51 protein-coding genes and 2 pseudogenes (2 of these 53 running past the window's edge) are annotated in these 56,457 nt (G+C 61.6%); 23 read left to right on the top strand and 30 right to left on the bottom strand.

The features are described from left to right. From NWF24_RS30665 to NWF24_RS30705, 9 genes are all read left to right on the top strand, one after another. Positions 1–225: the 3' portion of a low molecular weight protein-tyrosine-phosphatase gene (locus NWF24_RS30665; protein ID WP_258351812.1), read on the top strand. It extends 234 nt beyond the left edge of the window; only the last 225 of its 459 coding nucleotides appear in the window; the start codon falls outside the window, past its left edge; its stop codon occupies positions 223–225. Further along, positions 222–2,486 carry a polysaccharide biosynthesis tyrosine autokinase gene (locus tag NWF24_RS30670; protein ID WP_309148890.1) on the top strand — a complete coding sequence of 755 codons (2,265 nt, stop codon included), beginning with the start codon at positions 222–224 and terminating at the stop codon, positions 2,484–2,486. Before NWF24_RS30665 ends, NWF24_RS30670 begins: the two co-directional genes overlap by 4 nt. A 326-nt stretch (positions 2,487–2,812) precedes the next feature. Then, positions 2,813–3,535, top strand: a complete 723-nt coding sequence (locus tag NWF24_RS30675; RefSeq protein ID WP_258351815.1) for a sugar transferase — start codon at positions 2,813–2,815, stop codon at positions 3,533–3,535. A gap of 92 nt (positions 3,536–3,627) precedes the next feature. Next, positions 3,628–4,686, top strand: a complete 1,059-nt coding sequence (locus NWF24_RS30680) for a hypothetical protein (protein ID WP_258351816.1) — start codon at positions 3,628–3,630, stop codon at positions 4,684–4,686. Beyond that, a complete protein-coding gene (locus NWF24_RS30685; RefSeq protein WP_258351817.1) occupies positions 4,683–5,834 on the top strand; it encodes a polysaccharide pyruvyl transferase family protein in 1,152 nt (383 codons plus the stop codon). The genes NWF24_RS30680 and NWF24_RS30685 overlap by 4 nt, the downstream gene beginning before the upstream one ends. A gap of 13 nt (positions 5,835–5,847) precedes the next feature. Next, on the top strand, positions 5,848–6,921 hold the full coding sequence (locus tag NWF24_RS30690) for a glycosyltransferase (RefSeq protein WP_258351818.1): 1,074 nt from the start codon (positions 5,848–5,850) through the stop codon (positions 6,919–6,921). Next, entirely contained in the window at positions 6,918–8,177 is a 1,260-nt protein-coding gene (locus NWF24_RS30695) for a hypothetical protein (RefSeq protein WP_258351819.1), read from the top strand. The genes NWF24_RS30690 and NWF24_RS30695 overlap by 4 nt, the downstream gene beginning before the upstream one ends. A gap of 5 nt (positions 8,178–8,182) precedes the next feature. Next, positions 8,183–9,412, top strand: a complete 1,230-nt coding sequence (locus tag NWF24_RS30700) for a lipopolysaccharide biosynthesis protein (protein WP_258351820.1) — start codon at positions 8,183–8,185, stop codon at positions 9,410–9,412. Positions 9,413–9,441: 29 nt separating this feature from the next. Continuing rightward, positions 9,442–10,245: a phytanoyl-CoA dioxygenase family protein gene (locus NWF24_RS30705; RefSeq protein ID WP_258351821.1), complete on the top strand. Its 804-nt coding sequence runs from the start codon at positions 9,442–9,444 to the stop codon at positions 10,243–10,245. On the opposite strand, the gene NWF24_RS30710 is transcribed toward NWF24_RS30705, so the two are convergent. Further along, positions 10,133–11,146: a DMT family transporter gene (locus NWF24_RS30710; protein ID WP_258351822.1), complete on the bottom strand. Its 1,014-nt coding sequence runs from the start codon at positions 11,144–11,146 to the stop codon at positions 10,133–10,135. The genes NWF24_RS30705 and NWF24_RS30710 overlap by 113 nt on opposite strands. A gap of 95 nt (positions 11,147–11,241) precedes the next feature. On the opposite strand from NWF24_RS30710, the gene NWF24_RS30715 reads away from it, so the two are divergent. Further along, positions 11,242–12,192, top strand: coding sequence for a LysR family transcriptional regulator (locus tag NWF24_RS30715; protein ID WP_258351823.1), 951 nt, complete (start codon positions 11,242–11,244; stop codon positions 12,190–12,192). Here NWF24_RS30715 and NWF24_RS30720 read toward each other — a convergent pair. Together NWF24_RS30720 and alr are read right to left on the bottom strand one after the other, a co-directional pair. Next, entirely contained in the window at positions 12,146–12,901 is a 756-nt protein-coding gene (locus NWF24_RS30720) for a hypothetical protein (protein ID WP_258351824.1), read from the bottom strand. The genes NWF24_RS30715 and NWF24_RS30720 overlap by 47 nt on opposite strands. Next, positions 12,898–13,998 (bottom strand): alanine racemase, encoded by a 1,101-nt coding sequence (alr, locus tag NWF24_RS30725; RefSeq protein ID WP_093076686.1) that lies wholly within the window; start codon positions 13,996–13,998, stop codon positions 12,898–12,900. The genes NWF24_RS30720 and alr overlap by 4 nt, the downstream gene beginning before the upstream one ends. Positions 13,999–14,180: 182 nt before the next feature. Between alr and lplT the strand changes: the two genes are divergently transcribed. The 3 genes from lplT to NWF24_RS30740 all read left to right on the top strand — a co-directional run bounded on the left by lplT (position 14,181) and on the right by NWF24_RS30740 (position 16,940). Next, positions 14,181–15,485, top strand: coding sequence for a lysophospholipid transporter LplT (lplT, locus tag NWF24_RS30730; RefSeq protein ID WP_093175613.1), 1,305 nt, complete (start codon positions 14,181–14,183; stop codon positions 15,483–15,485). 64 nt (positions 15,486–15,549) lie between these two features. Beyond that, entirely contained in the window at positions 15,550–16,440 is an 891-nt protein-coding gene (locus NWF24_RS30735) for a DMT family transporter (protein WP_258351825.1), read from the top strand. 11 nt (positions 16,441–16,451) lie between these two features. Continuing rightward, positions 16,452–16,940, top strand: a complete 489-nt coding sequence (locus NWF24_RS30740; RefSeq protein WP_258351826.1) for a glutathione peroxidase — start codon at positions 16,452–16,454, stop codon at positions 16,938–16,940. Positions 16,941–16,965: 25 nt separating this feature from the next. On the opposite strand, the gene NWF24_RS30745 is transcribed toward NWF24_RS30740, so the two are convergent. The 9 genes from NWF24_RS30745 to NWF24_RS30785 all read right to left on the bottom strand — a co-directional run bounded on the left by NWF24_RS30745 (position 16,966) and on the right by NWF24_RS30785 (position 26,272). After that, on the bottom strand, positions 16,966–17,403 hold the full coding sequence (locus NWF24_RS30745; protein ID WP_258351827.1) for a carboxypeptidase regulatory-like domain-containing protein: 438 nt from the start codon (positions 17,401–17,403) through the stop codon (positions 16,966–16,968). 89 nt (positions 17,404–17,492) lie between these two features. After that, a complete protein-coding gene (gene glcF / locus NWF24_RS30750; RefSeq protein ID WP_258351828.1) occupies positions 17,493–18,740 on the bottom strand; it encodes a glycolate oxidase subunit GlcF in 1,248 nt (415 codons plus the stop codon). Positions 18,741–18,760: 20 nt separating this feature from the next. Next, a complete protein-coding gene (gene glcE / locus NWF24_RS30755) occupies positions 18,761–19,870 on the bottom strand; it encodes a glycolate oxidase subunit GlcE (RefSeq protein ID WP_375338427.1) in 1,110 nt (369 codons plus the stop codon). Positions 19,871–19,875: 5 nt separating this feature from the next. Next, a complete protein-coding gene (locus NWF24_RS30760; RefSeq protein ID WP_258351830.1) occupies positions 19,876–21,378 on the bottom strand; it encodes an FAD-linked oxidase C-terminal domain-containing protein in 1,503 nt (500 codons plus the stop codon). Between the two features lie 117 nt (positions 21,379–21,495). After that, positions 21,496–22,380 carry a LysR substrate-binding domain-containing protein gene (locus NWF24_RS30765; protein WP_258351831.1) on the bottom strand — a complete coding sequence of 295 codons (885 nt, stop codon included), beginning with the start codon at positions 22,378–22,380 and terminating at the stop codon, positions 21,496–21,498. Positions 22,381–22,406: 26 nt separating this feature from the next. Beyond that, entirely contained in the window at positions 22,407–23,339 is a 933-nt protein-coding gene (locus NWF24_RS30770; protein WP_258351832.1) for an SMP-30/gluconolactonase/LRE family protein, read from the bottom strand. Between the two features lie 191 nt (positions 23,340–23,530). Continuing rightward, entirely contained in the window at positions 23,531–24,958 is a 1,428-nt protein-coding gene (locus NWF24_RS30775; RefSeq protein WP_093175630.1) for an ammonium transporter, read from the bottom strand. 29 nt (positions 24,959–24,987) lie between these two features. Then, a complete protein-coding gene (glnK, locus tag NWF24_RS30780) occupies positions 24,988–25,326 on the bottom strand; it encodes a P-II family nitrogen regulator (protein ID WP_007833403.1) in 339 nt (112 codons plus the stop codon). Positions 25,327–25,393: 67 nt separating this feature from the next. Then, positions 25,394–26,272 (bottom strand): TorF family putative porin, encoded by an 879-nt coding sequence (locus tag NWF24_RS30785; protein WP_258351833.1) that lies wholly within the window; start codon positions 26,270–26,272, stop codon positions 25,394–25,396. Between the two features lie 216 nt (positions 26,273–26,488). Between NWF24_RS30785 and NWF24_RS30790 the strand changes: the two are divergent. After that, positions 26,489–26,701, top strand: a pseudogene (locus NWF24_RS30790) (magnesium chelatase domain-containing protein); the annotation flags it as partial. A gap of 251 nt (positions 26,702–26,952) precedes the next feature. Here NWF24_RS30790 and NWF24_RS30795 read toward each other — a convergent pair. After that, a complete protein-coding gene (locus tag NWF24_RS30795) occupies positions 26,953–27,171 on the bottom strand; it encodes an antitoxin VbhA family protein (RefSeq protein WP_258351834.1) in 219 nt (72 codons plus the stop codon). A gap of 43 nt (positions 27,172–27,214) precedes the next feature. Then, the gene (locus tag NWF24_RS30800) at positions 27,215–27,676 is read right to left on the bottom strand and encodes a hypothetical protein (RefSeq protein ID WP_258351835.1); all 462 of its coding nucleotides are present in this window, start codon (positions 27,674–27,676) and stop codon (positions 27,215–27,217) included. Between the two features lie 122 nt (positions 27,677–27,798). Here NWF24_RS30800 and NWF24_RS30805 point away from each other — a divergent pair, with 122 nt between their 5' ends. The 6 genes from NWF24_RS30805 (at position 27,799) to NWF24_RS30830 (ending at position 31,885) form a co-directional block, all read left to right on the top strand. Then, positions 27,799–27,990 carry a helix-turn-helix domain-containing protein gene (locus NWF24_RS30805; protein ID WP_375338492.1) on the top strand — a complete coding sequence of 64 codons (192 nt, stop codon included), beginning with the start codon at positions 27,799–27,801 and terminating at the stop codon, positions 27,988–27,990. 719 nt (positions 27,991–28,709) lie between these two features. Next, positions 28,710–28,988 (top strand): hypothetical protein, encoded by a 279-nt coding sequence (locus NWF24_RS30810; protein ID WP_258351837.1) that lies wholly within the window; start codon positions 28,710–28,712, stop codon positions 28,986–28,988. Continuing rightward, a complete protein-coding gene (locus NWF24_RS30815; protein WP_258351838.1) occupies positions 28,985–29,353 on the top strand; it encodes a helix-turn-helix domain-containing protein in 369 nt (122 codons plus the stop codon). The genes NWF24_RS30810 and NWF24_RS30815 overlap by 4 nt, the downstream gene beginning before the upstream one ends. Then, positions 29,350–30,381 (top strand): ImmA/IrrE family metallo-endopeptidase, encoded by a 1,032-nt coding sequence (locus tag NWF24_RS30820; RefSeq protein ID WP_258351839.1) that lies wholly within the window; start codon positions 29,350–29,352, stop codon positions 30,379–30,381. Before NWF24_RS30815 ends, NWF24_RS30820 begins: the two co-directional genes overlap by 4 nt. Before the next feature lie 71 nt (positions 30,382–30,452). After that, complete coding sequence (locus tag NWF24_RS30825) at positions 30,453–31,019, top strand: C1 family peptidase (RefSeq protein WP_258351840.1); 567 nt, start codon at positions 30,453–30,455, stop codon at positions 31,017–31,019. Next, positions 31,019–31,885 (top strand): hypothetical protein, encoded by an 867-nt coding sequence (locus NWF24_RS30830; RefSeq protein ID WP_258351841.1) that lies wholly within the window; start codon positions 31,019–31,021, stop codon positions 31,883–31,885. The genes NWF24_RS30825 and NWF24_RS30830 overlap by 1 nt, the downstream gene beginning before the upstream one ends. Here NWF24_RS30830 and NWF24_RS30835 read toward each other — a convergent pair. Genes NWF24_RS30835 through NWF24_RS30845 form a run of 3 tightly spaced genes read right to left on the bottom strand, consistent with a single transcriptional unit; the run spans position 31,855 to position 34,075 of the window. Beyond that, positions 31,855–32,529 (bottom strand): uracil-DNA glycosylase, encoded by a 675-nt coding sequence (locus NWF24_RS30835; protein ID WP_258351842.1) that lies wholly within the window; start codon positions 32,527–32,529, stop codon positions 31,855–31,857. The two genes, NWF24_RS30830 and NWF24_RS30835, sit on opposite strands and share 31 nt — an antisense overlap. Further along, on the bottom strand, positions 32,526–33,758 hold the full coding sequence (locus NWF24_RS30840) for a nucleoside triphosphate pyrophosphohydrolase family protein (protein WP_258351843.1): 1,233 nt from the start codon (positions 33,756–33,758) through the stop codon (positions 32,526–32,528). The genes NWF24_RS30835 and NWF24_RS30840 overlap by 4 nt, the downstream gene beginning before the upstream one ends. After that, the gene (locus tag NWF24_RS30845; RefSeq protein ID WP_258351844.1) at positions 33,758–34,075 is read right to left on the bottom strand and encodes a DUF4031 domain-containing protein; all 318 of its coding nucleotides are present in this window, start codon (positions 34,073–34,075) and stop codon (positions 33,758–33,760) included. Before NWF24_RS30845 ends, NWF24_RS30840 begins: the two co-directional genes overlap by 1 nt. Before the next feature lie 45 nt (positions 34,076–34,120). Between NWF24_RS30845 and NWF24_RS34305 the strand changes: the two genes are divergently transcribed. Both NWF24_RS34305 and NWF24_RS30850 read left to right on the top strand, forming a co-directional pair. Beyond that, entirely contained in the window at positions 34,121–34,480 is a 360-nt protein-coding gene (locus NWF24_RS34305; protein WP_375338428.1) for a helix-turn-helix domain-containing protein, read from the top strand. Positions 34,481–34,607: 127 nt separating this feature from the next. Next, on the top strand, positions 34,608–36,284 hold the full coding sequence (locus tag NWF24_RS30850) for an ApeA N-terminal domain 1-containing protein (RefSeq protein WP_258351845.1): 1,677 nt from the start codon (positions 34,608–34,610) through the stop codon (positions 36,282–36,284). 103 nt (positions 36,285–36,387) lie between these two features. On the opposite strand, the gene NWF24_RS30855 is transcribed toward NWF24_RS30850, so the two are convergent. The 10 genes from NWF24_RS30855 to NWF24_RS30905 form a co-directional block, all read right to left on the bottom strand. Beyond that, positions 36,388–40,521 carry a hypothetical protein gene (locus tag NWF24_RS30855; protein ID WP_258351846.1) on the bottom strand — a complete coding sequence of 1,378 codons (4,134 nt, stop codon included), beginning with the start codon at positions 40,519–40,521 and terminating at the stop codon, positions 36,388–36,390. Between the two features lie 149 nt (positions 40,522–40,670). Beyond that, positions 40,671–41,483: a hypothetical protein gene (locus NWF24_RS30860; protein ID WP_258351847.1), complete on the bottom strand. Its 813-nt coding sequence runs from the start codon at positions 41,481–41,483 to the stop codon at positions 40,671–40,673. Further along, entirely contained in the window at positions 41,483–42,172 is a 690-nt protein-coding gene (locus tag NWF24_RS30865; protein WP_258351848.1) for a hypothetical protein, read from the bottom strand. The genes NWF24_RS30860 and NWF24_RS30865 overlap by 1 nt, the downstream gene beginning before the upstream one ends. 49 nt (positions 42,173–42,221) lie before the next feature. Further along, the gene (locus NWF24_RS30870; protein ID WP_258351849.1) at positions 42,222–42,827 is read right to left on the bottom strand and encodes a PIN domain-containing protein; all 606 of its coding nucleotides are present in this window, start codon (positions 42,825–42,827) and stop codon (positions 42,222–42,224) included. 169 nt (positions 42,828–42,996) lie between these two features. Beyond that, on the bottom strand, positions 42,997–43,992 hold the full coding sequence (locus NWF24_RS30875) for a hypothetical protein (protein ID WP_258351850.1): 996 nt from the start codon (positions 43,990–43,992) through the stop codon (positions 42,997–42,999). 61 nt (positions 43,993–44,053) lie between these two features. Then, on the bottom strand, positions 44,054–45,631 hold the full coding sequence (locus NWF24_RS30880; RefSeq protein WP_258351851.1) for a hypothetical protein: 1,578 nt from the start codon (positions 45,629–45,631) through the stop codon (positions 44,054–44,056). 395 nt (positions 45,632–46,026) lie between these two features. Next, positions 46,027–47,286 (bottom strand): hypothetical protein, encoded by a 1,260-nt coding sequence (locus NWF24_RS30890; RefSeq protein ID WP_258351852.1) that lies wholly within the window; start codon positions 47,284–47,286, stop codon positions 46,027–46,029. Beyond that, entirely contained in the window at positions 47,283–47,897 is a 615-nt protein-coding gene (locus tag NWF24_RS30895; RefSeq protein WP_258351853.1) for a hypothetical protein, read from the bottom strand. The genes NWF24_RS30890 and NWF24_RS30895 overlap by 4 nt, the downstream gene beginning before the upstream one ends. Beyond that, positions 47,894–50,134 carry a hypothetical protein gene (locus NWF24_RS30900; protein ID WP_258351854.1) on the bottom strand — a complete coding sequence of 747 codons (2,241 nt, stop codon included), beginning with the start codon at positions 50,132–50,134 and terminating at the stop codon, positions 47,894–47,896. The genes NWF24_RS30895 and NWF24_RS30900 overlap by 4 nt, the downstream gene beginning before the upstream one ends. A gap of 16 nt (positions 50,135–50,150) precedes the next feature. Continuing rightward, positions 50,151–52,019, bottom strand: a complete 1,869-nt coding sequence (locus NWF24_RS30905) for a hypothetical protein (RefSeq protein ID WP_258351855.1) — start codon at positions 52,017–52,019, stop codon at positions 50,151–50,153. Between the two features lie 107 nt (positions 52,020–52,126). On the opposite strand from NWF24_RS30905, the pseudogene NWF24_RS30910 reads away from it, so the two are divergent. Continuing rightward, positions 52,127–53,482, top strand: a pseudogene (locus NWF24_RS30910) (YifB family Mg chelatase-like AAA ATPase); the annotation flags it as partial. A gap of 30 nt (positions 53,483–53,512) precedes the next feature. Here the strand turns inward: NWF24_RS30910 and NWF24_RS30915 are convergent. The 3 genes in view from NWF24_RS30915 to tssM are tightly spaced (at most 52 nt apart) and all read right to left on the bottom strand, a layout consistent with a single transcriptional unit that may run on beyond the window. Beyond that, the gene (locus NWF24_RS30915; RefSeq protein ID WP_258351856.1) at positions 53,513–55,528 is read right to left on the bottom strand and encodes a serine/threonine-protein kinase; all 2,016 of its coding nucleotides are present in this window, start codon (positions 55,526–55,528) and stop codon (positions 53,513–53,515) included. A gap of 52 nt (positions 55,529–55,580) precedes the next feature. Then, on the bottom strand, positions 55,581–56,294 hold the full coding sequence (gene tagF, locus NWF24_RS30920; RefSeq protein WP_258351857.1) for a type VI secretion system-associated protein TagF: 714 nt from the start codon (positions 56,292–56,294) through the stop codon (positions 55,581–55,583). A 1-nt stretch (position 56,295) separates the two neighbouring features. Next, positions 56,296–56,457 carry the final stretch of a type VI secretion system membrane subunit TssM gene (gene tssM, locus NWF24_RS30925; protein WP_258351858.1) on the bottom strand. 3,498 nt of this gene lie beyond the right edge of the window, so 162 of the gene's 3,660 nt are visible here — the last part of the coding sequence; the start codon falls outside the window, past its right edge — the gene reads right to left on this strand; the stop codon is at positions 56,296–56,298.

The raw sequence follows: 56,457 nt of genomic DNA on the forward strand, positions 1-56,457 counted from the left end.
CTGGTGATGGACCGGGAGCAGCGCCGCCACCTCGAAGCGACCTACCCCTTTGTGCGCGGCAAGGTCTTCCGCATTGCCGAGTTCTCGGTCGCGCAGGACGTGCCCGACCCGTATGGAAAAGACGAGGCGGCATTCGAGCACGCCCTGGCCCTGATCGATGCCGGCGTCCGGACATGGATCGAACGCATTCTGAAAATCACAAAACCCGAGCAGCAACCGACATGAACGCACCCCCGCAAGCCGCGCCGATGCCGATGCAAGCGCTGGAAGAGGATGGCGACGGCATCAACCTGGCCGAGTACCTGGACATCCTGATCGACCACCGCTGGCTCGTCGCGGCCATCGTTGCCGTGACAGTGCTCCTGGGCACTGCCTACGCCTTCCTCGGCAAGCCCGTCTACGAAGCGAACGTCGCAGTGCAGGTGGAAGATTCCGGCAACTCCGCAGGCAGCTTCCTGGGCGATGCCGCCTCCTCGCTGCTGAGCGTGAAGACGCCTGCCGCGGGCGAGATCGAAATCCTTCGCTCGCGCGCCATCCTCGGCAAGGCCGTGGAGAACACCAAGCTCTACATCAGCGCGCGGCCGCGATATGCCCCCATCGTGGGCAGCTGGCTCGCCCGCCGCGCCACCGAGCTGTCGGACCCCGGCTTCATGGGGCTTTCGGGCTACGTGACGGGCACCGAGAGCATCCTCGTTCCGAGGTTCGACGTTCCCGCTGATTTCGAGGAGAAGCCATTCACGCTGACCCTCGGGGCCGACGGCCAGTACGAGCTGAGCAACCCCGACATCGACACGCCGATGAAGGGCGCCATCGGCACCTTGCTGGTGGCGAGCGTTCCCGGCGTTCCGAACGGCAGCGTGAGCCTGCTGGTCAGCAGCATCAACGCGAAGCCGGGCGCGCAGTTCCAGCTCGTGCGGTCTTCGACGCAGCTGACGCTGCTGGCGCTGCAGGACAACCTGAAGGTTGTGGAGAAAGGCAAGCAGTCGGGCGTGCTCGATGTCAGCTGGAGAAGCGGCGACGCAGAAAAACTGACGCAGCTGCTCAACGAAATCGGCCGCCTCTACGTTCGCCAGAACATGGAGCGCAAGGCCGCCGAGGCCGAGAAGACACTGGGCTTCCTGGACGGTGCGCTGCCCCAGTTCAAGAAGCAACTGGAGCAATCCGAAGACATCTACAACCGCTACAGAAACCAGAACGGCACGGTCAGTCTCGACGACGAGGCAAAGAACGCGCTGACCCAGACCGTCGACCTGCAGTCCAAGCTGCTCGAGGCGGAACAGAAGCGGCGCGAACTCACCGCGCGCTTCACGGGCGAACATCCCGCCGTCCAGACGCTGGACTCCCAGGTCGCAGCATGGAAGAGCGCGCTCGCGTCCGTCGATGCGCGCATCCGCAAGATGCCGGAGCTGCAGCAGAACACCGTTCGCATGCAGCGCGACATCAAGGTGAATACCGACCTGTACGTGTCGCTTCTCAACAGCTCGCTGCAGATGCGGCTGGCCAAGGAAGGCAAGGTGGGCAATGTGCGCCTGCTGGACGACGCCATCGTTCCGGAAGAGCCGGTGTGGCCCAAGCGGCCCCTGGTCATCGCGCTGGCCGTGATCCTGGGGCTGGCTGCCGGCATCGGCGCCGCGGTTGCAAGGAGCTCGTTCTTCGGCGGCATCCGCAATCCGGGAGAAATCGAAAGCCACACCGGGCTCAACGTCTACAGCAGCATTCCGCTGAGCGCCGCCCAGCGCACGATCGAGAGGAACATCGAGAACAAGGTCGTCGGCAAGCATGTTCTGGCGCACCTGTTCCCCGAAGACCCCGCGGTGGAAAGCCTGCGCAGCCTTCGCACCGCGCTGCAGTTCGCCATGCTGGAAGCGACCAACAACCGCCTGCTCATCTCCGGCGCGACGCCTGGCGTGGGCAAGACCTTCATCTCGATCAACTTCGCGGCAATCACCGCGGCAACCGGAAAGCGGGTTCTGCTGATCGACGCGGACTTGCGCAAGGGCCGCGTGAATCAATTCCTCTCGATCCCGCGGTCTTCCGGCCTGTCCGAATTGATCGCCGGAACGCTCGACTTCGAGAAAGCGATTCGCCCGTCGGCCCTGCCGAATCTGGACGTCATTACTACGGGTGTGCTTCCGCCCAATCCGGCCGAGCTGCTGACGAGCGATTCCTTTGTCCAGGTACTGGAAAAGTTATCTCCGCTATACGACCTCGTCATCATCGACACGGCCCCGGTTCTCGTTGCCGCGGATACCGCATCGGTTGCCCCGCTTGCGAGCACTTTGCTACTCGTTGCACGCGCCGAAAAAACCCAGCTCGGCGAATTGAATGAAAGCGTCAGAAGACTTGCGCATGCAGGTCGCACGGTAAATGGCGTAATTCTGAATGCTATTGATCTAACTCGCCGCCACGCTGGAAGCGGGAGTTACAAATATGGTGCTTACAAGCATTTACAATATACATACAATACCAACAGGGATTCCACCTAGACCGCGAAATTTGGAGTTAAATTCAAAATCATGAGCATGGAATTTTGTTCCAACTCATCGATTAAATACTCAATTAGTATTCGGAGTAATAAGGCACTACAAATGGCGATTAGTCCATTTGTATTGCCTTCATCGAGTCATTTGGCCGCGCAATAGTTTCTGCATTGCAGATCCTACGAGGCATTTGTGCGGGTCGTCTCGGCCAAAAAACCAAGGCCATAACAGAGGACATGCAGGCATTTGCCTGCGTGAGGAAAGGTGCGTCAAAAATGAAATCATTTCGACGAGAAATCTTGTCGCGCTTCAAATCCGGGCGGAGAAATCCCATGGGAAATCTCCACCCTGAAGAATCGCTGGTACCGCAAGGCTGGAATATTTCGGACGCAAGCGGTGAAATGTCCCGAGGCGGCTCGCAAACCGGAATTCATCATCCGGCCGTACTGCGGCTAGGGAAAAGGTCGGTAGACATTGCCGCCGCGCTGTTCTTTTTTGCCGCATTCGGCTGGCTCTTCGTGCTGATCGGCCTCTTCGTGCTGATCAGCTCCGGATCTCCGGTTTTGTATTACCAGTCGCGCTACGGAAAAGACGGACGAATATTCAGGTTCTACAAATTCCGCTCGATGATCGCCAATTCGGCCCAGGTGCTCGAGGAACATCTGAAAAGCAATCCAGAGGCACGCCGCCAATGGGATGAATACCAAAAGCTGGACGACGATCCACGGATCACGCGTTTCGGCAAATTCATCCGCAAGACCAGCCTGGACGAACTGCCGCAATTCTGGAACGTGCTGACAGGCGACATGAGCCTCATTGGCCCTCGCCCCTGCATGCTCGAGCAGAGGGAGCTCTACGGCCAGAACTGGTCGCACTACTGCGCTGTCCGCCCCGGAATCACGGGCCTGTGGCAGGTCAGCGGTCGCAATCAGCTGACCTACAACGCACGCGTTGCGTTGGACGTGAGGTATGTCGAGACCCTTTCCGTCGGGAAGGACGTGGACATCTTCTTCAGAACCATCTGGGTGGTTGCTGCCGGTCACGGGTCCCGATGAATTTCATCGGTCCCGGATGATCGGCTCCGGCCGGGCCGGCCGGACAGATTTTCCTTCGCTTTCGAAATGATTGGATTGGAATCCACATGCGGATGAGCCACGCCATTCCGGGACCGGCGGTGAGAAGAAGAAGCACGCGCCGCTTCAATCAATTCTCGATTGCCGGAATACTGATCGTGCTCGTGTACACGATCATCTACGCATATTTCAGGGAAATGCTCCCCGAGAAATGGAGCGTGGACTCGGCAAAGATCATCGAGATCCTCAATTACGGCGGCACGGGCGACATGGACAACTCGTTCGCAGTCACCGCCGCCCTGTTCGCCGTTATCGGGGTCGACAACCTGGACGTTTTCACCTGCGGCGTGAGCATCATATTTTTGTTTTTCGCGACTCACGACGTTCGCAAGACCGGCGACTTTTTCGCCAGGCTGCTGCTGATTGCGCCTTGCATCATGCTGAACATGTTTGCGCCGTCCAAGGAGACGGTCGTGCTCATCATGACCATGTTCATTACCGTTTCGACCATCTATTTTCGAACGTCGAAAGTACTTACCGTCGGTGCCTTCCTTTTTCTTTACGCGATCTACGGGGTCTTTGTACGGCAATATTATTTGTTGATTGTCGGCGTGTTCTTCATGGTCTATTACCTGTGGCGACGCCCTCTTAAATATCACATTCTGGCCGCCATCGTGGTCGTCGGCGCGATCATGGCGGCGCCTTCCAGTATTTTGCAGACGCTTCAATCGCCGCGAGATACCTCGAATGCCTACGCGGAACAAATTGGCAGCGACAACAGAACGGCCTTTACCAATATTGCGTCTCCCGCCACCGGCCCCGGCTTCCTGGTCAATTACGTCTATGCAGCAACGGTGCTGATCACGCCGGTTCTTTATTTTCAGACTGCGAGCGACGCGTTCATGCAATTGATGATCGCAGCCATGCTGATCATTCTGTACAGGGCCCGGCGAAAGTCAAAGCGCGATCCGGATCGGTTCGAGCCACGTTTTTTCGGCAGCCTTTTCATAGCGCACATTCTTGTGCAATTGATATTTGAACCAGATCTCGGCAGCTTCACCAGGCATTTGACTTCCGTAATGCTCTACATCATTGCCATCAAAGTTTCCGAGAACAAAGCAGTCTCCAGATGAAAAAAATCCTGATTTGTGCGGTGCCGTACAGCGACAACCTGGGTGACGGGGTCATCGCGGCGTCGCTGGCTCACATCGCCGGCATGAAATATCCGGAGGCGAAGGTGGAGTTCCTCGACATCGCCGGCCGCGTTGCGTTCGACGAATCGAATCTGCGCGGCGGCGGCGCATTCGAAATCTTCCAGAAGATGCCGGCCCTGATGCGATCGGCAATCGTTTTTGCGTACTGCCTCAAGAACTACCTCCTGGGCTGGCGCAGGCAATGGAAAGCTGCAGTAGATGACGCGGATCTGGTCCTCATCGGCGGCGGCCAGCTGTTCTGCGACGTGGCGCTGAACTTTCCCGCCAAGCTGTTTCTGCTGAGCAGGTTGCTTCTCGGCAAGAAGGTCGCGGTGGTCTCGGTTGGCGTCACGGCCAAATGGTCGTTCTGGGGGAAATTTCTGGTCAAGAAATTCCTCAAGAATGCCGCCCCCGTTTTCTACGCGACGCGCGATGTGGATTCGGCGAACAACCTGCACGCGTTCTTCGACATTCCGCGCAGCGAGATCAAGGTCGTTCCCGACCCCGCGCTGGTTTGCGCGAGCGCTTTTTCGAACGAGCTTTCTCCGGACAAGAAGTGGGACGTGGGAATCTGCGTCAGCAGCCTCGATGCGCTGGTGATGAATTCCGAATACGGAGACACGCGCACCAGCGGGTCGGCGGAATTCTTCTCTGGTCTGGCCGAAGCATTGCAGGCGGAAGGCGCGCGAGTGCTGTATTTCACGAACGGCGCGGCGGAGGACAACAAGATCCTTGCCGAGATTTCTTCTTCGCGGGCAGCCGCGCCGGGCTTCTCGTTCGTCGTTCCCAGGCGCCCCGACGATCTTGTTGCGCTGATCAGCGCCTGCTCGTGCATTGCGGCGCACCGGCTGCACGCAAACATCGTCGCCTACAGCCTGAACATTCCCTCTATCGGGATGAATTGGGACAAGAAGGTCGAGTCCTTTTTCCAGCTGACGGACCGAACCCAGTATCTGTTCGGCCTGTCCCCCCGCCGGGAAGAGCTGAAGGCCTCCGTACTGAATCTGCTCAACGAAAAAAATGCCGACCGCAGAAGACTGGACGAATTGAAGACCGAAGTCATCGCCGGAACCCACGCATTGATCTGAGGAGCGAATCTCCATGAAAGTACTGCACGTTGCCGAAACGCTCAAGGGTGGGTTGGAAACTTATCTTCGGATCGTTTCGAATTTCCAGAAGAACTCGCCGGAAATCAGCCAGGTGAAGTTCATATTGCCTGGAACGGTCGATTGGCTGACCCCCGAGAGCGCCCACGTGGTGCCCACCGCCCGCAGCCCCCTGTCCCTGGTGGGCTACGCCGCGCGCGTGAAGAAGATCATCGAATCGGAGCGCCCCTCCGTGCTCCACCTGCACAGCTCGATTGCAGGGGGCATCGTCCGGGTCATGGCCATGCTCGGGCAGATACCCAGCGAGGTGAAGATCGTCTATTGCTCCCACGGCTGGGCCTTCGATCAGGCTGCGTCCCGCTACAAGAAGTCGGCCTACCGATGGATCGAGCGGCTGCTTTCCTCGCGCAGCGACGCCATCATCTGCATCAGCCGCCATGAGGTCAGGATCGCGTCGAAATCCGGCATCAGGCGATGCACATGCATTCCCAACGGGATCGATTCCGTCAGTCCCAGGCTGCCGAGTCAATTGCTGCCTGGTGAAGCCGAACACAGCCCGCGAAAGGTCCTGTTCGTCGGCCGGCTCGACCGGCAAAAGGGAATCGACGTCCTGCTCGACTCGTACAACAGGGTGAAGCCGAATTTCAAGCTGATCGTCGTCGGCGATGCCGTGCGGAATGATCTTTTTCTTGCCAAGGCCGATCGGGTCGAGTTCAAGGGCTGGCTGGAAAAAGACGAGCTGGACGCCGTCTACCAGGACTGCGACGCCATCATCGTTCCGTCGAGATGGGAAGGCTTCGGGCTCGTTGCAGTCGAAGCAATGGCGAGGAGCAAGGCGGTTTTTGCGTCCGCCGTGGGCGGTCTTGTCGACATCGTTGAAGACGACAGGAGCGGCCGGCTCTTTTCCCTGGAGCAGATGGACCGGATGCTGCGGGAAATCGACGGCATCCCCAATGAAACCCTGCGGCAGATGGGACAGACCGGGCGAAAGATCTTCGAAGAGAAGTTCACTTCGCAGCGAATGAACGCCGCCATCGTCGATCTGTACAAGGAGTCGGTTCTGCCATGAGGATTTCTGGTTTGCTTGCCCGAGCGCTGGGCACCTTGCTGTTCATTGCTGCGTCCGTCATCAGCCCGGCCCAGGCCAGAGGCATCGACGGCCTTACCTCGGAGTACCCGGTTGCGCTGAGCGTGCAGATCGATCCCGCGACCATCACGGACGACGACCTGCATGAAATACGTGCGGCCGGTTTCGAGTTCGTGCGGTTCGGCGTGCGGCCACCGCTGAAAAGCGTCAACCCCAATTTGATCGACTACCCGGGCCTGATCCAGCGCGTGCGCAAGGCCAGGCTCGAAGCCATCGTCACCTTGTTTGGTGGCCGCGAAATCTGGGGGCACGAGCCCTCGGACCTGCGTGGTGGCAACCGCAGCAGGGAAACCATGTTCGCGGACTTTGCGAGCGACTTCATGAAGGCGCACACCACCGATGTCGCCGTCTGGGAGATATGGAACGAGCCGGACAACAAGACATTCCTGCAGCCCAGCCTCCTTTCGAACTTCGGCACCGCCTCGTCGGAGCTGTGCAACAAGCTGACGCAGCAAAAGATCCAGCCGAACATCGTCATCGGATACGGCTTCGCGAAGCTGCCCTTCGCCGGAGGCAAGGTTCCTTCGGAGCTGGAAGATGCCTTTGTCTCGGCCGCCAGGACCGACTGCCTGACGGACATCTCGATTCATCCATACCGCTCGGTTCCCGAAACGGCGCTGGCCGACTACCAGAAGCTGCGTGCGCAACTGGACCAGCGGCAGCTGAAGAAGACCGGCATCGTCGCTTCGGAATGGGGCTACGCCTCGTACATGCCGGTTCGCGACCGCAACGCCCAGGCTTCATTGATCTTCAGGGAGTACCTGATCAATGCCGCCGCGGGCATCAAGCTTCTGAACCTCTACTCCTGGCGCGACAGGGGGCAGTCTTACTTTTCGAAGGAAGACAACTTCGGAATCAAGTCCAAAGCCGGAGAAAAGAAGGAGGCCTACTCCGCGCTGACCGAATTTCTCAAGATCGCCAGGCACTCCCAGAAGGTGTCGTACCAGGATGCCAAGGGCATGAGTCAGCTCGTGCTGCGTCGCGGCGAGTCCTTGCTGCACGTGGTCTGGACACAGGGCCCGGAACAAACCGCGTCGGTCCCCGCGGGCAGCGGCAAGAAATGCACGCGCGTCGACTTCTTCCCCCAGATGCGTGAAGGCAGTTGCGGAAGCCCGTCGGGTGGGAGCTTTTCTGTGAAGGCGACTGCCAATCCCGTTTTGCTGTCCATATCGGACTGAACGGGATGAAGCATCTGTCCGGACTCAGAAAGCGTCTTGGTGGTCCGATCTACGCCGTTGCAGACCAATGCATATACAGCGCGAGCCAACTGCTGCTGAGCTTTGCGCTGGCCCGCGTGCTTTCGCCTTCGGATTTCGGCGTTGCCTCCGCATTCCTGGCGGTGAGCAGCTTTCAATACATCCTGCACATGGCCATGGTGCATGAGCCCTTGCTGATCAAGCGCTACTACGCGCATCGATCCGCGGCATGGCTCTCATGGGCTCTGGTGGTTCTTTTTTCTCTTCTGGGGTACGCGGCCTGGCAAGTGGCGGCTTTTCCCGGGCAGCTGCACTGGGTGGGCGTGGCCTTGATCGTCGGCTACGAGATCTTCTGGATCTCGCGCAGCCTCCTGCTCACGGGGCGGCGGTACGGAATTCTTTGCATTACCGGTGTGCTGGTCAGCGTGGGGTATGTCGCCATCCTGAAAGCCGAAAAGCCCGCGACATGGATGGAAGCCCTGCTGCTGATTTCCATCATCCAGGTTCCGTTTCTTTTTCTGGTGCTCAGGAATGCGGGGAACGTGATGCTTCCGCTTCCGGCAGCGAAAGCCGCGCAAGGGCTGACGGTCGGCGAATCGATGGCTTATGGCTGGAAGGCCAGCCTCTCCCAGTTCATGAGCTGGATCATGACGGGAGGGGCCATCCTGCTGCTCGGCTCTTCGGCAGACTCCGAGCAGGGTGGCTTGCTCAAGATCTACATCACCTTCCTGCTGCCGATGCAGTACGTGCTGTCGGCGCTTGGCTACTACCTGCTTCCGCAACTGGCGGCGAACTGGAATTCCGAAGGACGAAAAAAGGCCTTCCGCGATTTCATCAAGTTCGTGCTGCTCGGGTTCGTGATTGCCGAAGGGGTCGGCGTCTTGCTGGGCCTGCTGGGGCCCCGCCTCGTCGTCCTGGCATTCGGCCCGAACTACAAGGGAATGGACTTTTCCCCCTTCTTCTATGCGCCCGCGATCTTCGGGCTGACCATGTGCCTGCGGACGGGCTTCAGGGCGGCCGCACGGCCAGGTGCCCTCTTGCTGTGCTCGATCGTCGGCGCCGTGGTGTTCGCCATTCTGATGTTCGCGGCAACGCCACCCATCTCATACATCCAGACCATCCGCGCCATGACATGGGGCTTCGCCTGCATGGCCGCTTTGATGATCGGCTGGCTGTTCTATTTCATGCGAGCGACAACGACAGGGGAGAGTGCCTGAAAACGGGCAAGCAGGCCTTGGAGATCTTTATGAGCAACCCTTTGCTTCGCAGCGTAAGCATCGACGAGCGCCTTCGGTTCCTGAGGGATGGCGTGGTGTGCCTGCGCAAGATCATCTCGCCCGAATGGATCCAGCTGGCGCAGGACGGCATCGAGCAGCAGCGCCGCGCTCCTTCGCCCTACGCGACCGTGGTGGATGCCGACCCGCTCTATCTGCTGATCGACCAGATGCCTTCGGTGAAGAACGGCATGCTCCAGCGCGTGGTGTTCGAGTCAGGCGCGGGCGAGATCGCCAAGCAGCTGACCGTGACGAGACGGCTGCGCTGGATTTACGACCAGCTGTTCTACAAGGGCCGCGGCCCGGCGGCCGAGACACCCTGGCACCAGGACACGTCCTATGGACTGGCGGACAGCCACCGCATCGTGCGCGTGTGGATGCCGGTCGACCACATGCCGCGCGAAACCGCCATCGAGGTGGTGCGCGGCTCGCACCTCTGGAAAACGCACTATGGGCTGAGCGGCAGCAAGATCGAGGTGCTGGACGATGAGTTCGAACTGCCGGACATCGAAGCCAATCGCAGCGCCTTCGACATCGTGGGCTACGAGGTGGACCCGGGCGACGTGGTGGTCTTCAACTACCGGGCGCTGCACCATGCCGGCCCCGGCGTGAACTTCAACGAGAAGCGCAGGGCCTTTGCCATCCTCTATGCCGATGACGAGCTCACGCTGAAGCATCGTCCGTCGCCGATGCCCGGACCGCTGGACACCGCGGGCCTTGCGTGGCGCGACGGGCAGAAGACGGGCGATTTTCCGGAGGTGTTTCGCGCGGTGTAGGGCGATCCGACGTCACCCACCAAGCTGCGACAACAATCAGCAAGCCCCCCGCCCATCCCCAGGGGCCGATCCTCTCGCCGAACCCGTACATCGCGATCAGCGCCCCGAACACCGGCTCGCTACCCATCAGCAACGACACCCGGCTCGGGCTCGAACGCGAGGCAGCATGGTTCTGCGCAAAGAATGCGAAGACGGTGCACAGCAGCACGAGGTACGCCATGCCCCACCAGAACGATGCCGCGGCCGGCGGCATGTGCCATGCGCCATGGGCCGGCGAGGCGACGAGCGAGATCGCCGCTGCGCCGAGAGCCATCACGCCCGCCTGCACGGCAGTCAACGTCAGCGCCGGCATCGAGTGCCGCCCGGCCAGCCGCCGCGTCATGCACACCATCACGGCGCGCAGGAAGGCGGCGATCACCATCAAGCCGTCGCCCCAGCCGACCGACAGATCCGCGGGCGAGGTGGCCGACAGCATCGTGGCCCCCAGCGCCGACAGGCCCGCCGCCCAGAACATGCGCCGCGCCGGCCGCTGGCCCAGCAGCCACCATTCGACGAATGGCGTGAGCGCGACGCACAGGCTGATGAGGAACGCCGCATTGCTCGCCGTGGTCAGCGACACGCCGAAGGTCTCGCACACGAAGATCGCCAGCAGGTTCGCACCGAGCAGGCCGCCTGCCATGAGGCCCTGCCGCCACTGCGCGTTGAACAGCGGCCTCAGCGCGGGCAGCAGCACGACGAAGGTCAGCCCGAAGCGCAGAGCGATGAACTCCAGCACAGGCAACTGCTGCGTCGCCTGCTTGGCCACCGCATAGCTTCCGCCCCACACCGCGGCCACCAGCAACAGCATGATTTCGGCCAGGCCGACGCCCGCCCCAATGCCTGCCCGCTTCTTTGAATCCATACTGTCGGCCCGCCGTCCATGAACAACCAAAGAGGGAATTGTTCTGGGCATCACCCGGGCCGCACAGCCATCGGCCGGAACAGGACTATTGCGTCGTGGGAACGAATTCATTTCTCAACGTGCTACCGGAGATGGTGACCTTCCTGCGGGTCGCCGAGCTGGGCAGCTTCTCGGCAGCGGCCGATCTGCTGGGCATGACGCCGTCGGCCGCCAGCCGGCAGGTGAAGCGACTCGAAAAGGAGATCGGCGTGCAGCTGCTGCAGCGCACGACGCGCCAGCTGCGGCTGACCGAGCCCGGTGCCGAGGCCTTCGCGCGCTGCCGCGAGCTGGTGCTGGCGGCTCAGGGCACGATGGAAATCGGGCAGCAGTTCGCAGCCGGGCCGAGCGGGCTGGTGCGCATCAGTGCGCCGAAAGCCTTTGCGCGGCGCGTGCTGCATCGGCACATCCTCGACTTCCTGCGGCGCTATCCGGAAGTGGACGTGCAGCTCATCGTGGCCGACCGCGACATCGATCCGATCCGCGAGGGCGTCGATCTGGTGGTGCGGCTGACGACGGAGCCGCCCGAAGGGCTGGTGGCGCGGCAGCTGATGACGGTGGAACACATCCTGTGCGCAACGCCGGCGTACCTGGCGCGGCACGCGGCCATCGGGCATCCGGGCGACCTGCTCGCGCACAGCTGCCTGTCGCTCGGCGAGCACGAGCGGGACAACCACTGGCGATTCAGGAAGAAGGGCGAAGAAGCCGCCGAAGTCGTCGTGCGCGGCCGCTACATCTCCAACCACAGCGAGGTGCGGCTCGAAGGCGCGCTGGCGGACCTGGGCATCGCCTGCGTGCCGGCGTTCATCGCACGCGATGCACTGGACGCGGGTAGCGTGGTGCGCGTGCTGGCGGACTGGGAGTTCCAGGGCAACTACCACGGACACGCGTACATCCTGTACCCGCCCAACCGCTTCGCCGCTCCCAAATGCAAGGTGCTGATCGAGCACCTGCTCGATGCGCTCAGTGCGTCTTCAGCAGAACGCGCACCGCCTCGGGCAAGGAATTGACCTGCGGCATGAAGTGATCGAGCAGCGCGCCGAGGATCACCGCGCTCGCGACCGCACCCAGCAGCGGCTTCCACGTGAGCCGCACGGCGGCCATGAGCCAGCCTTCGCGCGCCACGCGCACCGCGGCGCGGGCCGACACGTACGAGAAGGCGACTTCGATGGCCACGGCCAGCAGCGCGTCCCAGCTGAAGTACAGCAGCACGAGCGAGCCGGCGCCGAACAAGATGGCCACGCAGATCAGGAAGATCGCGACCACCGGCACGACGATGATCGCGCCTTCGTCCGCGGAGCCGGCGACTTCGAGCGCACCGCTCGCCACATCGGACAGGGCACTGCCGTCACCACCACCGCCATGGGCATCGCCGACGCTCACGTGGCTCTGGGAGCCGCCGCCGCGTCCGCTGCCGAAGTCGACGTCGGGCGCATCGACATCGAAGTCCGTCTTGCAGCCCTCGACCAGCCGCCTGGCCCACCAGCGCAGCACCAGCAGATAGCCCAGGTACCCTACGCCCAGCGTGAGGAAGTAGCGCACCGCCAGCGAATCGACATGCAGCAGGTGCATCTGCAGCGCCGACACGCCCCACATCAGCAGCAGCGTGAAGGTGCCGATCAGGATGCCGTGCGTGCGCAGGCTGTAGTCGCGATGCAGGTCGCGTTCGACCTGCGTTTCCCACAGGCGCACGGAGCGCCAGTCGGAAAGGATCTTCATTGACCTTCGACGGGAGCGAACGGCACGCGCTGCGCCACGGCGCACATCAATTCATAGCCGACGGTGCCCGCGGCTCGCGCGACTTCGTCGATGGGGAGCACGGCCCCCGTCTTGGCCGACTTGCCCCACAGCGTGACCTCGCTGCCGAACTTCGCGTCGGGCACGTTCGTGAGGTCCACGGTGATCATGTCCATGCTCACGCGGCCGACCATGCGGGTGCGCACGCCGTTCACCAGCACCGGCGTGCCGGTGTTGCAGTGGCGCGGATAGCCGTCGGCATAGCCGACCGCCGCCACACCGATGGTGAGCGGGCCCTCGGCCGTGAAGTTGGAGCCGTAGCCGATGGTGTCGCCGGCCTTCAGCGTCTGCACCGAGATGAGCTGGGTCGAGAGCGTCATGGTGGGCTGCAGCTGCCAGTGCGCCGAATCGTGTTCGGGAAAGTCGGGCGCGCTGCCGTACAGCAGGATGCCGGGGCGTACCCAGTCGCCGCGCGTCTGGTCGGCATGGCGCAGGGTGGCGGCGCTGTTGGCGATGGAGCGTTCGCCCGGCAGGTCGCGGGTGACGCGCTCGAAGGTCTCGAACTGGTGGCCGATGCCGCGCGCGCCGTCGGCGTCGCTGAAGTGGGTCATGAGCGAAATCTCGTCGACCTGCGTGAGCGCGTTGAGACGGGTCCAGGCGGAGCCGAAGCGCTCGGGCGTGAAGCCCAGGCGGTTCATGCCCGAGTTCATCTTCAGGAACACGCGCTGCGGCTTCAGGGTCTTGTGGGCGGCGAGCATGTCGATCTGCTCGTCGCAATGCACGGTGTGCCAGAGGTCCAGCCGCGAGCACAGCTCCAGGTCTCGGGCGTCGAAAACGCCTTCCAGCAGCAGCACCGGGCCGCGCCAGCCGAGGGCGCGCACGCGCTCGGCCTCGGCCAGATCGAGCAGCGCGAAGCCGTCGGCGCCGCGCAATCCTTCATAGACCCGCTCGATGCCATGGCCATAGGCATTTGCCTTGACGACGGCCCAGACGCGGGCTTCGAGGGCCGAGCGGCGCGCCCGGTCGAGGTTGTGACGCAGGGCGTCGGTGTGGACAGTGGCGAGTATGGGACGCGGCATGGGTGGTTCCGGGAGAGACTCGGGGACAATGCAGACCACGTTTTAGCATCTTCGGGAATGAGGTCGAACACCGTGGGGACGCCGGATTCCGCGTCGCACCCCCGTGCTATAACCGCCCATTCGCCCGCAACGCGACACTTTTTCACTACCGCCAGCAGACCCTCTGGCCAGCCAGCCCATCGATGAAGCGCGGTTTCTACACGATCATGTCGGCCCAGTTCTTTTCGTCGCTGGCCGACCAAGCGCTTTTCGTTGTTGCCGTCGATCTCATGCGAAGTTCGGGCGCGCCTGAATGGCAGCGCGCGGCACTGGTGCCGATCTTCGCGGTCTTCTACGTGGTGCTGGCGCCACTGGTGGGCGCCTTTGCCGACGCCCTGCCCAAGGGCAAGGTGATGTTCATCAGCAATGCCATCAAGGTGGTGGGCTGCCTGATGATGCTGTTCGGCTCGCACCCGCTGCTGTCCTATTCGATCGTGGGGCTGGGCGCCGCGGCGTATTCGCCGGCCAAGTACGGCATCCTGACCGAGCTGCTGCCGGCGTCCCAGCTGGTCAAGGCCAACGGCTGGATCGAGGGGCTGACCATCGCGTCGATCCTGCTGGGCATCGTGCTGGGCGGCACGCTGGTGGGGCATTCCATCTCCAGCAAGCTGCTGGCATTCGATCTCCCGTTCATCGACACCGGCATCGACACGCCGGCCGAGGCCGCAATCGCGGTGCTGATCTTCGTCTACGTGCTGGCGGCCTGGTTCAACACGCGCATTCCGCACACCGGCGTCGAGATGCGCCCGCTGCGCTCCAACCCCGAGCACGGCATGGCGCGCAACATCGCCGCGCTGCTGCCCGACTTCTGGCATTGCAATGCCCGCCTGTGGCGCGACCGCCTCGGCCAGATCTCGCTGGCCACCACCACGCTGTTCTGGGGCGCAGGCGGCAACCTCAAGTACATCGTGCTGGCCTGGGCCTCGCTGGCGCTGGGCTACAACACCACGCAGGCCTCGGCGCTGACGGGCGTGGTGACCATCGGCACGGCCGTGGGCGCCATCGTGGCCTCGATGCGCATGCGGCTGGACATGGCCACGCGTGTGATACCCATGGGCATCGCGATGGGGCTGATGGTGATCTGCATGAACTTCATCAGCAACGTGTGGCTGGCGGTGCCGTTCCTGATTTTGCTGGGCGGCCTGGGCGGCTTCCTGGTGGTGCCGATGAATGCGCTGCTGCAGCACCGCGGCCACAACCTGATGGGCGCGGGCCGCTCCATCGCGGTGCAGAACTTCAACGAGCAGGCCTGCATTCTTCTGCTGGGCGGTTTCTACAGCGTGTGCACGGGGCTGGGCCTCTCGGCCTATGGCGCAATCAGCGCGTTCGGGCTGGTGGTGGCGGGCTGCATGTGGCTCATCAAGCGCTGGCACGAGAACAACCTGAAGAAGTACCCTGAAGAGGTCGAGCACCTCTTGGCCATCGCCCGCAGCGACAAGCATCACTGACAGCGCGCGCCCGCGTTGGTGAAACGGCCGGCGCGCCCGGCGCTCCCCCTTTTCCAACGCCACCATGCCCGCGCTCGCCCTGATCTTCAACGCCTTCGTCTGGGGCGTTTCGTGGTTCCCCTTCCGCCAGATCGCAAGCCACGGCATGCATCCGCTGTGGGCCACCTGCCTCATCTACCTGGCCATCGCGACCGTGATGGGCCTCATGCGCCGGCACGCGTGGAAAGGCTTCGCGGCCTTTCCGATGCTGGCGGTGCTGGGCTTCGCGGCCGGCTTCACCAACGTGGGTTTCAACTGGGCCGTGACGCAGGGCGACGTGGTGCGCGTGGTGCTGCTGTTCTATCTGATGCCGCTGTGGAGCGTGCTGCTGGGCTGGCTGCTGCTGGGCGAGCGGCCGACCGGCGGCGCGCTCGCGCGCGTGGCGCTGGCGCTGACCGGCGTGGTGGTGGTGCTGAAGGCGCCAGGCGCCGACTGGCCGGTGCCGTCGAGCCTGCCCGACTGGCTGGGCGTGGCGGCGGGCTTCGGCTTTGCCGTTACCAACATCGCGCTGCGCCATCTGCGGCAGGCCCCGGGCGAGTCGCGCGCGCTGGCAATGTTCTGCGGCTGCGCCTTCGTGGCCGGCGTCACGGCGCTGGGCGGCACCGCGCTCGGCGCGTTCGATTCGCCGCTGCACGCATCGCCGGGCTGGCTTGGCTGGGCGGTGCCGCTGGGCATAGCTTTCGTCTTCGCCAATGTGTGCCTGCAGTACGGTGCGGCACGGCTCGCGGCCGCCGCAACCTCGGTGATCATGCTGTCGGAGGTGTTGTTCGCGAGCGTGTCGTCGGTGGCGCTGGGCGCGGCCGACATGAGCCCGCGCATCCTCGCCGGCGGCGCGCTGATCGTGCTGGGCGCCGTCTGGGCAGCGTTTGCACGAACGCCCGCGCGGCGCGATGATCGCGCCTCTTCTCCCATCTGAGGAACAACAGCATGACCAGCGTCTACGACTTCGAGGCCAACCAGATCGACGGCAAGCCGGTGAAGCTCTCCGCCTTCAAGGGCAAGGTGCTGCTGATCGTCAATACCGCCAGCAAATGCGGCTTCACGCCGCAGTTCGCGGGGCTGGAGGCACTGCATGAGAAGTACGCCGGCCAGGGGCTCACGGTGCTGGGATTTCCGTCGAACCAGTTCGGCGCGCAAGACCCGGGCAGCAACGAGGAAATCGGCGCCTTCTGCACCAAGAACTATGGCGTGAGCTTTCCGATGATGGAAAAGATCGACGTGAACGGCAGCAACGCCGCGCCGCTCTATCAGTGGCTCACCAAGGAAAAGCCGGGCCTGCTGGGCAGCACGGCCATCAAGTGGAACTTCACCAAGTTCCTGGTCGGGCGCGACGGCACCGTGCTCAAGCGCTATGCGCCGCTGGACACGCCAGCCTCGCTCACGCGCGACGTCGAGGCCGCGCTGGCGGCGGGCTGAAGCCCCCTGCCCCCGTTCAGGCCGCTCAGAACCTGAAGTCGGCCGTCTTCGAGCCGCTGCCCACCGTCACGGTCTGGGTCTTGGCTGCGCCACCGGGCATGGCCGCATCGATCACGTAGCGCCCGTTCGGCAGGTCCACCAGGCAGACCGGGCCGCTGGCGCGGAATGCCAGTGCGGCAGCGTTGTTGGCGTCGCCGCCCTTGATCGTCACGTCGACATTCGCCAGATAGGCGCCATCGGCGCGCGCGAACAGCAATGCCAGCGGATGGTCCTTCATGGCGGCGCGCATGGCTGTCGATTCGTCGGAGCCGATACCACCGCACACATAGCGCGCCGGGCCCGCGCCCTGCCAGGGCGGCATGGCGCCTTGGGCCTGCGCGGCCATCGCGCCGGCCATGCAGGCGCAAGCCAACAGCACGCGCCGCAGCGTGGAAGGAATAAGGGATGCGACAACATGGGACATGGCACTGGCTCCTTGCAGATTCGGTGCAGCCATGATGCGCCGCGAACCGGCTCCGCGCGAGTCGGACCAACACCCTCCTGCTTGTGCGATCAGGCCTTGTCAGACAGCGCCGCGTCCAGCAGCTCGACCCAGTGCCGCACCGGCGTGTCGCCGCTGCCGCTTTGCAGGTGCGTGATGCAGCCGATGTTGGCCGACGCGATGGTGGTGGGCTGCAGCTGCTTCAGGTGGCCCAGCTTGCGGTCGCGCAGCGGATAGGCCAGCTCGGGCTGCAGCACCGAGTAGGTGCCGGCCGAGCCGCAGCACAGGTGCGATTCGTTCATTGCCACGCGCACATCGAAGCCGAGCGCGCGCAGATGCGTCTCGACGCCGCCGCGCAGCTTCTGGCCGTGCTGCAGCGTGCACGGCGGGTGGTAGGCCACCACGCCCGCAGGCGCCTTCACGCGGGCCTTCAGCGCGGGCACGAGGTCGGGCAGCAGTTCGCTCAGGTCGCGCGTGAGTTCGCTGATGCGCGCGGCCTTCAGCGCGTAGGTCGCGTCGTGCTGCAGGATGTGGCCGTACTCGCGCACGGTGACGCCGCAGCCCGAGGCGTTCATGACGATGGCCTCGACTCCACCTTCGTCAGGACGGCGCTCCACCAAGGGCCACCACGCGTCGATGTTGGCGCGCATCTGCGCCTTGCCACCGTCCTGATCGTTGAGGTGGAACTTCACCGCGCCGCAGCAGCCGGCCGCTGGCGCAATCACGGCCTGGATGCCGGCCGCGTCGAGCACGCGCGCGGTGGCGCTGTTGATGTTGGGCATCATCGACGGCTGCACGCAGCCCGCGAGCATCAGCACCTTGCGCGCATGCGTGGCGGTGGGCCATGCGCCGGCGTCCTGCTTCGCGGGCACCTTGGCTTTCAGCGCCTCGGGCAGGAGGCCGCGCACCGATTGGCCGAGCTTCATTGCGGGGCCGAAGAGCGGCGACGGCAAGCCTTCCTTCAGCAGCCAGCGCTGCGCCGATTCCATCGCGGGGCGCGGCACCTTCTGGTCGACGATCTTGCGGCCGATGTCGACCAGGTTGCCGTACTGCACGCCGCTCGGGCAGGTGCTTTCGCAGTTGCGGCAGGTCAGGCAGCGGTCGAGGTGCAACTGCGTGCTGCGCGTGGGCTCCTTGCCCTCGAGCACCTGCTTGATGAGGTAGATGCGTCCGCGCGGACCGTCGAGCTCGTCACCGAGCAACTGGTAGGTCGGGCAGGTAGCGGTGCAGAAGCCGCAGTGCACGCACTTGCGCAGGATGGCTTCGGCTTCTCGGCCTTCGTCGGTGCCGCGGAATTCGGGGGCGAGTTCGGTTTGCATGTCTGTCGGTTCTTGTTGTTTTACGTGGGCGCGAGCAGGCGGCCGCGGTTGAAGATGCCGTGAGGATCGAACTCGCGCATCAGCGCGCGATGGATGCGTTCGATGGGGGGGCTCAGTGCATCGAAGCGCGGGACGCTGCCTTGTTGCGTGCCTGAACCGGGCAGCCTGAACAGCGTGGCATGGCCACCCGCCGCACGTGCGATCTCGCGGATGCGCGCAGCCTGTTCGGGCGCAGCCTTGTACCAGCGTTGGCCGCCGTGCCATTCGATCAGCGGCGCGGTGCCGTCGAGCGAGAGCACGGGCGCTGTCTGCGGCACCGACAGGCGCCACAGCGCATCCGTGCCTTCGTTCGTGGCGAACCACGGCAGCTGCTGGTCGCGCAGCGATTGCCAGTCTGCGGCGGCGCGCGCGTTGTCTTTTCGCTCGCCGCCGAGGTGCGTGCATGCCGCTTCCACCGCGGCGACCGCACCGCGCAAACGCAGGTAGAGCGCGCCGGCACCGGCGTATTCGAACCAGCAGCTCGCGTTGAGCGGCAGCGGCCGGCCGCCCCACTCATTGAGCAGCCGCAGCGCATCGGCCTGCCCGCACGCGAATTCGAGCGTGGCCTCGGCGGGCGCCACGGGCAGCACCTTGAGGCTGACCTCGGCGATCACGCCCAGCGTGCCGAGCGAGCCGGCCAGCACGCGCGAAACGTCGTAGCCCGCGACGTTCTTCATCACCTGGCCGCCGAAGGTCAGTACCTCGCCGCGGCCGTTGATGATCGTGGCACCGAGCACGTAGTCGCGCACCGCGCCGACGCTGGCGCGCGCCGGGCCGCTGAGGCCTGCGGCGACCATGCCGCCGACGGTGCCGTTGCTGCCGAAGCACGGCGGCTCGAACGGCAGGCACTGGCCTTTCTCCGCCAGTGCCGCTTCGAGTTCGACGAGCGGCGTGCCGGCGCGCACGGTGACGACCAGCTCGCTCGGCTCGTAGCTGGTGATGCCGGCGAGCGATCGCGTGTCGAGCAGCTCGCCTTGCAGCGGCTCGCCGTAGAAATCCTTGGTGCCGCCGCCGCGAATGCACAGCGGCGTGGCGTTAGCGGTGGCGGCGCGGATGCGCTCGACGACCTGGTGGAGTGCGTTGTTATCCATCGCCATCAGAACCTCGGCAGATCCGGGTGCTGCAACTTGCCCCCGCGCACCACCTGCTTGCCGTATTCGGCGCAGCGCTGCAGCGTGGGAATCACCTTGCCGGGATTCAGCATGCCCTCGGGATCGAAGGCGCGCTTGACGCCGAACATCTGCTCGTTCTCTGCGGCGGTGAACTGCACGCACATGCTGTTGAGTTTTTCCACACCCACGCCATGCTCGCCCGACACGGTGCCGCCCATCGCGACGCTGGTCTCCAGGATGTCGGCACCGAACAGCTCGCAGCGGTGCAGCTCGTCGGGGTCGTTGGCGTCGAACAGCACCAGCGGATGCAGGTTGCCGTCACCCGCGTGGAACACGTTGCAGCAGCGCAGGTTGTACTTTTTCTCCATCTCCTGGATGGCCAGAAGGATGTCGGCCAGGCGCTTGCGTGGAATAGTCGAGTCGAGGCACATGTAGTCGGGGCTGATGCGGCCCGAGGCGGGGAACGCGTTCTTGCGCCCGCTCCAAAATTTCATGCGCTCCTCCTCGCTGCTGCTCACCGCGATGGCGGTGGCGCCGCAGCCACGCAGCACGGCGGTCATGCGGCCGATTTCTTCTTCCACTTCTTCGGGCGTGCCGTCCGACTCGCATAGCAGGATCGCGGCGGCGTCGAGGTCGTAGCCCGCGCGCACGAAGTCTTCGACGGCGGCGGTCATGGGCTTGTCCATCATCTCCAGCCCCGCGGGGATGATGCCGGCCGCGATCACCGCGGCCACTGCGTCGCCGGCCTTTCGCACGTCGTCGAAGCTGGCCATGATGCAGCGCGCGAGCTGCGGCTTGGGCACCAGCTTGACGGTGACCTCGGTGGTCACGGCCAGCATGCCTTCGCTGCCGATGACGAGCGCGAGCAGGTCGAGCCCCGGCGCGTCGAGCGCGTCGCCGCCGAACTCGATGGGCTCGCCTTCGGCGGTGAAGCCGCGCACGCGCAGCACGTTGTGCAGGGTCAGGCCGTACTTCAGGCAGTGCACGCCACCGGAGTTCTCTGCCACGTTGCCGCCGATGGTGCAGGCGATCTGGCTCGACGGATCGGGCGCGTAGTAGAGATTGAAGGGCGCGGCCGCCTCGCTGATGGCCAGGTTGCGCACGCCGCACTGCACAACGGCCGTGCGGCTCACCGGGTCGATCTTCAGGATGCGGTTGAACTTGGCGAGCGACATGGTCACGCCCATGGTGTGCGGCATGGCGCCGCCCGACAGCCCGGTGCCCGCGCCGCGCGCCACCACGGGCACGCCGAGCTGGTGGCAGGTCTCGAGCACGGCGGCCACCTGCGCCTCGGTTTCGGGCAGGGCCACCACGAGCGGGCGGGCGCGGTAGGCGGTGAGGCCGTCGCACTCGTAGGGGGTGGTGTCTTCTGCGTGCCAGATCAGGGCGTGGGCTGGCAGATGAGCCTGCAGCGCTCGCACTACCTGGGACTGGCGCTCTGTTTTCTGTAGTGAATCGTTTTGCGTGGGGGTGAGCGGCGCGTTCATGCGGCGACCTCTTTTCTTCTGCTCGCGGGATGTCTCGGTTCTACCCGCACTCTACGGACATTGCGGCAGGCCCGGGTTGATGGATTTTTGCCGGGCGCTTGAAAGAACTTCGCGGGTTCAGCGCAGGCTCTGTTCAAGCCAGTCGGCAAAGGCCGCGCATTCCCAGCGCTCGAGCGTGCCCGGCTGCCAGCAGATGTAGTGCCGGTGCGGCGACGGCACGGCCTGCTCGGACAGCGCCACCAGCCGACCCGATTCGAACCATGCCGCGCCCATCTTCTGGCGTACCAGCGCCACGCCGAAGCCGCTGGCCGCGGCGTCGTACACAAGCCCCAGGTCGTTGAACTGCGAGCCGATGTTCGGCTCGGGCTGGTCGAGCCCGCAGCTCGCGAACCAGGTGCCCCAGGGTTCGAGCGGGCTGCGGATCAGCCGTGCGCTGGCAATCTCCGCCGCAGTGCGAAAACCGGTGAAGGGGCCGAACTCGTTGAGGTAGCTCGGGCTGCAGGCGGGCACGACCTGCTCCTCGAGCAGGAGCCGGTGCTCGCAGTCGGCGTACCCGCCGGGGCCGTAGCGCACTTCGAGGTCGGCCTGCTCGGCCGTGACGTCGAGCAGCGGGATCGACACCTGCAGCACCAGTTCGATGTCTGGATAGATGTTGCGGAACAGCTCCAGCCTCGGCATGAGGAATTGGCGGCTGAAGGTCGGCGTGACGGCGATGCGCAGGCGCGTGGCGCGTTGGGCTGCGTTGGCGCCGAGCGGCGTGGCCTGCAGCGCAGCAAGCCCCGTGCGCACGTTCGCGAGGTAGGCCGCACCGTCGGCCGTGAGGCTGAAGTCGCTGCGGCCGAAGAGCTTGAAGCCGATGTGCGATTCGAGCTGCCGGATGCGGTGGCTCACCGCACTGGGCGTGACGCACAACTCATCGGCTGCGCGGCCTGCGTGGCGCAGCCGCGCCACGGCCTCGAAGGTCAGCAGGCACTGGATCGGCGGAATGTGCTGCAGGGCCATGCGCGCCTGGAAACCCTCTTCGGCCTTCAGTCTTCGAAGAAGCTCACGGGCAGGCCCGGCGTGTCGACCCGCATCGCGATCACCGTGCCCGAGGCGGGGAGTCGCTCGATCTCGGCGGCAGGCCGGCCCTTGCGACCGCTGGTGACGAACAGCGTCTTCAGGTCGTCGCCGCCGAAGCAGGGCATGGTCGGGCATTGAACAGGCACAGGAACAGAGGCCACGATTTCGCCCGAAGGTGCAAAGCGCAGCAACTGCGCGCCTTCGAACATAGCTACCCAGTAGTGGCCTTGCGCGTCGATGGTGGCGCCGTCGGGGCGGCCTTGATAGCCCAGCGGCACATCGGCCGTCCAGCCTTCCGGCTTGGCGTCGAACTGGTGGAACACGCGAGCGTGCGAGAGCGAGTTGGCCTCGGCGTCCCAGTCCCACGCGCACACCACGTGCGCGGCGGTGTCGGCCCAGTAGAGGGTGCGGGCATCAGGCGAGAAGGCGAGGCCGTTGGCGGTGGTGGACTCGTTGGCCATCTGCGTCAGCGTGGGCGAGATGTCGGTGTCGGGGCGTGCATCGAAGCAATAGAGCGCGGCGTTGGCGCGGTCCTTGGCTTCGTTGAGCGAACCGCCCCAGAAGCGGCCGAGCGCGTCGCACTTGCCGTCGTTGAAGCGCATGGTGCGCACGTCGTGCTCCACGCGCGCCATCGCGACCAGTTCACCGCCCCATTCGCGCGCGCGGTAAATGCCGTCGCGCAGCGCAATCACGAGGCCGCCGCTGCGCGCGGGCGCCATGCAGCCGGGCTCGGTGGACAAGGGCCATCGCTCGACCTTCGCATCTGGAGAGCCGATGTCGCCGCGGGTGCGCAGCACGGCGCGGCCGGGAATGTCGAGCCAGTAGAGCGCGCGCTCCTGGGGGTGCCAGAACGGCGACTCGCCGAGTTCGCAGAGGCTGTCTTCGAGGGAGGTCCACATGGTGTCGCGATTGTGCCCCCGGCCATCGCGGTCAAGGGCAAAAAAAAGCCCGCTGGCGCCGGAGCGCTTGCGGGCTGAACATCCAAAGGAGACCTCGCTTGAAAAACTCGTTACGAAGAATTGTTCTTGTAAAAGGTGGTGGTGGTCGTTTCAGTGGCGGGGCTGCCCGAAGGCAACCCGGCCAGAGCAGATCAGCGGTTGTAAGCCGTTTCGCCGTGCGACGAGATGTCGAGGCCTTCGCGCTCTTCTTCTTCCGACACACGCAGGCCGAGGGTCAGGTCGGCGATCTTGTAGGAGATGAAGGCAACCACGCCGGACCACACGACGGTGAGCGCCACGCTCTTGATCTGGATCCAGACCTGTGCGCCCATCGCGAAGGTGTCGGGCGTTGCGCCGCCGGTGCCGCCGAGGCCCTTGGCCGCGAACACGCCGGTCAGGATGGCACCCAGGATACCGCCCACGCCGTGCACGCCGAACACGTCGAACGCGTCGTCGGCACCGAGCATGCGCTTCAGGCCGCCCACACCCCACAGGCAGATCAGGCCGGCCAGCAGGCCGAGAACGATCGAACCCATCGGGCCGATGAAACCGGCGGCAGGCGTGACAGCCACGAGGCCAGCAACGGCACCGGACGCAGCGCCCAGCATCGAGGCCTTGCCCTTGTGCAGGCTTTCACCCAGGATCCACGACAGGGCCGCGGCAGCGGTGGCAAGCACCGTATTGATGAAGGCCAGGCCGGCGACGGCGTTGGCAGCACCAGCCGAGCCGGCGTTGAAGCCGAACCAGCCGACCCACAGCAGCGAAGCGCCGACCATGGTGAGCGTGAGCGAGTGAGGCGTGAACGCTTCCTTGCCGTAGCCGACGCGCTTGCCGACCATGTAGGCGCCGACCAGGCCGGCCACACCGGCGTTGATGTGCACCACGGTGCCGCCTGCGAAGTCGAGTGCGCCGTCCTTGCCCAGCAGGCCGCCGCCCCACACGATGTGGGCAATTGGCACGTAGCTGAAGGTGAACCACAGCACCGAGAACAGCAGCACGGCCGAGAACTTGGCACGCTCTGCGAACGCACCGACGATCAGCGCCACGGTGATGGCCGCGAAGGTGCCCTGGAAGGCGACGAACACGTATTCAGGAATGGTGGTCAGCGCGCCGAAGGTCTCCTGCGTGATGCCCTTCATGAAGATCTTGTCGAATCCTCCGAAGAAGTTGCCGTCACCGGAGAAGGCCAGGCTGTAGCCGTAGATGGCCCACAGGATGCTGATCAGCGAGAAGATCACGAAGACCTGCATCAGCACCGACAGCATGTTCTTCGAGCGGCCCAGGCCACCGTAGAACAACGCGAGGCCGGGAATGGTCATCAGGATCACGAGAAGCGTCGAAGTCAGCATCCAGGCGGTGTCGCCGGAGTCGATCTTCGGAGCGGGTGCGGCAGCGGGCGCCGCGGGAGCTGCGTCGGCGGCAGCGGCCGGAGCTGCTGCAGCAGCAGGCGCGGCCGCGGGGGCCGATGCCGACGCGGCCGGTGCTTCGGCCGTGGCCGCAGCGGGGGTTTGCGCGAAGCCGGCAGTACCGGCAGCCAACACGCTCAAGCCGAGCGCAAGAGAGACAAGCAGTTTTTTCATAATCGTTGTTCTTTCGGGCCTGGACTCGATCAGAGGGCTTCGCGGCCCGTTTCGCCGGTGCGGATGCGCACGACTTGTTCGAGGTTGTAGACAAAAATCTTGCCGTCGCCGATCTTGCCGGTGCGTGCCGCGCCTTCGACGGCCTCGATCACGCGATCGACCAGGTCGTCGGAGACGGCCGCTTCGATCTTGACCTTGGGCAGGAAGTCGACCACGTACTCCGCGCCGCGGTAGAGCTCGGTGTGGCCCTTCTGGCGACCGAAGCCCTTGACCTCAGTGACGGTAATCCCCTGCACGCCGATGGCCGACAGTGCTTCGCGCACCTCATCGAGCTTGAACGGTTTGATGATGGCTGTGACCAGCTTCATGAGTTTTCTCCTTCGGATGGAAATGGAATGGCGCGGCAGCTTGGGCCGCACCTCGTTGTTGTATGGATTACAGCGTCTTCGTCAGCGTGAGGATGAAGCGCGCCTTGTTCGGCGAGTAGGTCGTCTGGCCGAAGGTGCCGAAGCCCAGGTCGACGCCCGGGTTGGCCACCGCGAGGTACGAGCTCTTCTTGTTGGCGCCCTGCACAGAGCCGGTCAGCGACAGGCCGTTGCCGAAGTCATAGCTCGCGCCGACGTTGTAGTCGACATAGCTCTTGTAGCCCAGGCTGCGGATGTCGCTGGACATGTTCGTGTAGCCCACGGCTGCCTTCAGCGTGACCTTGGGCACGATTTCCTTGCTGTACGACAGGTTCAGGTAGCCGGTATTGGTGCCCTTCAGGCCCGAGCCGGCCTTGTTGCCGGCGTAGCCGAAGTAGTCCTTCGACACGGTGTGCGAGTACTTGGCGGTGAACGAACCGAGGGTTTCGTTGGCGTAGGTGCCCGCAACGTACAGCTCGGTGGTGTTGCCCGCGGAGTTGCCCGGGTAGATGTAGCTGAGTGCGCCCACGTCCATGTCCAGCGGGCCGGCCTTGAACTTGTAGCCGCCGTACACATCCATCTCGATGCTGTTACCGGTGAGCCAGTTGACGCTGGAGTTCCAGTTGCCCACGTAGAAGCCGCTGTCGCCGAAGGCGTAGTCCAGGCCGCCCTGGATGGCGGGCTTGAAGCCCTTGGTCTTGGCGTAGCCGCTCTTGCCGATCATGTCCTGGTCCTGGCCACGGAACTTGTAGTTCGTGGTGATGGACACGTTGCCCGTGAGATTCGGGGCGGGAGCGGCTGCCGGTGCTGCTGCGGCATCCGTCGTTGCTGTCTGCGCCAGGGCTGCGCCCGAAGCGGTCAATGCAGCGGCCAGAACGATCAGCGCCTGGGCGGCGGTACGGTGCGTCATCAGGGAACTCCTCGCAAGTGTGTTGTTGGACCTGTGAGGCTCAAAGCAGGGAGCGTGCCAAACTGCACAAATACCGGTCATAACCGCTCCCGTCCCCGCCTTGGTTGAGAGCCAAATCGTTACAACGTCTGTTGCGAGTGGTTGCAGATATCCGGTGCGCCGCACCACCGCGGACATGTCGAAGATAGGCGCACCATCTTGGGGAGAGGGAGAAGAATGGGGTTGTCTTTGGTGCAGAGCCGCGCCTTGCTGGGCCTGGAAGCGGCCAGTGTCACTGTCGAGGTGCATCTGGCGAACGGTTTGCCCAGCTTCACGCTGGTCGGGCTGGTGGAAACCGAGGTCAAGGAGGCGCGCGAAAGGGTGCGTTCGGCGCTCCAGAACGCGGGGCTGGAGTTTCCGAACAACAAGCGCATCAGATGTAGTCAAGCGATTTTTCAGCAAAGTGAGCCGAGTAATCACAGCGGCCCGTTTCACTTCGACTGAAGTCTCGACGGACGGCCCATTCGGCCCGGAGGTGCCGTATTTCTGTGCACGAGGCGGCCGACTAAATCGACTCGATCTAATTTTTATGCCTTCAGGCCCCTGCCAGGCCGCCGGAGGCGCCCCGGTTGAGCGATGTACTCATCGCTCAACCTTGCACACAGAATTCGGGCGAGGCTCTTGCAGCTCGCTCATCGCAATCAACTGCCTTCAGGCACCGAAGAGGGTCTGGCTTGATTTGCGTCCGGCGAGCCCGTGGCGCGTGACAAGCTCGCTTGAATGGCCTCGATATAGGTCATGCGTCCGTCGACCACACTTTCGCAATCCGAAAGAAATTCGGTCGTCGGCCTATGGCCCTCGATGCGAGTGTTCGCGAGAGCCTGAGCGATCGCAAATCGACGTTCTGCCTTCGTGCTCATGCTCGTTTCTCCTGATTTCGGCACACTCCGCCCCTTTTTAGGGCTAGAGCTCTGCACGACCATTCTCGAAGTCTTTCCAGCGTAGCGTCTTGTTTGCGCTGCTCAGGGAGATCTCTTCATCCTGGGGATCAATGAACAGGCCATGATCAGTTTCAAACAGCCAGCTGATTTGCTCCTGCCTGCCGATTGCGCAGCACTCCCACAGCGCATCACATCGAGCTAGTGTCGGCATACCGTCAGCGGTCATGTAGCCCGGCAGAAGCACGTGCACTCGAGACTGTGCCCATTGCCCGCTCAGCACGATTCCGCATGCGTCGGCCGCGCGGGTGGCCAGGTAGCAGTTCCAGCGAACGCGTTCCCCGATAGAAGGGGTGGACGGACGCACCTTGACGAGCCAAAGAGGAACCTCAAAGACCTGCTCGACAAGATGGAAATGCTGAACTCCGGGGGCCATTGCGCTTAGCGCGGAGCTGACAAGTTCGAACTGCTCTTGAACGCGAAACATAAGGCCTCTCACTTTATGTGGAAGATCATCCGTGGTTTAATCGTACGCATGGCTGGACCATTTTGTCCATGCCTGTCCCTTCGCCCAAATACGCGCTGGATCCTGCGCTCGTGGCGCTTGGGATGGCTATTCGCTCTACGCGTAAGGCAAGGGGCATCTCTCAAGAGGAGCTCGCTCATCGCAGTCAAATCGAGCGGTCCTACATGAGCAGCATCGAACGAGGGATGCAAAACCCGGGCGTCATGGCGATAGTCCAGATCGCGGCAGGAATCGGAATATCCGTCACGGAGCTGGTTGCCGAGGCTGGGCTCTAACCCCCGTGCAGCACAACGAAACGGCTGCGATCTCAGTTGATCAATCGCATCACGCGTATCAGAGCGCGATTGCGAGCGCGAAACCGGTCCCTCCTTCGTCGCGACTTTAAACAGGTGCAGGTGTTTTCAGATGACCAATCTAGAGCCTCAAATCAGCCCCACCCAAGCCGAATTTCGCGCTCTTAGTTTGGCTCGGCTGCTTGAGCAATTTGAGCCTACGGTGCACGGCGGCGAAGTCATGGCTTGGCCCCCCATTGGACTAGAGGTCCACGCGCCACCTCTCCTGCCCCTGTTGGCGCAAGATATCGCTCCCTGATCACGCAGAAGGCAGCAATAGAGCGTTAGCCCTTCCACAACGTCTGTTTGTCGTTGCAAGCGTTCAGCCCGGGGCATTGGCACACAGCCTCAACCCTCATCTCACAGAGACGTGGTGAGCCGTGGATCCCGTAAGCTTCCCTAGCACCGCCTTCGCCCTCGAACCAACACGCGTCCAACTGGGCTCGGTGCTCAACGGCACGCACAAGTCGAGATAGGCGCCCCCCCGAATGCCAGAGAAGGCGGCCAAGTCGCTCAGTCTGCTGGATGCCCATAAACGCGTACCAGCGTGAAGGCCACGCAGCGCGAAGCCATATCGGCGCATACCGCATTGACGCCCGCCGGCTTGTGCGATATTCTTACATCGAAGGTGCGTTTTTTTAACACGCCCAAGGAGTAGTGCAATGGAAGTCGAGAAGATTGAGGAGATCAAGGCGCATTTGAATGATTTCTGGAACGACCAGGCAATCGCAGTCGATGCCGACTCCACTTCAATTGACGAGTTGGTGGCTGCGATGGACTCGAAAACGGCGGTGGAAGCGCTCATCAAAGTAGAGGAAATCGTTGGGATAGAGCTTCCGGTCGGCGAAGTCATCCAACAGGGGGGCTACAACTCGCGAGAAGAATTCATAGAGCAAGTCACCAGCAGTGTCGTCAAGTATGTTGAGGACAAGAAGTCATGAATGCCGATGCTTGGGATGCCCAACGACTTGAAATGGCCGCGAGACTGAAGGAGGCGCGCGAGTACCTCGGTCTGTCTCAGGAAGAGGTGGCAACCGCCTTGAACATTCCGCGGCCGGCAATCAGTCGAATCGAGAGCGGCGAGCGCAAGGTGGAAGCCTTGGAACTCGAACAGTTTTCAAAGCTGTACACGCGATCTGTTCAGTACTTTCTCTCGGGCGAGACGCCTGACGATGAACTTGTCGGCAAGGTCGCGTTCGCAGCGCGTGCGCTCAAGGGGTTGTCGGACAAGGATCTGGAAGAGGTCGCTCGTTTTGCGAGCTTCTTGCGCGTGAGCGGTGCAAAGAATTCCAAAGGTAGGAAATGAGCGATCGCACCGAACTTCTCGAGGCGGCGCAGCGCGCCGGCAAGCTGACCATCGAATACGGCTTCAAAGACCGGATTGCGAAGGATGGCTATACCCGCATAGACCCTTTTGTGCTGGCCGAGGCGGTCGAGCTGACTGTACTCGTGCGCCCGCTTCCGAAGTTGTTAGGTGCCTTCCTGCGAGAAGACGATGTTCCCGGCATCCTGCTGAATTCAGAGCGACCGATCGGGATGATCCGCCTAACCTGCGCACACGAACTGGGTCACTATTTTCTCGGGCACGAACCGCATCTGGATGAGGACATCGAGTACTCCAAGACGGCTGCCCTGACTGAGCGCGCGGCCAACGAGTTCGCCTATCACCTGCTGATGCCTAGATGGCTGATTGCCAAGGTAATGAATCGCAAGCGGTGGGGCATCAAATCTCTCTCCGACCCCATCGTGGTCTATCAGCTTTCTTTGCGCCTAGGTGTGAGTTTCACTGCGATGGTGTGGTCTCTCAACGCGCACAGGCTGCTCTCCTCGAGTGACGCGATGCGATTGGCAACCGTAAAACCCATCGACATCAAGACTTCACTGGTTCCGCCGAGAACTGCGTTGCCAAAGGAAGCGGATGTCTGGCTGCTCGATCCCGAGGACGAGGAAACGATCCTGGAGCCGCGTGCCGACGATCGGTTCTTGTTGCGCCTACCCAGTCATGCGGCAGCCGGATACATGTGGTCCGCTCGAGAGGCAAGGCAGGCGGGCTTCACGATCAAGCCTGTGCTGCTTGATCCTGAGACCACGCCGAAACCAGAGGGCCCGGTCGTAGTTGGCGCTCCCGCCAGCCTGACATACATTGCCGAGCCGGCCGCAGAGGTTGTGGCGAGCCACCGGCCAGTCTCGTGGACGTTGGTCGAACGTCAGCCTTGGAATCCGACGTCAGAACCTGCAGCACAGCTGGACATGCGCACGCAGTTCGACGGCCTGCTGGAAGGGTTGACTCCCGGCGCACGTCGTCGGTATTTGGAAGAGGTTGCCGCTCGATGAGTGTTCAAGGCAAGATCGACCTCTCCGCACAGTTCGGACCCGCACGCGTTCAAGGCCTACGCATGACATGTATGGCCTTCACCGCGTCCGACCTCAATCGCGCCGTGTCGGGCGCTGGGGACATGCTGAGCCCCGAGTTCCTGTACTCGAGCGCCGGCACGTTGACGCCTGGGTGGACGCCAGGAATGGGTCTTTATGCGTGGGCAGCCATGGACGCGATACACGCGATAGGCCAGCCGTTTGAGGTGGACTACCCATACAAGGCGTCGGACCCGGCAACGGCTGCCACCCCAACAGCGCCAGCTGGCAAACCCATGTTCACCAGTGACCTCGCAGGCCACAGCAGCTCAATGCAGAGCATCGTGGACCGATTGAACGACGGCCACCCTGTGGGCTTGGTCATCCGGGTTACCGACACGCTTTACACGCCAGTTGGTGGCGTTGTGGACGCTTCGGGCGGCATCGTGCAGGGCTTTTATCACGCAGTGCTCGCTACGGGTTGGGGTGAATCGAAGGCGACAGGGCGTCACCTGCGCATCCGCAACAGCTGGGGTCCCATGTGGGGGGAACTCGGCTATGCCTGGCTGCCAGAGAAGTTTGTCGACTTGCACGTGCTTGAAGCTTTTGGGAGCAAGTGATGGCCAAGATTATTTCTGGGAATCGAATCGTACCGGTGTGGCTGGAGGCGCTCGAACATCTCGAGGTCAATCACCGACGCTTTCGAAATCTGGTGCTCGAAATCGAGTCGCCAGTGACGGTGACCAAGACCGACCGTGCAGTGATCGGTCTGGTGGATCCTGTGCTGCGCGCGCGCTGCGGCACCAACGTGGTGACGGTGGCCGGCACCATATTTCCCTGGGGACTCTACAAGAAGACGCCGGCTGCAACGCTGCCGAAACGCTTTCTGGAGATCATGGGCAAAGCGCAGGAGCCCGGTAGCTGGGGCACCTATGCGATGCGCCTCATGTCGCGACCGGGAAAGAAGCCTGGCGAAACAATCAATCCGCTCTACGAGGTTGTTCGCAAATTGAAGAAGGCCTCCACCGACGGCGTTGGCTACAACTCCAACTATGAATTGGGCGTGCATGCGCCAGAGGACTTGTTGAGCGAAGACATCGCCTGCGAGGTTCCGTTGTACAACCCGGCCGAGGATCGCACGATGATCTCGAAATACCCATGCCTCAGCCACTTGACCTTCAAGCTCATCGAGCGCAAGACGATTGAACTCACGGCGATCTACCGCTCGCACTACTACCTTGAGCGTGCCCTGGGTAATCTAATCGGCCTGACTCACCTGATGCGCTTCGTGGTCAAGGAAACCGGCCTCGAAGCGGGACGCTTGACCTGCATTTCGACAGACGCTCATCTGGACGTCGAGAGCTGGGGCGGTGTCGCTAAAACTCGTCCCGTCCTTGAGCAACTGAAGGCCGCTGCGGCAGACGAAGCGCCTGCAGCGCCATCGGCGCCAAAATTTCAGATGAGCGATACCTGCGCGGCAGCCTGACGCACCTCAGGAGCGCGCAAGCCATAGAGCTTGCGAATGCCCTCGCGGAAATCGGTGACTCCGCCATAGCTGGGGTGACGGACGCACTGGACCTCCACGCCGAACTTCTCTGCATAGTGGGCAGCATCTTGGCCGATGGCGATGATCCGGCGTATGCCAAGCCAGGCGATCAGTTGCTTGTTGAGCGAGTCGGCAACCTTCAGCTCAGCGGCCGTGAACTTTCGGTTAGTGAATGGCTGATCGGGCTCATGCGGGTGAAACGGGAACACATTCCAGAGCAAGGGCGGCAGATCCAGCTGTGCCAACACGGCCCAGATCTCAGTCGCAGTCCGTTCGACGACGGCCGGCCCCATCGTGGATTTTGCCGCTTCCGTGCCTGGATAGATCTGCGGGAACTGCACGAGACGCATCTCGTCGGTCAGCGCCAGACCCGTGCGGCGACCACCGCGATAACCTAGATCGCGGCCCATCCAGATGGTGTCGACGCCAAGCGACTGGGCCGAAGCCAGTAGCGTTCGAAGGCCTCGCCGGCGAACGGCCGCCGCGTCCTTGCGATCATGGACTGTGCAGATGTCTGCATAGGGATTGAAGACGTTCGGAAGCTGGATGGCCGACATCGCCTGCACGAAGCTTGTTGGCGTCATGTGCTTTCCTTTGGGGCCGACAGACCCTCGAATTTGATGCTGTGTTGCTCGATATTCACGATCACTGCTCCTTGGCTTGCCGCCTTCAGCGCGCGGAACATCTTGAAGCCATCCAAGATCGCAAGCTCCCACTGCCAAGGTGGGCATGTGTGAACTTCGTAGCCGCGGACCATGGTCTGCACCTGCTTGAGCAGGTTGAAGTCTAGCTTGCCGGCCTCCACATCCGCAAAGTCGTCGCCGCGCTCTTTGGCGTGGTTGAAGATCCACGTCGCGATGCCCTCCTCGATGATGATCGCTCGGGCACCGTCTTGGTTTTCGTCGATGTCGGGACGAGACTTGCGCTTTAGCTTGAGCAACGCGCGCAGCACCGGGGACCAACCCAGGTGCGCCATGTAGGCCAAGTGAAATACATCGTGATAGCGATACCAGTCGGGAACGTTGCTGTTGTCGGTCAGGGGATCGCCGATGTTGACGCCATTCCATTGCTGGACGACCAGATCCCGGCCCCTCACAACCCGGGGAATGAAATCGATCTTGAAGTCGCCGCGAGGAAGTTGCTCGTACTTTGAAAAGCCCGTGTCATCGAAGAGCGGGACATAGGGTGCGGGCTGTTGATCGCCGGGCCAGCGCGCCTTGATCTTGTCGAGGTTGTCGCGCGCGATCGAGGCCAGGTCCAGTCCGAACGACCTAGCCACCATCGTGAGTTGGCCCAGCAGACGGCCCAATGTCGTAGCGACCCTGTCCGCCGTCCACGTGACGTAGTCTGCCTCCGGCGCTTGGGTGAAGGTTCCCGCAGCGAAGGCGACTTCACGCAGCAGCATCTCTCGTTTCTCATGGTGCGACGCGTAGTGCAGCTCAGCTAGGCTGTCGAGTTCTTCGAACGTCATTCCGCCGTTGCGGCGGTGCGGCCCTTCACCAAGCTTTTCCCGAAGGTTGCTCATGGCAGCTTCACCGAGTTGATCCGGCGCAACCTTGCCGTGGTGCGCCAAGACCACGAGATACCAGAGCGCATCGCCGATCTCCTCTCCAGCGACAAACGCCTTCGAGTTCTGCAACTTGTCTCGACTGGCCTTTTTCAAGGCTGCCAGCAAACCGCCGACCTCGCCGAAGAGCCCGAAGCCCAGCTGAGTCAGCCCATCCTGTTCCTGGCCGAAGCGATCGGTTTCGAGAGCCTTGGCCGTGTACTCAACGAGCGACAGGGGCACAGGTTTGATGCTCAAGGGTGCCATCAGGAGCCTCCTGCGAGTGAGGTGTCGGGAAAGAGTGCAATTTGGGCCGTCTGGATTGAACGCAGCTGGTCGCGCAGCAGCGTGGCACTGGCAATCATCTGCCGCTTCCTGGCCGGAAGCGCGCCGAAGGCAAGCGCGCGCTCGCGGACGGACATCGTCACGTCGTAATGAGGGTACGAGGCCATGTCCTGAAACCAGCCGCGCTTGAGCCCGAGCCTGGCAGCAAACTGATGAAGTTCATCCAGCGAATCGGCCACCAAGTGGCACCAGAGCTTGCCGCGCCATGGAATTTTCTCGTTGTCGACGTAGACAGCCATTTCCATCTCTCCTGATAGGATTCGCTTTTGCACATAATTTGCACAATGCGCAATCGGGTAACAGTCGCTGAAGCTGCATTCATCGGCGCACGACTGCGCAAGGCCAGACTGCGCGCTCAAACCAGTGTCAAAGAGCTAGGAGCCCTCACGGGAGTGCATCATTCGCAGGTCAGTCGATGCGAACTTGGCGACTTCAAGATCGTATCTCCAAATGTGCAAAAGCTGTGCGAATACTTCAAGATTGAGCACCCTCGGTTACCAAGATTTGCGGTGCGTACGGAAGGACTGCGCGCTAGGTTCGACGTTCTCCTGACGCAGATACCGGCCAGCGCCTCCGCCTTCGAGCGACTCTTCGATGTTCTTGAGGAATCCCAGGCACGCAAACCCAAAACCAGAAAGGCTTGAATCCGAAGCAGTCCGGTCTCCCTGGATGCTGTTTGCAGGACCGCGAACGGCGACAAACCAAGCGTCGAAAGACCGGACATTCGACAATGATTGTCACCATCGGGCCGAAGGCCCCGGAGCGCAAGAGATGAGGCACACATTCGACTCCGATAATCATGCGACGTTGCAGGTCAAGTTGTTCCACGCAGAGGACGACATCGGCGAGGGGACGCTGACGTTTGGCTACAGCTGTCTAGCGCGCGTTGTTCTCGACGGCTTCGGCCTAGAGATCGAGCTTGATGACAGCCAGTTGGCCGCTGGCCTCTTAGCGATCGCGGCAGACGGCAGGAAATTGAGCTTGTTCAACTGCGAGTGCAAAGGCCGCACGATTTTCCCTGGGTTTGTCATTGAAGGCGACGTGAGGGGTTCGCAATTCGATAGCTTCAAAGTGCGGTACTCGATCGTGTCAGAGTGGTTCTTCCAGCAGATGCATGTCGACGGTCTGCCTGGCGAAGAGATCAAGTGGCGCGCAGTGCCTACGCCTATGGCCGCAAAGGTTGTCACGCCAAGCCACAACTTCCAACTAGATAGTTTCTATGTCGGCGGTCTCGAACAGGCCGGGGAAGATCGAACTCTTCATCAGCACTTCGAGTTCCGCTTCACAGCTACGAAGGACCGCTTCTTACCCGCTCAGATCAAACAACATGTCCTTCGATTCTCGAATCTCCTTTCGATCCTGCTCGCGCATCGCTGCCCGATCGTCTTGGTCGACGTCTCGTCGGACGGCAAGAACCATAGGCGAATGTATTACGGGATCTTCGAGCCGCCGCCGAACGGCGGTCAACCGCAGCACGATCGCGATCAAGTCACGTGGCGCAAGTTCCTCGCGCTGAAAGGCGATGTTGACGGTTGCTGGGACGATCTGGTCAACAGATTTTTCCGTTCAGAGTACCGTGAGGTTGTCTGGAGTCGCCTTGCGGGGATGCAGAACTACGAGGGGTTCTGGGAGTACCGTGTCCTTGGCTACGTGACCCTTTTAGATAGCTACGTCTCGCAGCGCTTCGGCAAGAGCAGCACGCCCAAGACCCCTCCAACAAAGAAGCTTGTGCGGCTCCAGGAATCGATTGCCAACGTCCAGCCGTCGCTCGACTCAGCGCAGCAGGCGGCTGTGTTGAATGCCGCAAGTCAAATCTTCTCGACGTCAGGTACGTTCGCGAGCAAGTTTCGGGCGCTATTGGACTCACTCGACCAGGACGTGGTCAAGATCATTAGTTTGACGCAGGCCGACTTCGATCTCATCAAGGAACTGAGGGACGAAATTGCACATGGGCAGCAGCCGACGTTTGCGGGGCCGGACTTCACTCCCGTCGTACTCATCACGAACCGGATCATTCTGCTGTTGACGCACCTTTTCTTTCTTGACGTCGGCTTGGGGCCCGAGATCTTCCTTCGGTGCCTGGCGAGGCCGTTCAGCGAACTTCGGATGATCTCCAAGATTGACGAAGTGCATCTTGATAGAACTCTGCATCCAGAGAGATTCTTTAAGGTAGGCCCTCAGGAGCTATTGACGATTCAACAGCGTCCTCCGAGGCTGCACTGCTCATGCTTCGTACGTGACACCGCCGGCACGATCACATACTCCGAAGAGCGCTCGTCGGACCTCTGGCATGCAACGCGTGCGAGCGGAGGTGGGCAATTTCATGAGCTCCTAGGCTTGCCCAAGGACGCGGTGACCCATCTCGGGGAAGCGTACTTTGAGGACGGTGTGCAGACGGAACGAGTTCACTCCACAGTCATTGTGGACCTCGCTCGCGTCCCCGCTTGAGCTGAAAAAATTCTTCTAGCCGGAACACTTTGCTCGAAAGCGGCGAGCAGAGGAACTCCTGCGGCACCGCCAAAGTCGTGCTCGTACGATAACCGGTGACAAATCACCGCAGATCTCTCGACAGGTCGATCACAAGGCCAACAATGTGAGCACGTCGCTCGGCGGGGATAAGCGCGTTGAGCAAACCGGCCATTTGCTCCGCCGATGTTGGCTTCACACCGCCAGGGGCGCGCGTTGAGCCATGCCCGAACCACAGTACGAGGTAGACGCCGATACCTTCCGCGGCCGGATTCGACGTGTAGCGCGCCGCTAGCTGGTTGCGCCACGCAGCCCAGACTTCTGGGTGATCGTCCTTTTTCACCTCGATCGGCACAATGATCCGTCGTCCGTCCGCGATGGTTGTCGCCTGAAGATCGGCGCGCTTGTCACCCGCTGCGTAGCTCTCCTTCTCAATCTGTACATTCAGAGGCAGTACACGATCCCGCAAGAGCCCGTGGACGAGGTCACGACAGTCGTTCTCGATCTTTGGCTTGGTTGCTTGAGGCACCTTGCCAGCACCAGATTTTCTAGTTTTTCCCACTGCTGCAGGTCGATAGAAGTTTTCGAGCCAGTTCGACTCCTCAAACTGTATTCGTTGCGCCAGTTGCTTCAAGTGATCTCTCACGAGCTCCGCCATATCGCGTGCATTTGCCGGAGCTTTGTTGAGAAGAACCTGGGCGACCAACGCTGGAGAGGCGGCCATAAATGAAGCTCTGTTGGCTACGCGTTCGTGGTCATAGAGCAGGCTGTCCAGGTAGACCGCCCAGCCGCTCATAGCCGGCAATTCCCGCAAGCGCCGAAGTTCCGATCCAGCGGCTCCACTTGTATCACTGGCTATCGCACGCACCAGGGTCTGCGCAGCCTCACGTCGGCGATCGGATGGCGTAAAAGTAGCAGCCTCCGCCGACTGTTCAGAAGACAAACCAGACGCAAGCAGCGCAACAAGGCGGCCGACCGACTCGGGCGAGTGCGTCAAGAGCGCGATCTCGTCACGCCGCAGGTTCGTGAGAGCGTCTCCAAGAACGTTAGTGCACTCTGGGTTGTGCTCGCAGAGGTTCAGCAGCGCATGGCAATGGACCTCCACATCAAAGCGCATCGCGGCCACGTGAAGCGCAATCGCAAGCTCTTCGCTGATGCCTGGCTCCGCCAGCTTGCCTTCTACCAAGTCGTGCCACTGGCGCTGGTCAAGGTGCAGCATCGATGCGGGGAGAATGACGTTGTCGACGAAGCGCAGCTGTCCGGCGCTTGGGCGAGACGGCAAGATTTGCCACAGCTCGGGAACCACCAGCCGTACCAGTTCCACCGGAGCTCCTGCGTCGCGAAGCATATACAGCGGCTGAAGCTGCGGGCCGGTGTCCCTTGACAAGTCGGGGCGCGCGAAGCGCAGCAGGATGGGCGCCAGGACCTGAGGACGCTCGTTCGCCAGCGCGGCATACCAAGATGGAGATTCGCTATCGACCCCGGTGAGACAGAACGCGAGCATGGTATCGACCAGTGGCGCGGGCCAGGAGCGCCACGCATCCGGTTGCTCCTCATGAGCGAGCTTGGCTGCCAGCAGGCAGACCGAGTTCAGGTAGAGGATTTTTCCTCCGGCCAGTGCCGAGGCCACATCGTCAACGCTTGGCAGATCTGCCCTCGCAAGCGCCGCCTTGATCCCTTCGATTGCTCGATTCGCTTGCTCTGGGCCAACAACGAGAAAATCTTGGACTCGCTCCAGCGGAGTTTCGCCCCGGATGTTCGTATATCGCTTCGCATGAGCGTTGACCACTTGATCGAGCAGGCGCGGATTTGCCAACCCAGTGGAAATGGCAGCAAGGTGCGGCGCTAGTTGTTGCTGCCGCTCGGCTCGTTCCGCCGCAGCCTTGGAACGCTGCTTCTGGCGGCGTGCGTAGTCGACACCTTGGTATGCATCCAGAGGCCAGGCAAACACGTCGGTCTTCCACTGCTCAGCGAGCGGCCACTGAGCGCGGTGCAGACGGACCCAATCCTCAATTTCCTCGACAGTAATAGACGAATCCTGCATCTCGCTGATGGCTGCTCGCCCAGCTTCCTGTAGGCAATACTGCGCGACCTCGGGATCGGCAGTGGCGCCGGCGATCTCGAGCAGCCACTGGAACCAATTCCGAGCTCGTTTGGAGCGAAACATGCGCTCTTCTGCAACCCAGAAGTAGCGCCGCCCATCCCGCGTCTCGGGAACAACTTGAAAAAGACCATACGCGAACGCCAGGCGGCGCTGATCCGGATGGCTCGATAGCCACTCGGCAATGGCCTGTGCCTCGTCGCCGCTCGCCTCGAACGAGCCGTATTCGTTCACTCCAACGCCGAGCCACGTATACAAGCGCTCCGCGCTCAGGCCGGGCGTGTCAGCTCGCAGGGCTGCGGCGACAACTTTCAGGGCAAGTTCTCGCGTCTCGTCGCGTGCTCGGGTCGCACCCTCTTCATCACTGCTGCGGCCTTCCGAAGCGAGGCGCGCGGCAAGCGCATCTGCGGTGGCCGGGAGCTCCGCCTTTGGAATCAGACGCAAGAAATCAATAGCCCAGAACATGTGGAACCGGGTGATGTTGAACTCCTGCCGTCTGGGTCTCTGATACCGGAGGGCCTCTGCCGTTGACATGTGAGCTGGGTACAGCGCGGTCAGCAGCATGCCAAGCAATTGGTCATCCTCATCGGCAACCGCGCCTGTTCGAATGTCTTCCAGCAGACGCTTTGCGGCATAGATGTCATAGCCGCCTTTTGAGAGCCATGCGTCGAGTGTTGCGCGCCGTACCTGCGGCCAATAGCTCGAGTCCCGAGCAACGCGTTCGAGTTCTTTAGGCAACTGCAACGCGTGCTCTCCTTGCATGATGGCATCGGCCAGGCAATCCAGCAGCGCCTGGTGGGCGGGTTCACGCGCAGTCGAGGTGAGCAGTTCGCGAAACGTCTGTTCCATGTCGCGCGTGCCGAGCGCACCAAACGGATGAGCATCCCAGTTCTCGTTTCGAAACCAGCGAAAGCGCGCGCCCTCACGATAGAGGGCCTCCAGAATGCTTCGCTTTTCTGGCACGGAGAAGTGACGCACATCGCCGTACAGCACCAGCCCCAGCGCGTCCCGGTCGACAAGGTAAGCCCGCTCGCGTACGCAGTGCACCGCAAGCCACGCATACAAGCCGCGCAGCGGCTCCACGATACGGCCGTCACGGCCACACATCATCGCGAGCACCCGTTGCACGGGAAGGCCGCGATCAATGCTTTGAGCCAGTGCCTTCGCTGCCAGGAATTCGGCAATAGTGCGATGTCGCGGTACCCGACGGTCCCCATCCGCGATGAACAGTTTGGAGTTCAGACACTCCGACGTCGCTCTTGCGCTCCAAGCAAACTCCGTTGGCAAGGTCGAGAATGGGATGACGCCTTTCTCGTCGTCGTTCGGGTCCATCGTGAAGCCGTGCGCGTCCGAGAGGAGCATTAGCGCGCAGAGCAGACCGGCTGCCGCCAAGGTGTCCTGGGTGAGAACAGGCGGCGATGCAGCGCTGCGGCGTCGTATTTCGTTGTGTTCGACAGCCATCTTTTTGCAAGCGAGTTCATATGTCTCGTTTCTGCTGCCAGGCCAATCGTTTCCGCTGACAGCATCTACGAGCATCCCGAGCAAAAGAGGATTGCCGAGCAACGGTGTCATTCCATGCTGCTGCGCTCGTTGCAGGAAGACTTGCGGATCGGCGACTCGCCGCGGAGACCATAGCCCGAGCAGCGACTCGACGTCCTCGAAGGTCAATGGGTCAAGCCAAAGAGTTGTCACCTGGCCAGCAGGGGCGACACGAGCCAATTCGGCCGCTCCATTGATGTACCAGTCAGCCTCGCGACATGACAGCCGAAAACGCGGGCGCCCGAGTTGATTCAATTTCTGGCCAAGCTCGTCGAGAGAACTCAGAAAATTGGACGAATCACCGCGTCGTTCGTCGAGCGCATCGATGAACAAGATCTCGTCGGTCCAGCCGTCCGGAGCTCCGAGTGTCAGAAGACTCCGCGCGGTGACATATCGCGCACCAAGGCCGATCGCTCTTGCCTCTTGTTCAAATGCAGTCGACTTTCCTGCGCCGGGTTCACCGAGAAGCACGTAAGCATCAAGATGACGCCACGCTGAAAGCGCTCGGGCGCTGGAGCTTCCGTCGTCGTGCTTGAAGGTGGCTGAGCGTTCAACAAGATACTCTGGGTGCAGCGGCATACTTGGGTCGAGAAGTCTGATGCGTGGACTTTAGCGGGTGGATATTCAGCCGCTCGATGAGGTCGACAGATCTGTTCGATAGCTAAGCCATTCCGGGAGGTCAGAATTCCGCGAACCGCTGGACAGCATCTATGGCCTCGACCACGCGTTCAGCGTTCGGTCTTCAAGGCTTGGGCGGCCATATCCTTGGCCACTCCCGCGACGAAAGCCCTCACGAGTTCCTCGACCTCGAAGGTGTCGAGGAACGGCACGAACCATATCCCCGCGCTCGGCAAAAGCCCTGGCGCTCGCACCTGCTCTGGCGTCACGCGAGGCACGAAGATCTCCGCCAGGTAGCCCTCCAGCACGAAGACAAAAGACACTGACCTTGCGTGCTGCCGGTCAAACGGAGAGATCGATATCTGCTTGAGCTCCGCTGACGTAAGCCGCCGCTCTTGTGAGCGTGTTGTATCCGTCAGGATTGAGACACGCACACCGAACAAACGCGCTGGGGCCGCCTGCTGTGCCAGAAGCAAGGTTCGCAGCCGCTCTTTCAGAGAGGCTTCCAGCCAGACTTTTGAGTAAACCTCTTGCACCGAGACAGCGGCACGCCAAAGCAAGCTCATGAAGAAAAGCTTCAGCGCCGCATGGTTGATTGCCTGGAAAGTGACGCCAGCGGGATGCGCGCGTCGCACAGCAGAACGAGTGCTGCGCATCGTGTCGAAGAACACTTTTTCGCATCGCCCGACCAGCATCTCGCACGCCCCGCACAGCAGCCGCTCCGACCAGCTATTAATCGTCGTATCGATGTCGCCCTCCGGTGCGTCATCAAAGGTGATCATTTTTCCGGAGTTCTCTCGCTTGATACCCCGGAAAATCGCATTTGGAATGACGTGCGAGATTCGCAGTTCCGCGTCCTTTTGACACAGCACACAGGTGCCGCGGTGCCTGCGCTGCTCAGCAGCGGCCTCCACGCTACTCATCAAAAGCCCGCGATGCGCAGATAGTTGCGCATGGTCGATGGATGCCAGGAATTGGCCACCGGCGGGTGAAGCTTCTCGGTCCCAAGATAGATAATCCTGACTATCAGTCGGTCGACCTCGTACTCCCAGTGCGCCCAAGCGAGTTCGCCGTCCACTAGGTAAGCGTTCACCGGCGTGCGCGCGAGTCGTCGCTGGGTTTGCGCCGACGCCCGGGTTCCGAAAACAATGCGTACCCTGGGGTGTGGCATGCCATTGAGAATGGCATGCGAGAAGGGCTCGATCTCGATCGGGATAGTGTGCTCGACGATTAAGCAGCCAAACAGCTTTAGAAAGAAGAGGTGCGCGCCAAGCATTCCATCGCGTACACCGCCTGAGAAGATACCGCCTAGCCGCACCATCGTGCCGCTCCGAATCGGCGGGTCATAGGAGCGCAAACCTTGCGACAACTTCTCCCAGGCAACATCGTGAGGCTGCGTCCTTTGATGATTGCAGTAGGCACAGATCGGGGTGTTGTATTTCAGCTTCCCTGACTTGATGCTCCCGACGGGCTGGTTGCGTCGGTCTGCCTGATGGAAGAACAGTGGGGACTTCTGCGTGACGTTGAGGCCCATCACCGCCTTGACGTCGGACGCCTTGATCATGTGCTCGTGGGTGGTTGCCGCCTCACCGCAAATCCAGCACGTGGTCATCGTTGGTCTGCTGCGTTTGTCATTGCACGAAATCGAGCTAACTACGGCGTCAAGCCGGGGGCAACGCGTAGGTGACTTTCTCGTTGACCACCGCCGCCCAGCCTTTGGTCTGGACTTCCGCCACGATAGCCGTGACTTCCTCCTCAGCCAAATGCTTTTGAAAGAGCGAGGAAATCGTGCTGGACAGGGTCTTGACCGTTCGCGGCTTGGATGTACCGAGCTGCTGCAGCTTGGTCAGGACGACCGACAGCTTATCCTCGAGTGACCGCGTGTTAGACATCTTAAAAAACGGAATGTCCGTGACGTCTCTCGAGCGAGCCGCAAGCACTTTCTTGTCCTTGAGATGTTTGATCAGCGGGTCGAAGCCGGTGTCTTTCGAGATGACATGAAAAAATGCCGTTGGGTCTGCAGCTGCCAGCTGCCCTATATAGAGGGCAATATGGAAGTCCAAGGCGTTCGACCCATTGCCCGAGATCTTCACGTACTCCGCGTTGCTTCCGATCCGTTGCAATGCGTTGGCGATCTCGAATGGGATCTTGTTCTGCGTCGCGCCGACGAAGACGATGACCTTGAAGTGCTCGTGATCGAGCATTGCCACCGCCTCCGGCTGGACGTTCTCGAAGTCGATCAGGACGTAGTTCGTTCGCAGTGTCATGAAAACGAGAGGCTGTTGGGGATGCCGGGATTTTGCGGCATCGCCGCTCAGTATCTCGAATCCGCTTCGGCAACCCCTGGGTATGGGCATTCGCTTGAGCCAATCCTTCGATGGGTCTGGTGGTGGGGGCCGTCTGCCCTGCCGCATCTCTTGTCGACTCCGATGGGTGTCAGCCCACTGGTCGTTGGTCGATCGGGAAGGTGCGAATGTTCACCTGAATCACACTGATAGCCGGTGGCACATCAAGTGAACTGAGCAGTTCTGGCGGCGGCGCTGGCGGATCCTCGACGTAGCCGTCGTAGTTCGATCCCATGAACGACATCACGTTGGAGCTGTTGGCTCGCGATTGGCCGCCGTACCCCGTCATCGGACCGGGCTTAAAGTCACCGAGAAGGTCCCAGACCAATCTTGACCATTCACAGGCTGCAGCAGGGCCTTTGTCCCGAATCACACGCCCGACGGTGCCAGATATCGCGAGGTCCCGCATGGCTGCCAAGAAGCTGGTCGTCGGGGCAATTGAGTTCGAAGAGCGGTTCTTCGGCCATCCAATTTGAAGCGGCTCGCACGGGGTGCAGCCTGGGCACCAGTTCGCCTTCTTCGGCATCATCAGATACCGTGCACAGTCCCTCAGACCCGTACCAATGCCGAACGTGTAGTCTCCTATGTGGCCTGTCAGATTGACGTCCCTATAGACAGATAGTGGTCGGGTGCGGCAGAGACCTTCGAGAAGCAGACGCTCCTTCTTGGTCGAAGGATTTGATGGCAGAGCGTCGTGGCGCTTCACGGTCTTGCCCTGCAACAGCACCCCAGTGCGGTTCACGAGCTTTCCCGTCATGTCCATCTGGTTCACGATGAACAGCAGGTCTGCTAATTCGCACTGCGCCAGCTTCTTGCCGCTCGGCAAGTAGCCTTGCACTTGAGGCGTGCCGTCGATCCAGAAGGACTCCGCCGACACTTTCGCGGACGTCCCTGCAGCCTTCAAACCCCCGACCACCCACCGCGCCAAGGCGTTCAGACTGTGCTTGGAATGAAGCGCTGCCAATTGCCAGCGCTCCTCGGAACGCCAACCGGAAGTGTTGAACTCTTGGTACAGGGCATTCCAATACTGCCAGCCGAACTCACAAGCTCCTGCGGGCACCTTCGGCCGAGAAAATGGTTTTGACATGTTTTTTTGGCGAGGCTGTTGTGGCCTTGTTGTCGATGCCTGTCGAGGGACAGATCACCCGTTAGTTGACAAGCAGTTTCCACATCGCGCTTATATTGGCTATCCATTTGTCGGGGAGCGCAGCGAGTAGCGAACCGAGACCAACCAAGAGTGCCGCGATGGTCAGCAACTCCATACGGCGCTGAGTTCGAATGCTTTCTTGAATGCTTAAGATGGTGGAGACCTGTTCGAAGTGTTCTCTCGTCGAAGACTCATCTACGATGATTCCGGAAGCTAGGGAGTGGACTCTTGCCCGCAATACTTCAGCTATCTGAACGTCGGGTTCACCTTTCCCCCATGCGGGGGCAGTGAAGTCCTCGCAATCGTGGCGATACTGGCCTGTCGATTTGGACTCTTCAACAAGTTCACGAGCCGCTACGGGAATGCCCAGGTTTTGATCGAAGAACTGCTGAATTTCTTGAATCTTTCGAAATACCCGGCCTTTGTTCTGGGAGACATTGAGACCCTCGCGAGCGACTTTCAAATCTCTGGATACTTCAGTAAGGTATGCCGTGACTGCAAAGTGGCAGAGAAGGCCCTCTAGCCTCTCGTGGCACATATGCATGTATGCGCGTTCCCCGGCCCCGTACACCTCCAGTTGCTTCGTCGGCAACTGCGTCGTTATTAGATTGACTGTTAGCCAGAAACGATGCTCATGCGGCCACCGTGCCCTTTCCTCAGTAAATTGCAAACTTGGAATTTCTCGACATGTCCAAACACTGGATCGTCCGACGTTGGCCAAAATTCGTTGCCAGTCAAAGAATCCCCCCCTGAAGTCTTGAGAGAACAGTGCCTGCGATTCCGTAGTTAGAAATTCCGCTGCTGGATGTCGTTCGGGTCGATTGGTAGCAGCAAAAAACCCGGGAAGATGAACACGAAACCATTTGTGGGCCATCAAAAGCACATCTTCCCTCGCGCGTGCCATTGCGCGTTGTTTTAGATGCACGGGGTCAAGCTCACCTATGGTCCAATCGGGCAGTCTCTGTCGCTGCGAGATCCGGTCCTTATTGAGTTCACGTTCGTATCTGGTGGCAGCCTCAGGCTTCATGACGAAGCACACAACAACGCAAGTCACTGAGGGCACTACCTGGTGAAGCCTAACTATCAGGTGATCCACCTCATCGGGAAGCGAAGCATAGTTTCCCTTAAGAAGATACTTTCCTCGGTCGGCACGCTTGGTTACGTAGCCGACGTTATACGTACCGCCAAGGCCGTAGGTTCGTTGCTGCTGGACCCATTCAAGTGCACCCCCCTCGTTGTGTGATCTGAAACCAGCGGACCAACCAAGCGTTTCCAGGGCGGAATACAGTCGGTCGCTTTCAGTTGGGCCGAAAATTTCCATGGCCCAGAACGCACTAAGACGCAAATTCTCCTCTGCAGGGACGCGGCTCTCCTGGTTCGCCTCCAAATCGTGCTTGAGCTGATACTCACGGTCTCGCCCAGGCGATGGCAACAAATTGGGCAACAGCCAATGTGTCCTCCACCACAGGGAGCGAGAGAGTCGTTTGAGAGGACTCTCCGATAGAGGCTTGGTTGCATTCACTTTGACAGCAGATGTTGCTACTCCTTCCGGGCCCGCAGGAATCTCTTGTTGTGGCATGGAGTTTCTTGGTTGGAGATACCTGCGCACTGTAGCGCGTCCCATCTAGGCCGATTCAGGAACCACTTGTCGTATAGCTTGGCGAGATCGCCTGATCTCACCAGCGCCTCGATGCTTTCGTCGACGGCTTTCTTGAAGGTCGGATCACCGACTAGCCGCCACCTGAGATATGGGCACGGTGTTGCGGCACGACGATGGCGATCTCGTTGCGCAGCTTGCCGGCACGCCTCCAGGACCTCGGCCTTGAACTGCGCGCTGTGTTTACGGAACTTGGCCCGCTTAACCACAGCATTCATCGCGGACACGATGCCTGCAGCCTCTCAGTGAATCAAGATGCCTTCACCGCGCGCTTACCGCAGATGACGAAGAGTCGCGAGAAGTTCGCCCTCTGGGCGTTACTCGAAGCTTGCACCCACGACTTCTTTACGAGCGAGTTCGACGGACTGCTGATAGATGACATAAGGTCGGATCGACTCGAGATTTTTATGGCCCACCTTCATTCCTACGGCTGCGGTGATCGCGTCGGTTGAGGTGTCCAGTCCAGCTGCAAGCCTGTAGCGAATCTCTTCCATGATCGCAACGTTAATAAATCGATGCCGGAATGCGTGTACGGCTGCTCCAGGTGGAGCGTCCAAAGCTAGGCGCATGTACCGTCCCAGGATCTGCGTCAGGGTTCGATCTTCGAGCGGACGACCATCGCGCGAAGAGAGAAAGAGCCGACCGTGCATCTGACCGGCCAACCATCCTCGGCATTTGGACATCGGCAGAAGATAGTGTCTGATGTACTGCTGAACCCTCAGATAAAGCCAGGTTGGAAAAGCAAAGCCATCTTCGTAGCCGAACTTCTGATGGTTTGGGACCACGTACACAAACTCTCCAAGCGCCGGCTGAGAAAACTGTTCGACAAGCAACGAATTAATCGATGCCCTTCGCAGGCCCGTGGCGCTGGCAATGTCTACGATCAGGACGTTCCGGTGAGCGACGAAAGGAAGTGCGGCGTCGGCCTGCATCATCTCCACCACTTTCAAGCGTTCATCGTTGGAGGGTACAAACACTCGCTTGTGTTTGGAAGCCTTTCCCGTCCTTCGAAACAACAGTGGGTAGTCCGTCTGTCGTACGCCGGACCATTTATAGCGGGTATCTTTTCGGCCAGCTGCTTTTGTATGCTCGGGAAGTGCAGACCGCACGCGCGCGCCTCTGGGGCCGATCAATCCGGCAGGAACACGCTCATCCTGTTGCAACCAGCAAAGCCAAACATAGACAGCGCGAAGCCTAGTGTTGACTGTTTCCATTGAAGTACGAGCCTTCTGCTTGCTTCGCGCAGCGTGTTGGACAGCCCTGAACTCAGCATCGCGAAACTCTGTCAGCAGGGAATCGCACATGGCACGGGTTGCAACTGCACATGTCGGACTCGCCCGGACATCGAATTCCTCTTCGAGACGGATGTTCTTTAACCTGACAAACGCCCAAAACCTCTTCAAGTGGTACAGGCGGGTCGAGATCGTTTTCTCATCGAGCTTCTCTTGCCTCGAAAGAAAGATTGCGTAGTCGGTCAGGTCGTCTGCCAACCGTCCACTGCTCAAGTCGTACACAAGGAACTCCTTGCGGCCGGACATCTGCACAGTAGTGATAAGGAGATTGTCAGCGTGCGTCATACTCGACGTAGTCTCGCGTCTCTGCTCAGTCTCTTTTTCAAATCGGCGTTCTCCTCCTCGAGGGCCAAGACCCTCGACTGGAGTTCCGCAATCATCCTTTTGGCTTCCGCGTCGGAAGACTGTTTTGCATATTTGACGACGTCATAGCTATCTCTCAGTTCACTCAGGAGAAATCGCGCTCGAATGATCTCGCGATTGGCGATCGCAGTCAGATCCCTTTCGGCTTTCAAACGCCCTTGCAATCCTCTGATTGATTCTTCACGACGATCCGGCGACTGCCTTTCACTGTGCTTTCGTACTGAATCGATTAGTTGCTGAACCTCAAATCGCACGTCTGGATGCGCACGAAGTGTCTGGTTCGAGTTCGGATGACATCGCGGAACCTCTGATCGATCAAGAGTTGCATGGTTAGAAGATCCATCCCACAGATTGAACTGTCGTATCGATTTTGGCAATGCTTTCAAGGCGTCAGTCGATCCCTCTGCTTTGCCATGGTTCCTCAAGGTCTGAATCAGCAAATCGCGCTTCTGCAAAATGTTTGTCAGAGCATCCGCCGCGTTCTTGGCCGCGATTGGAGGCGCTCCCCGCTGCTTGGGCTTTGCTGCTTTCATTGCGCCATTTCCAATCGCGTGGAGTGCAGCTGAATCGCTGCAAGGAGGTTCTCGATCTCTTGGCTCAAACGGCGTGCCTGAACCGAACCGATGTGACATTCCGCAGCCTGTTGTTCTAGCGCCTTCAGATCGTTTCGCTGCGCTTGGAGATAGCCGCGCGACACGACGTGATACGGACACCGCGCGCAAGTCATAGGGGAGGCAGTAGAACGGTCCAGACGCTCCTTCTCAGTTGAATAGCAGTTACCAGCGCGCCGCTTTCCCTCGCTGCCGGCCATGCATTCGCCATGCGGAAACGCCTGTAGCGAATGTCCCCTTTGGACCAGGGTCTGCGTCAGTCTTCTTGCTTGGGCTGCTCTATCCATTTCCGAGTAGTCCACGCTCAAGATCAACTTGTTGTGCAGTCTGCGTACCAATCGTGCAAACCCACCCGAAAGATTTTCTCCGTCCAACAGGCCACTCACGGTTTTCTCAAGCTTCTCCTTCGCCACCTCCTCAAGGACCAGGGCAATGCCTTTCTGATCATCCCGGACGGCCTGCGCTTCTACGTCAAGCGTCTTGAGCAGATCGATCGGGATGCGCTCGATCTCCAACATATGCGATGCATCGGTCACATACCTCTGCGTAACGGCAAGATTGAGGTGGCCAAACTGGTGAGCAAGTGCCTGCAATGTTCCGTTCTCATAGCGGTAGATAAAGATCAGTGCGTAAAACCGCCTGAACATGTGTGAGGCGATGGACGATGTTTTTTCGCCGCCGCCAAGGGCGTGTCTGACGAACTTTGATGCAACGCTGCGAGGACTCTTGTCGAAAACGAACCAGGTGCGGGACCTGCTCAAGCCATCCACCATGCGTACGGGTCGCTGCCAAAAAAGACTCGTCTTTTCTGGATCCGCAGTCGGCAACGAAGTGGCTTGTTCGGTTGCCACATAGAGTTTGTTGAGATTTTCAAGCACCTCGAACGCGACATAGGTTGAACGGTTGACAAAAAAATCGACGTATGACTTGGCGCTTTTTTCTATATAAAAAGTGCCTTCATAAATATCAAACTCTTTGTTGATGATGCGAATCGCTCCTGTCTTCAAGCCAAGTTTTGGATGGCAGATCTCATCGCGACGACGAGCATTCATCACAGCAATGACGATGAAGGCTGCGGTGGTCAGCATTCCTACCAAGTGATGCATCATGATCGCGCCGGCCTGGCGGCCTTGAGTCAAATTCAGGTCCACACCAGTCAAGACTCCGACCAACTTCTTCGCAGGTAGTTGGTCCAGGAATGCGCGGTATTTCTTACGCCTCGCGTAGTCGTTCAGACCGTGGCTTTCCTTTGCGACATCCAGAACTTCCTCTACAAGCGCAATGATGGGGCCCGAATAGGAGTGAACCCAATGGAGAGAGCACTCCAAGAGCTTCACAGCGGTTTCGACATCCAGATTCGGCGTTCTCTTCGACCGTACTCCGGTCTTGCCCGCAGAAGGCCCGATAGCAGTCAAGGGATCGACCGAAAATCCATATGGAGCTTCTAGCTGAGAGACCCTTTGCAACTCTTGCATGATCATCCTGAACAGCGATTGCGAGTACTTCGGCTCGTCGGGCTCTGGGACATCGATGTGTATTGCACGGAGCAGCAGCGCGCGCGTTTGGGCAAGCGATCTGGTCGCTAGATTCGTATGAAGCCATGCTTGCACCCCAACCTGTCGCACTGAAGGGTTTCCACTTGTGGTGTGCATCGGCCAGAGCAGCTCATCGATGTCGTATGCATTCGTCATCGCGGCAAGCGTTCGCTTCTTGATGTCCAGTGCTCGCGGCCATCCACCTTCCTTCAGCTGGCGCCAGAGTCGTCGAAAATGAGCCCCCGTCCAATCGCAGGGACGGTAAAGATCATTGAGATAGCCCCACTCCCAGGCCCTGGCGAGGAACCTCAAAATTCCCAAGGCCGTTTGTGACGTCGACTTTCCCTTGCCGACGCGACTCAGATAGCTGTCGATGGACAGAACGATCGTTGTCGAAAGCAGCGCGTCTTCCGAGAGCCGTTTCGCGGGGTACAGGCCTGAGGCCGGGAGCCAGAACTCCGAGAAGTCCAGAACTATGTGCTGCTTCTCGTCTACGCCAGCATCCCAATTCTGAAGACTTATGCTAGTCCTACCTACTGCCGAGATCTGGGCCGAGGTGCATAGATCCAGTGCTTGATAGTTCCACCCCTTCGCGTCCGGTTCCAACGCGTCAAGTGGATCCACAACCTTGGTGCGGGTACTAAGCCGCGGCATTTCGGTTCGCCTCCAGTTTGCGCTCAAGCTCCGCATACGCACCCGCATGAGGGCCATGCTCAAGGACGCTGTGCAACGCTTCATTGAATGCGATAGCTGGCAACGAGAACTTTTCAAAATGTTCTATGTTCGCCTCGCTCATCGCGTGGTGTCGTTTCTGATAGTGAATGCGCGTGCGCAAAACTTCTGTCATTCGATTCTCATCAATGACAATTCTTCGGTTCGGGCACCCACCCGCGCTATGGCAAAGTTGCCCCTGACATTCGTCAGAACCGAGTGAGCGATCGACCGGCGGGTTTTGAGGATCGATACAACTCGCACCGTCCCCGATCGCGGTCAAGCCCTTCAATAGCTTCCGCTGCCTGGGCTTCACTGCATAGACAACCTCGCTCTCCAGTCTTCGCTGAAACTCGAGATTGGATGCTGAGTGCAGCCGATCCGCGGCCAACTGCTTCAAGTAACCCCCGGTCGTACCGATGCTTGCATGACCGGCCATTCGGTTCGCTCTTTCAATTCCACCCCGATCGATGCCGGCGTGATAGAGCACCTGCGTCCTGACCTGGTCTAAGGTGAATCGCGGAAGTCGCCGTCTCGAAATCAAGTTCTCCAGAGCAACTATGGGATGGAACCCGCCCATGCGGCAACTTTTGGCGGTGACGAAGAGACCTTCGAAGGATGAAGGCAGGTACCCGCACAGAATCAACGCCCTGCGGTTCCATTCCAAAAGCTCGATGGCTCGCTCAACGCCTGGAGCTGCAGCCTCGAGCGCGAAAGGCGGCGCGTCGTCATCAGTTTTGCTTTTAAACCCACCCGTCAATTCGACGAGGCCGCCGGCGACACGAATTCCCTCAGCGCGCAACGCCATGAGCGTGGAAAAGTTCCAACCACAATACGTTTGCAACAGCAGCGTCGCGGCAAATACTTCTTCAGCGCTCGCTCGAAAGCCTATCTCAAGAACCTTATGGCTTGTGAAGGGGATGTCCAAGCCAAACAGCAGTCTGACGACCAACCGTAGCATCGGAACTTGATATGCAGGCGAGCCCTTTTCGTAGAGCCTCTTGCTCGCGATCTGGTAAGCGACCACGTTGAGAATCTCGTCGACCTGCGTCCCGTTGCGCCGCAAATCTCGAGTCAGCGATTTTGTTTTGGCATTGAAGATGCTGATTTTTTCAAGACTCTCGCTGCTAGGTTCGCGTGCACCCAGTTCGAGAAGCATCTTCCTTGCCTGGCTGCCCTGCTCAAGGTCGGCGATACACGCGCTTCTCACGCGGTCAAGGTCAGCGGCGACCTTGGTAAGTTGATTGGCTTTGAGATCGACGTATTTTTCAAACGGAGTGACAGCTAGCGGAGGACCTGTTTCGAGGCTTATGTCGTCTGTCCCATCACTCAGTAGGGGTCTTGGCACAGCAAGGTACCGTCTTCGTGACTTGAAGCCCACCCGACCTTTCGATAGATCAGCGTCGAAGACGCTCGCCCCGAGTCGGAAAAGGACACTTATGAATGTGTATAAGTCCCGCAGAATCCCTCGATCTAGATCACTCCCCGCGAGGTCCTCAGATTTCATGAGAAAGCCTCGAAGGCCCAGCGCTGTCACCTGACACGGCCGATGGTTCGCAAACGAATGCAGATCTGCATGCTGTGAAATCCATCGCAATATGCGCTTGAACGCACGAGCGTAGGCGTCTTGGACCCGCTCGACTCGACCCTCTCTTTCCAGCTCCACAATCATCAGCCAGGGCCAGGAGTTGCAGGACAACTGCAGTTCGTGAGAGTCGAACTGCATCTGCCAGAGGTAGTCACGGAGATAAACGCGATGCTTTGTGAGAACCGCCAAAGTGATGCCCGGGTCTTGCATTGCCTGCTCCATCGTGAGTAGTGCTGTCAGCGATCCAGAGGGGCGCCGTGCGCCTTGTGAGAACCTGTATCGGGTACCTGACTCAAGATTTCAATGCTACATAAAGCATCACCGTGAACCTTGCGCCAGCCGACCTGCCGAAGGACTCCGGTCGCTTCGATCTGCCGATTGCGCTGGGCATCCTCGCGGCCAGCGGGCAGATCGACAACGCCCGGCTCGCCGGCCACGAGTTCGCCGGGGAGCTGTCGCTGTCGGGCGAGCTGCGGCCCGTTCGTGGTGCGCTGGCCATGGCACTGGCGCTGCATACGCGCGGCGTTGCCACGCGGCTGGTGCTGCCCCTGGAGAGTGCACAGGAGGCCGCACTGGTGCCGGGCGGCGAGGTGTATGGCGCGAAGCACCTGCTCGATGTGGTGCGCCAGTTCATCGCAGAAGGCAGCGATGCCGCGTCGCAGCTGCCCGAATCGCCTGACGACGACGGCTGGGCGCGCGTCCAGGCCGCGCCCGGCGCGATTCCGCCGCAGTACGCAGACCTGTCTGAAGTGAAAGGACATGCCGGTGCCAAGCGCGCGCTCGAAATCGCGGCGGCAGGCGGTCACAGCCTGCTGATGGTGGGCGAGCCGGGTTCGGGCAAGTCGATGCTCGCGCAGCGCTTCGCGGGCCTGCTTCCGGCGATGCACATCGACGAGGCACTGGAAAGCGCGGCCGTGGCCAGCCTGGGCGGGCGCTTTGCCACCGAGCGGTGGATGAGCCGGCCAACATGCTCGCCGCACCATACATCTAGCGCGGTGGCGCTGGTCGGCGGGGGCTCTCCACCCCGACCCGGAGAAATCTCGCGGGCGCACCACGGCGTGCTCTTTCTCGACGAATTCCCCGAGTTCGCGCGCTCGGCGCTGGAGGCGCTGCGCGAGCCGCTGGAAACCGGCACCATCACCATTGCCCGGGCCGCGCGGCGCGCCGAATTCCCGGCACGCTTTCAGCTGATTGCCGCCATGAACCCCTGCCCTTGCGGCTACCTGGGCTCTTCGTCGAGACCCTGCCGCTGCACGCCAGACCAGGTCTCGCGCTACCAGGGCAAGCTCAGCGGCCCGCTGCTGGACCGCATCGACCTGCACATCGAAGTGCCAGCGGTGTCGGCGCAGCTGCTGCTCGAAGCGCCGCCGGGCGAATCGACCGACAGCATCCGCACCCGCGTGGTCGATGCGCGCGAGCGTGCGATACGGCGGCAAGGCCACGCCAACCAGTCGCTGCAGGGCTCTGCCATCGACCGGCATGCCGTGCTCGACGACACGGCGCGCAAGTTCATGTTCAACGCGGCAAACAAGCTCGGCTGGTCGGCGCGCAGCACGCACCGCGCGCTCAAGGTGGCTCGCACGATCGCCGATCTGGAGGGGGCGGACGCAGTGCAGGCGGCGCATGTGGCGGAGGCGGTGCAGTACCGCCGCGCGCTGCGCGGCGCCAAATGAACGCGGGAGCCAGCCGCGGCGCAGACCGTACTACTTGAACTCGTGGCTCACCACAGGCGCCGACTTGCTGTCCTGCACGGTCACGCGCTGCCGGAACACCTCGAGGTCGCCGTTGCGCACTTCGATGTTGTAGATGCCCGGGCGCAGCGACAGTGACTTGAGCGGTGGGCTCACGCCGCGGTCCGCGCCGTCGACGAACACCTGGCCCCAGGGGCGGACGTTGAACACCACCCGGCCCATGCCGGGCGACGCCGCAGGCGTGGCGGGAGCAGCTGCAGGTGCGCCGGGCGTCCCGGCGGGTGTGGCACCCGCCACGGTCGTCGTCGTGGTCCCCGGCGGCAACGTGCCGGGCGCGACGGGCACTGACGGCGGCGAGAGCCGGTTGATTTCGGCGATTGCGTTGCGCGCCTCGCGCGCATGCACGCCGCGGCGGTAGCGGCGCAGGTAGGCCTCGTAGCCTTCGCGCGTGTTCTCGGTCTGCGCGAGGTTCCAGTCTTCGGCTTCGGCGGTGGCCAGCGCGGATTCGGGCGGCGCGGCCGGTGGGCCGACCGGGACGTTCTCCAGCGGTGTCAGCGGCGCCGTGGCTGTAGCGGCGGGCGCACTGGCCGGTGCGGCGGGCGGTGGTGCTGCGGCACTACCGCCGGCCACAGGCGTTCCAGGCGCGGCCGGCACGCCATCGGTGGTGGTGGCCGGTGGCATCGCCGCCGGCGGCGCGGTGTTGCTCGACATCGGCGCGGCCGGAGGCGGCACCGGCACCATCGCGGTCTTGGTCTCCTGCGGCTGCATGCCCGAGGTCAGGCGCAGGCCGATCCAGCTGCCCACGGCCACGAGTGCGATCAGCAGCGCGCCCACCATGCCCCACGGCGGACGCTTGAGCTTGCTCTTCTGCGCGGTTGGTGCGGCGGCCTTGTGGCCTTGCCCCTTGCTGCGGTCCTGCGGTGCGGGCGCAGGCGCTGCTCTCGGCTGCTCCGGCGCTGCCACAGGCATCGGCTCCAGCGGCACCGGCGCCGACATCGGCGAGAACTGCTGCGGCACCAGCGGCGGAGGTGGCGGCGTCGCCGACACGGGCGCCGCGGGGATGATCACCGTCGGCGCGCTCATGCCGCTCACGTAGATGTCGCCGAGCTTCACCAGCCCCAGCTCGGCCGCGAAGGCAGCCACGGTCTGCGTGCGGTCCTTGCTGTGCACGGCCAGCGTGTGGTCGACTGCGGCGCAGAAGCTCGGGCTCAGGTCGTCGCGGCCCATCGACGACAGGGGCACGTAGGCGTCCTGCACGCTGCGCACCACGGCCGAAGGCGGCGGATGGCCCGTGACCGCGCGGTACAGCACTGCCCCCAGCGCGTACATGTCGGTCCACGCCCCCTGCAGCAGCGTGTTGTCGTCGGCGTACTGCTCGATGGGCGAGTAGCCCGACTTCACCATCACCGCCACTTCGTCGACGAGGTCGGCGATCGACTTGCGCGCCGCGCCGAAGTCGAGCAGCACCGGCAGATCGTCCTGCTGGATGAAGATGTTGTCGGGCGCGATGTCGCGATGGAAGCACTGGCTGCGGTGCAGCGTCTCGAGCGCGCCCAGCAGCGGCCCCAGCATGCCGAGCAGCCAGGGCTCGGTGATCCTGCCCGGCTCGTCCTCGGCCAGGCGGCGCAGCGTGCGGCCCTTGTAGAGCTGGATCGCCATGTAGGCGGTGGAGTTGGCCTCCCAGAAGCGATGCACGCGCACCAGCGCCGGGTGGCTGAACTGCGCCAGCGTGCGCGCCTCGTTGATGAAGCTGCGCAGGCCCGCCTGGAAAGTGGCCGTGAGCCGCTCGGAGCGCACGTGCACGCTGTTGTCGCCCACGCGGCGCGCGAGCATCGAGGGCATGTATTCCTTGATGGCCACCTCGCGCTGCAGCGAGTGGTCGTAGGCGCGGTAGACGATGCCGAAGCCGCCTTCGCCGATCACTTCCAGCAGTTCGAATTCGGCCAGCCGGTGGTTCACGCCCAGCGGGTGCGGCCGTTCGTCATCCGTCTCGGCCGGTGGGCTCCCGATGCCGTGCGTCGTCGTCATGCTTCTCCTCCTGCGGGACTGCTGTGGCCCCTATGGCCGGTCTGGCTCTTCTTCATGCCCATGGCACATGCCCCTGCGAAAACAACTTGGAAAACAGCGGTGTGTTGAGGCCGCCACCATGGGCAGCGGTCCGCAACGGCGATCCGTCGGCTTGGTTGGTCCACCAGTAGCTGGTGCTGCCGAAAGGGTCGAAGCACAGTGGAAGCTCTGGCCAGCCCAGGGGCTGCTGGGCGCTCGCGCCACCGGCTGTAGGTCCGAGGATCGAAAGGATGTCGTCCGAGCCGCCGCTGGCGGTCTGGAAGCCGGCACGGCCCGCGGCCAGCACCTGGCTGTCGAACTGGTCGGGCGCCACGCCGTGGCGGATGGCCTGCAGCAGCGCGGTGCCGCACTGCCAGTACCACGCGGCCGAGCCTTCGAGCACCGACGGGCGGTAGTTCTGCGCGACCACCTGCAGCGTGATGCACACGGGGTAGTAGCGGCCCACGCGGTCGCAACTCGGCGCGATGCAGCCGAACTGCACGGCGTCCACGCCCTGCGTGGCAGGAATCGCGAAGTTCCATACCGGCGCAACGGCGTAGTGCCGCGTCATCGCGTCAGGCCAGCGCTTGAAGCTGCCCAGGCCGTTCTGCATCCAGCGGTCCCACCAGGCCTGCAACTCGCGCGGCATGCGGCGGTAGAGAAAGTCGCCGGCTGCCGGCAGCTTGCCGTACCAGCCGATCTGTTCGTCGACTGGCACCCAGGCTTGGGGAGGAATGCTGCTGTTCATTTCAGGATTTCCCCGGGCAGGAGAAGCCGTTCATCTGCGGCAGGCGCAGCGGGTTGTAGACGCTGTTGGCCGTCACCGCGAGCACGACCTTCTTGCCCTGCAGGTCGAAGCTGGCGTTGAACGATTCGGGCGAGCTGCCCGCGGAGATCGAGGCCTTGTCGAA

The organism is Variovorax paradoxus, from assembly GCF_024734665.1.
In the GTDB taxonomy this organism is placed as follows: domain Bacteria; phylum Pseudomonadota; class Gammaproteobacteria; order Burkholderiales; family Burkholderiaceae_C; genus Variovorax.

Excerpts from the sequence above, each read along its gene's own strand:
- NWF24_RS30670 (WP_309148890.1), top strand. The coding sequence starts at position 222 with ATGAACGCACCCCCGCAAGCCGCGCCGATGCCGATGCAAGCGCTGGAA.
- NWF24_RS30675 (WP_258351815.1), top strand. The coding sequence starts at position 2,813 with ATGGGAAATCTCCACCCTGAAGAATCGCTGGTACCGCAAGGCTGGAAT.
- NWF24_RS30680 (WP_258351816.1), top strand. The coding sequence starts at position 3,628 with ATGAGCCACGCCATTCCGGGACCGGCGGTGAGAAGAAGAAGCACGCGC.
- NWF24_RS30685 (WP_258351817.1), top strand. The coding sequence starts at position 4,683 with ATGAAAAAAATCCTGATTTGTGCGGTGCCGTACAGCGACAACCTGGGT.
- NWF24_RS30690 (WP_258351818.1), top strand. The coding sequence starts at position 5,848 with ATGAAAGTACTGCACGTTGCCGAAACGCTCAAGGGTGGGTTGGAAACT.
- NWF24_RS30695 (WP_258351819.1), top strand. The coding sequence starts at position 6,918 with ATGAGGATTTCTGGTTTGCTTGCCCGAGCGCTGGGCACCTTGCTGTTC.
- NWF24_RS30700 (WP_258351820.1), top strand. The coding sequence starts at position 8,183 with ATGAAGCATCTGTCCGGACTCAGAAAGCGTCTTGGTGGTCCGATCTAC.
- NWF24_RS30705 (WP_258351821.1), top strand. The coding sequence starts at position 9,442 with ATGAGCAACCCTTTGCTTCGCAGCGTAAGCATCGACGAGCGCCTTCGG.
- NWF24_RS30710 (WP_258351822.1), bottom strand. The coding sequence starts at position 11,146 with ATGGATTCAAAGAAGCGGGCAGGCATTGGGGCGGGCGTCGGCCTGGCC.
- NWF24_RS30720 (WP_258351824.1), bottom strand. The coding sequence starts at position 12,901 with ATGAAGATCCTTTCCGACTGGCGCTCCGTGCGCCTGTGGGAAACGCAG.
- alr (WP_093076686.1), bottom strand. The coding sequence starts at position 13,998 with ATGCCGCGTCCCATACTCGCCACTGTCCACACCGACGCCCTGCGTCAC.
- lplT (WP_093175613.1), top strand. The coding sequence starts at position 14,181 with ATGAAGCGCGGTTTCTACACGATCATGTCGGCCCAGTTCTTTTCGTCG.
- NWF24_RS30735 (WP_258351825.1), top strand. The coding sequence starts at position 15,550 with ATGCCCGCGCTCGCCCTGATCTTCAACGCCTTCGTCTGGGGCGTTTCG.
- NWF24_RS30740 (WP_258351826.1), top strand. The coding sequence starts at position 16,452 with ATGACCAGCGTCTACGACTTCGAGGCCAACCAGATCGACGGCAAGCCG.
- NWF24_RS30745 (WP_258351827.1), bottom strand. The coding sequence starts at position 17,403 with ATGTCCCATGTTGTCGCATCCCTTATTCCTTCCACGCTGCGGCGCGTG.
- glcF (WP_258351828.1), bottom strand. The coding sequence starts at position 18,740 with ATGCAAACCGAACTCGCCCCCGAATTCCGCGGCACCGACGAAGGCCGA.
- glcE (WP_375338427.1), bottom strand. The coding sequence starts at position 19,870 with ATGGATAACAACGCACTCCACCAGGTCGTCGAGCGCATCCGCGCCGCC.
- NWF24_RS30760 (WP_258351830.1), bottom strand. The coding sequence starts at position 21,378 with ATGAACGCGCCGCTCACCCCCACGCAAAACGATTCACTACAGAAAACA.
- NWF24_RS30765 (WP_258351831.1), bottom strand. The coding sequence starts at position 22,380 with ATGGCCCTGCAGCACATTCCGCCGATCCAGTGCCTGCTGACCTTCGAG.
- NWF24_RS30770 (WP_258351832.1), bottom strand. The coding sequence starts at position 23,339 with ATGTGGACCTCCCTCGAAGACAGCCTCTGCGAACTCGGCGAGTCGCCG.
- NWF24_RS30775 (WP_093175630.1), bottom strand. The coding sequence starts at position 24,958 with ATGAAAAAACTGCTTGTCTCTCTTGCGCTCGGCTTGAGCGTGTTGGCT.
- glnK (WP_007833403.1), bottom strand. The coding sequence starts at position 25,326 with ATGAAGCTGGTCACAGCCATCATCAAACCGTTCAAGCTCGATGAGGTG.
- NWF24_RS30785 (WP_258351833.1), bottom strand. The coding sequence starts at position 26,272 with ATGACGCACCGTACCGCCGCCCAGGCGCTGATCGTTCTGGCCGCTGCA.
- NWF24_RS30795 (WP_258351834.1), bottom strand. The coding sequence starts at position 27,171 with ATGAGCACGAAGGCAGAACGTCGATTTGCGATCGCTCAGGCTCTCGCG.
- NWF24_RS30800 (WP_258351835.1), bottom strand. The coding sequence starts at position 27,676 with ATGTTTCGCGTTCAAGAGCAGTTCGAACTTGTCAGCTCCGCGCTAAGC.
- NWF24_RS30805 (WP_375338492.1), top strand. The coding sequence starts at position 27,799 with ATGGCTATTCGCTCTACGCGTAAGGCAAGGGGCATCTCTCAAGAGGAG.
- NWF24_RS30810 (WP_258351837.1), top strand. The coding sequence starts at position 28,710 with ATGGAAGTCGAGAAGATTGAGGAGATCAAGGCGCATTTGAATGATTTC.
- NWF24_RS30815 (WP_258351838.1), top strand. The coding sequence starts at position 28,985 with ATGAATGCCGATGCTTGGGATGCCCAACGACTTGAAATGGCCGCGAGA.
- NWF24_RS30820 (WP_258351839.1), top strand. The coding sequence starts at position 29,350 with ATGAGCGATCGCACCGAACTTCTCGAGGCGGCGCAGCGCGCCGGCAAG.
- NWF24_RS30825 (WP_258351840.1), top strand. The coding sequence starts at position 30,453 with ATGGCCTTCACCGCGTCCGACCTCAATCGCGCCGTGTCGGGCGCTGGG.
- NWF24_RS30830 (WP_258351841.1), top strand. The coding sequence starts at position 31,019 with ATGGCCAAGATTATTTCTGGGAATCGAATCGTACCGGTGTGGCTGGAG.
- NWF24_RS30835 (WP_258351842.1), bottom strand. The coding sequence starts at position 32,529 with ATGACGCCAACAAGCTTCGTGCAGGCGATGTCGGCCATCCAGCTTCCG.
- NWF24_RS30840 (WP_258351843.1), bottom strand. The coding sequence starts at position 33,758 with ATGGCACCCTTGAGCATCAAACCTGTGCCCCTGTCGCTCGTTGAGTAC.
- NWF24_RS30845 (WP_258351844.1), bottom strand. The coding sequence starts at position 34,075 with ATGGCTGTCTACGTCGACAACGAGAAAATTCCATGGCGCGGCAAGCTC.
- NWF24_RS34305 (WP_375338428.1), top strand. The coding sequence starts at position 34,121 with ATGCGCAATCGGGTAACAGTCGCTGAAGCTGCATTCATCGGCGCACGA.
- NWF24_RS30850 (WP_258351845.1), top strand. The coding sequence starts at position 34,608 with ATGAGGCACACATTCGACTCCGATAATCATGCGACGTTGCAGGTCAAG.
- NWF24_RS30855 (WP_258351846.1), bottom strand. The coding sequence starts at position 40,521 with ATGCCGCTGCACCCAGAGTATCTTGTTGAACGCTCAGCCACCTTCAAG.
- NWF24_RS30860 (WP_258351847.1), bottom strand. The coding sequence starts at position 41,483 with ATGAGTAGCGTGGAGGCCGCTGCTGAGCAGCGCAGGCACCGCGGCACC.
- NWF24_RS30865 (WP_258351848.1), bottom strand. The coding sequence starts at position 42,172 with ATGACCACGTGCTGGATTTGCGGTGAGGCGGCAACCACCCACGAGCAC.
- NWF24_RS30870 (WP_258351849.1), bottom strand. The coding sequence starts at position 42,827 with ATGACACTGCGAACGAACTACGTCCTGATCGACTTCGAGAACGTCCAG.
- NWF24_RS30875 (WP_258351850.1), bottom strand. The coding sequence starts at position 43,992 with ATGTCAAAACCATTTTCTCGGCCGAAGGTGCCCGCAGGAGCTTGTGAG.
- NWF24_RS30880 (WP_258351851.1), bottom strand. The coding sequence starts at position 45,631 with ATGCCACAACAAGAGATTCCTGCGGGCCCGGAAGGAGTAGCAACATCT.
- NWF24_RS30890 (WP_258351852.1), bottom strand. The coding sequence starts at position 47,286 with ATGACGCACGCTGACAATCTCCTTATCACTACTGTGCAGATGTCCGGC.
- NWF24_RS30895 (WP_258351853.1), bottom strand. The coding sequence starts at position 47,897 with ATGAAAGCAGCAAAGCCCAAGCAGCGGGGAGCGCCTCCAATCGCGGCC.
- NWF24_RS30905 (WP_258351855.1), bottom strand. The coding sequence starts at position 52,019 with ATGCAAGACCCGGGCATCACTTTGGCGGTTCTCACAAAGCATCGCGTT.
- NWF24_RS30915 (WP_258351856.1), bottom strand. The coding sequence starts at position 55,528 with ATGACGACGACGCACGGCATCGGGAGCCCACCGGCCGAGACGGATGAC.
- tagF (WP_258351857.1), bottom strand. The coding sequence starts at position 56,294 with ATGAACAGCAGCATTCCTCCCCAAGCCTGGGTGCCAGTCGACGAACAG.